We start from the raw sequence: 56,696 nt of genomic DNA on the forward strand, positions 1-56,696 counted from the left end.
GCTGGATCGTCTCGGTGAGCAGGCCCGCGAAGTCGTTGTCGGACAACTCGATTCCGGCTGCCGTCATATCCGCGCGCACCGCGTCGGCGTCGATGTCGCCCTCGGCGGCCTTGGCCAGATCGTCCGGCGACAGGTAGGCCGGGATGTTGCGGTTGACGATGACGCTGCCGATCGGCAGGCCGAGTTCGCGGAGTTCGTCGATCGCCTCCAGGGTCTCCTGCATGGGCAGCGCCTCGAGCAGGGTCACCAGGTGGATCGCCGTGATGTCGGAATGCAGCACCTTGACCACACTCTCGGCCTGCGAATGCACCGGACCGCCCTTGGCGAGATCCGAGACCGCCTTCGTCACATCCAGGAACCGCGCGATACGGCCGGTGGGCGGGGAGTCCACCACCACCGCGTCGTACACCGGCTGCTTACCCTTGTCGGCGCGGGTGACGACCTCGCGGATCTTGCCGGTGAGCAGCACGTCCCGCAGGCCCGGCGCGATCGTCGTCGCGAACTCCACCGCGCCGATCCGGCGCATCGCCCGCCCGGCCAGCCCGAGGTTGTAGAACATGTCGAGGTACTCCAGGAACGCCGCCTCGGTGTCCACGGCCAGTGCGTTGACCTGCCCGCCGGCTTCGGCGGTGGCGATCTTCACCTCTTTGTACGGCAGCGGTGGCACGTCGAAGAGCTGGGCGATGCCCTGGCGACCTTCGACTTCGACGAGCAACACCCTGCGGCCGCCTGCGGCGAGCGCGAGCGCGAGCGCCGCGGCGATCGTCGATTTGCCCGTACCGCCCTTGCCCGTGACGAAGTGCAGTTTCGCCTTGGTCAAGCGCGACGGCCAGCCGACGGCTCTACCGCCATTGGTAGTTGTTGCCACTCCTGCATGCTAGCCAAGCGTTCCGCGCGGCCCGATAAGCTCAGCCCCATGAGCGAACCGACCCAGTGGGAGTACGCCACCGTGCCGCTGCTGACCCACGCGACCAAGCAGATCCTCGATCAATGGGGTGCCGACGGCTGGGAGCTGGTGTCGGTGCTCCCGGGTCCGACCGGTGAGCAGCACGTCGCGTACCTGAAGCGACCGAAGTGAGCTGGTCGGAGCGACTCTCCGAACTGGGCATCGAGCTGCCGGAGGTCGTGACGCCGCTCGCCGCGTACGTGCCGGCCGTGCGGACCGGCAACCTCGTCTACACCTCCGGCCAGCTGCCGATCGTCTCCGGGGAGCTCACCGGGGCCGGCAAGGTCGGCGCCGACGTCACCGCCGAGGAGGCCAAGGCCCTGGCCCGGGTGTGCGGGCTCAACGCGCTGGCCGCCGTGCACGGGCTGGTCGGCATCGACGCGATCACCCGGGTGGTCAAGGTGGTCGGCTTCGTCGCGTCGGCGCCCGGCTTCGACGGTCAGCCCGGCGTCATCAACGGCGCCTCCGAACTGTTCGGTGAGATCTTCGGTGATGCCGGCGCCCACGCCCGCTCCGCGGTGGGGGTGTCCGAGCTGCCGCGCAACACGCCCGTCGAGGTCGAGCTGATCGTCGAGGTCGCGTAGGCCGTGGTCACCGGCGCGCTCGAGCACCCGGCGTATGGACTGCTGCGCCCGGTGACCGAGACCGCCTCGGTCCTGCTCTGCAACAACCCCGGGCTGATGACGCTGGACGGGACGAACACCTGGGTGCTGCGGGGCCCGGGCAGCGACGAGCTGGTGATCGTCGACCCCGGACCCGACGACGACGAGCACATCGCGAGGGTCGCCGAACTGGGCCGCATCGCGCTGGTGCTGATCAGCCACAAACACGAGGACCACACCGGCGGCATCGACAAGATCGTCGACCGCACCGGCGCCGTGGTCCGGTCGGTGGGCAGCGGATTCCTGCGCGGCCTCGGCGGCCCGCTCACCGACGGCGAGGTCATCGACGCGGCCGGCGTGCGGATCACGGTGATGGCCACCCCGGGCCACACCGTCGACTCGTTGTCGTTCGTCCTCGACGACGCCGTGCTGACCGCCGACACGGTGCTGGGCCGTGGCACCACCGTCATCGACGCCGAGGACGGCAGCCTGCGGGACTATCTCGAGTCGCTGCACCGGCTGCGCGGCCTCGGCGGGCGGCGGGTGCTGCCCGGTCACGGCCCCGACCTCGACGATCTGCGGGCGGTCACCGACATGTACCTCGCGCACCGCGAGGAGCGCCTCGACCAGGTGCGGGCGGCGTTGCGGGAACTCGGCGACGACGCGTCGGCACGCCAGGTCGTCGAACACGTCTACACCGACGTGGACGAGAAACTGTGGGATGCCGCCGAGAAGAGCGTGCAGGCGCAGCTCGACTACCTGCGGACCTGAGCGGTTCGTGCACGATCAGGAGCGCTGACCGCTCCTGATCGTGCACAAATCGCTAGCGGGCGCGGCGGGCCAGCCGCTCGGAGTCGCTGATCAGCACGCTCTTGCCCTCGAGGCGGATCCAGCCGCGGTGGGCGAAGTCGGCCAGGGCCTTGTTCACGGTCTCGCGGGATGCGCCGACCAGCTGGGCGATCTCTTCCTGCGTGAGGTCGTGGGTGACGCGCAGGGCGCCGCCCTCCTGAGTGCCGAAGCGCTGCGCGAGCTGCAGCAGCTGCTTGGCCACGCGGCCGGGCACGTCGGTGAAGATCAGATCGGCGAGGTTGTTGTTGGTGCGGCGCAGGCGGCGGGCCAGCACGCGCAGCAGCTGCTCGGCGATCTCGGGGCGGTCGGCGATCCAGGCGCGCAGCGCTTCACGGTCCATCGACACGGCGCGCACCTCGGTGATCGTGGTGGCGCTCGACGTGCGCGGGCCCGGGTCGAAGATCGACAGCTCGCCGAACATGTCGCTCGGCCCCATGATCGTCAGCAGGTTCTCGCGGCCGTCGGGTGAGCGGCGGCCGATCTTCACCTTGCCGTTGATGATGATGTAGAGCCGGTCGCCGGGCTCCCCTTCGGCGAACACGGTGTGTCCGCGCGGGAAGTCGACGGGCTGCAATTGCTTGGTGAGCGCGGATACGGCGCTGGGTTCGACTCCCTGGAAGATTCCGGCCCTGGCCAGGATCTCGTCCACGTTGCCCCTCTTAAGCTGTTGGGTAGGTTGACATACGAAGCCGACCTCTTACTGGATAGCGTGCTCAGTCTAGAGGTATTCCGTTTCGCAACGTGCCAACGCTACACACGATTGACGTGACGGGTCTGTTGAAACTGCGGATTCGGCCGGTGTGGGATGTACACCCGGGTCGGCAAGCCCTCGGTCGCCATCCGCGTCGGCAGCGTTCCGGCCGGTTCCCGGCGATGTTGCTGGCGGTCCGCCTCGGCTTGCTGGAGGAAGTCGTCGACGTCGTCTGTCGTCACGGTGTCGCGGGCGAGCCCGGATTCCAGGCGCTCGAGCCCGAACGTTGCCACCATGAGCAACCAGGGGATGAAAGCCACGAACAACCAGGACACAACGCAGAAGTAAACCGGGCCAAGGTCTCATCGCGATCACGAAACGTCACCGGTATCGACCACCTTGGCCGCGGTCGGTGTCGGGGGTCTCGCCTACGCTGGCGTGCGTGACCGCAGGTGCGTCTTCCGCCGAGAAATCGGCCGGATCCCCGGCCGATCCGACGCCGCCACGGCGTCCGGCCGCCAAGAAGTGGGACAACGAAACGCCGCTGGGCCTGGTGCGCCGGGCCCGGCGGATGAATCGCGCGCTCGCCGAGGCGTTTCCGCACGTGTACTGCGAACTGGACTTCACCAACCCGCTCGAGCTCGCGGTGGCCACCATCCTGTCCGCGCAGAGCACCGACAAGCGGGTCAACCTGACCACCCCCGCGCTGTTCAAGAAGTACCGCACCGCACTCGACTACGCGCAGGCCGACCGCGCCGAACTCGAAGAGCTGATCCGGCCCACCGGCTTCTACCGGAACAAGGCCAACTCGTTGATCCGGCTGGGCCAGGAACTCGTCGAGCGCTTCGACGGCCAGGTGCCCGCCGACATCGACGAGCTGGTGACGCTTCCGGGGGTGGGCCGCAAGACCGCGAACGTCATCCTCGGCAACGCGTTCGACGTCCCCGGCATCACCGTCGACACCCACTTCGGCCGGCTGGTGCGCCGCTGGCGGTGGACCGCCGAGGAAGACCCGGTGAAGGTCGAGCACGCCATCGGCAAGCTCATCGAGCGCAGTGAGTGGACCCTGCTGAGCCACCGGGTGATCTTTCACGGCCGCCGCGTCTGCCATGCGCGCAAGCCCGCATGCGGGGTGTGCGTGCTGGCCAAGGACTGCCCGTCGTACGGGATCGGCCCGACCGACCGTGAAGCCGCCGCGGCGCTGGTCAAGGGTCCCGAGACCGAGCACCTCCTGGCCCTCGCCGGCCTGTAAGCCGGTTCCCCACGTCATGAGCACTTCGGCCCGCTGGACTGTTGCGGTGCTCGCCGTCGCGCTGGCGCTGGTGGTCGCGCTGTCGATGCAGCTGGCCGACGACCCCACCCCCACGCGCCCGGGCGGGCCCGCGCCCGCGCGGGACCACCGCGACGCCGACACCCCCGAGGCGCTGGCCGGCCCGCGCGCCGAAGCGCAGCTGCCACCGTGCCCGCCGCGGGGTACCGGAGCCGGACCGGAGTCGCTGCGCGGCATCACGCTGGAATGCGCGGGCGACGGGCAGATGACCGACGTCGCCCGGGCGCTTGCCGGTAAGACCGTGGTGCTCAACCTGTGGGCCTACTGGTGCGGGCCGTGCGCGGACGAACTACCCGCGATGGCGGAGTACCAGCGCCGTGTCGGAGACGCGGTGACGGTGGTGACCGTCCACCAGGACGAGAACGAGACCGCGGGTCTGCTGCGGTTGGCCGAACTCGGCGTGCGGCTGCCGACCCTGCAGGACGGCCGCCGCCTGATCGCGGCTGCGGTGCAGGCGCCGAACGTGATGCCTGCGACGGTCGTGCTGCGTCCGGACGGTAGCGTTGCCGGAATTCTGCCGCGGTCTTTCGCCACCGCCGACGAGATCGAGGCAGCGGTGGATCAGACGATGGGAGTGCCGGGTTGAGCGCCACGCGCGACGGGCACCGTTTGACGCCCGACGCCGCGCCCGCCTGGCTCAGGCCGCTGGTCGACAACACCGATGGGGTGCCCCGCGCCTACCGCCGCCGGATGCCCAAGGACGTGTTGACGGCGGTGACCGCGGCGAACGCGACCGCGGCGGTCACGGGCACCAGACGCGACGCCGCCGTCCTCGTCCTGTTCTCCGGGCCCCCGGACGCCGGGCAGGGCCTGCCCGACGACGCCGACCTGTTGGTGACGGTGCGCGCGTCGACGCTGCGTCACCACGCCGGTCAGGCCGCCTTCCCCGGCGGCGCCACCGACCCGGGTGACGAGGGGCCGGTGCACACCGCGCTGCGCGAAGCCGCCGAGGAGACCGGCCTGGACGCCGAGCGCGTCCACCCGCTGGCCACGCTGCAACGCATGTTCATCCCGCCGTCGGGTTTCCACGTCGTCCCGGTGCTGGCCTACTCACCCGATCCGGGCCCGGTGGCGGTCGTCGAGGAATCCGAGACCGCGATCGTGGCGCGCGTGCCGGTGCGGGCCTTCGTCAACCCGGAGAATCGGTTGATGGTCTATCGGGACGCCAATTCCCGCAGGTGGGCGGGGCCGGCGTTCCTGCTCAACCAGATGCTGGTGTGGGGGTTCACCGGCCAGGTCATCTCCGCGATCCTCGACGTCGCCGGGTGGGCGGTGCCCTGGAACACCGACGACGTCCGCGGACTCGACGAGGCAATGGCGCTCGTCGGGCAGGATGCCGGTTACGGTGAGTCCCAACAATGACACCATCTCAGTGGCTTGACCTCCTCGTCCTCGCCGTCGCCTTCGTCGCCGCCATCTCGGGCTGGCGCTCGGGCGCGCTGGGGTCACTCATGTCGTTCATCGGCGTGGTGCTCGGCGCGGTCGCCGGCGTGCTGCTGGCCCCGCACGTGGTCACCCACATCAGCGGGCCCCGCACCAAGCTGTTCGCTGCGCTGTTCCTGATCCTCGCGCTGGTCGTGATCGGCGAGATCGCCGGCGTGGTGCTGGGCCGTGCGGTGCGCGGGGCGATCCGCAACCGCGGGCTGCGGCTGTTCGACTCCGTGATCGGGGTGGGCCTGCAGATCGTCGCGGTGCTGCTCGCCTCCTGGCTGCTCGCGACGCCGCTCACCTCATCGGACCAGCCGAATCTCGCGGCCGCCGTGAAGGGCTCACGAGTGCTGGGCGAAGTGGACGACGTCGCGCCGCCGTGGCTGAAGTCGGTGCCGACCCGGTTGTCCGGTCTGCTCGACACCTCGGGGCTGCCCGAGGTCCTCGAACCGTTCGGGCGTACGCCGATCGCGACCGTCGACGCACCGGACGCGGCACTCGCCACCGATGCGGTGGTCGGCGCCACCCGCGGCAGCGTGGTGAAGATCCGCGGCGTCGCACCCGGCTGCCAGAAGGTGCTCGAGGGCACCGGGTTCGTGGTGGCACCGAACCGGGTGATGTCCAACGCGCACGTCGTCGCCGGGTCGGAGAGCGTGACCGTGGAGGTCGACGGCCAGACATACGACGCGTTCGTGGTGTCCTACGACCCGAACGCCGACATCTCGATCCTCGACGTCCCGAACCTGCCCGCGGCGCCTCTGCAATTCGTCGACGAGCTGGCGCCGCCGGGAACCGACGCCATCGTGATGGGCTATCCGGGCGGCGGCGACTTCACCGCCACCCCGGGCCGCATCCGCGAGACCATCGAACTCAACGGACCGGACATCTACCGCAAGACCACGGTCACCCGCGAGGTCTACACGATCAGAGGCACTGTGCGCCAAGGCAATTCGGGTGGTCCGATGATCAACCGCGGCGGCAAGGTGCTGGGCGTGGTGTTCGGTGCCGCGGTGGACGACGCCGACACCGGCTTCGTGCTGACCTCCGACGAGGTGGGACACCAACTGGCGAAGGTGGGCAACACCGCACGCGTGCCCACCGGGGTCTGCGTCAGCTGACCTGACGCCCGTACACCTGGCCGAGGAAACGGGTCAGCTGCGCATTGACGTCGGCGGGCGCTTCCTCGTGGCCGTAGTGGCCCGCGCCGCGCAGCGATACGTACCGCCCGTGCGGGGTGAAGTGCTGGGTGCGGTTCACCGGGTCTGCGAGGACGTAGGAGTCGGAGTCGCCGCGCAGGTGCAGCATCGGCACCACCAGCGGCCGCTTCATCAATCGCATGAACCGCCTGCCCTCGCCGCGCAGTTGGCTGCGCACCGCCCAGCGCTGGTACTCCAGCGCCGAATGCGCGGCCGACGGGATCTGGATGGCCTTGCGGAGGTGTTCCATGGTTTCGGCGAAGTCCTCGGTGGCCTGCCACGCCGTGCTCGACCGGGCCCGCACGAGGTGCTCGAGGGCGGCGCCGTCATGGCGGGTCAGCGCGCGTTCGGGCCACATGGGCACCTGGTAGCGCAGCAGCGAGGGCAGCAGCGCCCGGCCCTGATCGCGTCGCCTCGTCGTCGACGTCCGCAACGCCGCGGGATGAGGGGAGCTGACGACCGCGATCGCGCGCACGACGCGGGGATGCAGCACCGACGTCGCCCAGCACACCAGCCCGCCGTCGGCGTGCCCGACGAGCGTCGCGCTCTGGTGGCCCAACGCGCGCACGAGACCGGCGGTGTCACCGGCCAGCGTCCAACCGTCGTAACCCCGGGGCGGCTTGTCGCTGCCCCCGTATCCGCGCAGATCGACGGCCACCACCCGGGCACCGCTCAACCCGCGCAACTGGTGTCGCCACGACCACCAGAACGATCCGAAACCGTGCAGCAGGATCACCAGCGGACGCTCGGTCATCGGCACGGTGGCGGCATCCGGCGACTCCGCCTCGACGACGTGGAAGCGGATGCCGTTGGCGTGGACTTCCAGATGACGCCAGGGACCGTCGATCCGGACGATCGACGGATCAGGTGGCGGCATTACCAGCCGGACGGGTCGCCGGTCTTCTGACCGTCGGTGACGGCCCTTGCCTTGTCGCCGTCGGAGAGGGCGACCGTTTTCTGCACCTTGTCGTGGCCGGGGGTGAGCGCTTCGCGCGTCTCCTTGACCGACTCGATGGTCTTCTGTGGCCCGCGGATGCGGCGCACCTTCAGATAGCCGAGCAGCGCCAGCACCGCCGTGACGACCACCATCACGCCGAAGACGATCAGGAACGACGCCCACCGCCACAGCCAGGTGTCGAGCAGTTCGGCGGCGAAGAAGAAGAAGAAGAACGTCGAGTAGAACAGGACGACCAGCGCGGCGATGAAGAAGACGCTGCCGGTCAGCCCTTTCTTGACGTCACGGGTGATCTCGGCCTTGGCCAATTCGACCTCGGCACGCACCAGCGTCGACACCTGCGAGGTGGCGTCCTTGACCAGATCGCCGATCGAGGGATCGGGCTTGGGCGCATGTGGATCCACCAGCGGGATCGATGTGACGGTGGTGGGCACGCCGTTCTTGCGATCGCCTCGGCTCACGGACACTTCCTCCCGCTGTGATGTCAGTCGGGACTCATGTTGCCATGTGGCGATCCGCTAAACGATTCCGGCCGACGATAGACTGAGCCGATCACCAGGCGGGTCGGGCACATCGATGGGGGAGTCACATTGCGTACCGCACACCGCCGACTGGCCTCGATCGTTGCCGCGACGGCGTTCTGCTTGGCCGGTGCTGGGGCCGGTGTGCTCGTCACCGCTCCCGCCGCCGGCGCTGCCGGGCCGGTCGTTCTCGGCGGCGGTTCGGGCATCGTGGTCAACGGCGAATCGTTCTGCACGCTGACCACCATCGGTAACGACAACCGCGGCAACCTGATCGGCTTCACCTCCGCGCACTGCGGCGGGCCGGGGGCGACGGTGTCGGCGGAGGGCGCGCAGGACGCGGGTGTCCTCGGCACGATGGTCGCGGGCAACGAAGCGCTCGATTACGCAGTGATCCAATTCGATCCGCAGAAGGTCACGCCGACCAACGACGTCAACGGGTTCCGGATCGACGGCCTCGGCCCGGATCCCGCGTTCGGTCAGGTCGCCTGCAAGCTGGGCCGCACCACCGGCTACTCGTGCGGCGTGACGTGGGGCCCGGGTGAGGATCCCGGCACGATCGTCAACCAGGTGTGCGGGCAGCCCGGCGACTCCGGTGCGCCGGTCACGGTCGACAACCGGCTGGTCGGCATGATCCACGGCGCCTACACCGAGGGTCTGCCGACGTGCGTGGTGAAGTACATCCCGCTGCACACCCCGGCCGTGACGATGTCGTTCAACACCCAACTGGCCGACATCGCCGCCAAGAACCGACCCGGCTCGGGCTTCGTCCCGGTCGGCGCTCGCTGAATTCTCGCCCGCGAAACAGCATTCCCGGTTGTCAAGCGCGTGGCTTGACGACCGGGAATGCTGTTTCGGCGGCTACTTGCTGGCGCGGATCGCCTCGAACACGCTGGGATCAACCAGCGTCGAGGTGTCGCCGAGTTCGCGGCCTTCGGCGACGTCGCGCAGCAGGCGGCGCATGATCTTTCCGCTTCGGGTCTTGGGCAGTTCGGGGACGACGTGGATCTCGCGCGGGCGGGCGATCGGTGAGATCTCCTTGGCGACCTGCGCGCGCAGTTCGTCGACCATGTTCTCGTTGTCCTTGGCGTGCGATTCCAGGATGACGAACGCGCAGATGCCCTGGCCGGTCTGCTCGTCGGTGGCGCCGACGACCGCGGCCTCGGCCACCCCGCTGTGGCCGACGAGGGCCGACTCCACCTCGGCGGTCGAGATGCGGTGGCCGGACACGTTCATCACGTCGTCGATGCGGCCGAGCACCCAGATGTTGCCGTCGGCGTCGTAACGCGCCCCGTCACCGGCGAAATACCAACCCTGCTCGGCGAACCGGGACCAGTAGGTGTCCTTGAAGCGCTGCGGATCGCCCCAGATGCCGCGCAGCATCGACGGCCATGGCTGGTCGAGGACGAGGTAGCCGTTGGCCTGCTCGCCGTGGTCGCTGCCGGGCGCGAGCTGGTTGCCGTCGTCGTCGACGATCTTGGCCGAGATACCGGGCAGCGGCGTCATCGCCGAACCCGGCTTGGCCGCCGTGACACCGGGCAGCGGGGAGATCATGATCGCCCCGGTCTCGGTCTGCCACCACGTGTCGACGACGGGAGTCTTCTTGTCGCCGAACGCATCCCGGTACCACCGCCACGCCTCGGGGTTGATGGGCTCGCCCACCGAACCGAGCAGCCGCAGGCTCGACAGATCATGGGAGTCGGGGATCTCGCGGCCCAGTTTCATGAACGTGCGGATCAGCGTCGGCGCCGTGTAATAGATGCTCACGCCGTACTTTTCGATGACCTCGAAGTGCCGGTGCTCGCTCGGCGAGGTCGGGGTGCCCTCGTAGACCACCTGCGTCACGCCGTTGGACAGCGGGCCGTAGACGATGTAGGTGTGGCCGGTCACCCAGCCGATGTCGGCGGTGCACCAGTACACGTCGGTCTCGGGTTTGACGTCGAAGACGTAGTAGTGGGTGTACGACGACTGCACGAGGTAGCCGCCGGTGGTGTGCATGATGCCCTTGGGCTTACCGGTGGTGCCGGAGGTGTAGAGCAGGAACAGCGGGTGCTCGGCGTCGAAGGCCTCGGGCGTGTGCTCGGTGGACGCGCCGTCGACCGTCTCGTGCCACCACAGGTCGCGCCCGTCGGTCCAGTTGATGTCGATTCCGGTGCGGCGCACCACCAGAACGTGTTCGATCGAGGGCTGACCCTCGACGGCCTCGTCGACCGCGTCCTTGAGAGAGGCGGCCTTGCCGCGGCGGTACTGGCCGTCGGTGGTGATGACGAGTTTGGCCTCGGCGTCCTCGATGCGGGCCTTGAGTGCCGAGGCCGAGAAGCCGGCGAACACCACCGAGTGCATGACACCGAGCCGGGCGCAGGCCAGCATGGCCACGATCGCCTCGGGCACCATCGGCATGTAGATGGCCACCCGGTCGCCGGCCACCAGGCCGAGATCGGTCAGCGCGTTGGCCGCCTTGCACACTTCGTCTTTGAGTTCGGCGTAGGTCAGCGAGCGCGAGTCGCCGACGGGCTCACCCTCCCAGTGGATCGCCACCCGGTCGCCGTTGCCGGCCTCGACGTGCCGGTCGACGCAGTTGTAGGCGACGTTGATCTTGCCGCCGACGAACCACTTCGCGAACGGGGCGTCCGACCAGTCGAGCACCTCGGTGAAGGGTGTGTCCCAGGACAACCGCTCGGCCTGCTTGCCCCAGAACGCGAGCCGGTCGGCCTCGGCCTCGCGGTACAACTCCTCGGTGGCATTCGCCTGCGCGGCGAACTCGGCCGACGGCGGATAGCTGGACTGGACTTCGGTGTGCGCCTCAGACATATATGTGAGGGTAGTCACCCGACGGGGCGCCCACATCGAGACCTCACATCACCGCCTGCGGACGGCCGGTGTCATGCGACGAGCGTCGGAAATCGCCGGTCCAGCGGTCGACTACCGTGGGCTGCCATGACGGATCCGTTGGCGCCGCTGGCCGAACTACCCGGAGTCGCGGCGGCCGGCGACGAGGCCCGCGAGGCGCTCGGGAAGGCGCACCGGCACCGGACGAATCTGCGCGGCTGGCCGGCCACGGCGGCCGAGGCGGCGCTGCGCGCGGCGCGGGCGTCGTCGGTGCTCGATGGCGGATCCCTGCAGCTGTCCGACAGCGGTGACCCCGATCCGGTGTTGGCCGGGGCGCTGCGCGTGTCGCAGGCGCTCGAGGGTGGGGCGACCGCGCTGGTCGACGTGTGGCAACGCGCGCCGCTGCAGGCGCTGGCCCGGTTGCACGCGCTGGCCGCCACCGACCTCACCGACGAGGAACACCTCGGCCGGCCCCGTGCCGATGCGGGGGTGGGCCGGCGGCTGGAGCTGCTCGTCGAACTCCTCACCGGCGGCTCGCGCGTGCCGGCCCCGGTGCTCGCGGCCGTCGCGCACGGGGAACTGCTGACACTCGCTCCGTTCGGGACGGCCGACGGCGTGGTGGCCCGCGGGGTGTCGCGGTTGGTGACGATCGCCAGCGGACTGGATCCCCACGGCCTCGGTGTTCCGGAGGTGTACTGGATGCGCCAGTCCGGCGACTACCAGGCCGCCGCCCGGGGCTTCGCCTCCGGGACGCCCGACGGGCTCACGGCGTGGATCCTGCTCAGCTGCCGGGCCCTGCACGCCGGCGCTCGCGAGGCCCTGCAGATCGCGTCGGCCTCGACCGGCTGAAACCCCCCAGCAAACGCGAAGCGGGCGGCGTTCCGATTCGAGTTCGGCTCGCCGCCCGCCAGCACGGACTCCGGTTACCAAGCGTGCTGTGTGGGTTGCGTGGGTTGGCCTCGGCGTCAGTGCGATGCGCTTCGACGGACTACTCCACCCAAAGAGTCGCCGTAATCGTTCGCTCTTCGCAATTACGCAGGCCCGCAACACTTTTGCCTATTCCGCGGCATGTGCTCCGCGTGGGTGCCGGGTTCCGTGCTGGGTCGCCGGGCTCGGGAGATGTCTCCTTCTCTTCCGGTGACACCTTGGCCTCGCCTGGCTTCCGTGCTTCCTTTGTACTACGTGACGACCGTCACATCAAGGGTCACGCGGCCCCTGATTCCGGATCGTTACGGCGTACCGCTCAGCAACTCGTCAGAGGGCAAACCGGCGGAGCAGCGAATACGTCAGCGCGCCGGCGGCAAGCGCGCTCATCCCCACCGCCGCCGTGGTGGCCACCGCAGCGCCCGAGGGTGCCGGGATGCGGTCACGCAGGGACACCGGCTTGGTGAACGTCAACACCGGCCAGCCGCGGGTGACGGCCTCCTTGCGCAGCGCGCGGTCCGGGTTCACCACGGTCGGATGGCCGACGGCCTCGAGCATCGGGATGTCGGTGATCGAATCGGAGTAGGCGTAACAGTGCTCGAGCGCGTACCCCTCGCGCGCCGCCAGCGCGCGGATGGCCTTGACCTTGCCCTCGCCGTAGCAGTAGAACGCGATCTCGCCGGTGTACCGGCCGTCTTCGACGACCATCCGCGTCGCCATCGCGTGGGTGGCGCCCAGCGCACGGGCGATCGGCGCGACGATCTCCTCACCGGATGCCGAGACCACGACCACGTCTCGGCCGCACAGTTTGTGGTCGGCGATCAGATCGGCGGCCTCGGCGAACACCAGTGGGTCGACGATCTCGTGCAGGGTCTCGCCGACGATGGACTTGATCTGTTCGACGTCCCATCCCGTGCACATGTTCGTCACGTAGGAACGCATGCGGTCCATCTGGTCGTGGTCGGCACCCGACATCAGGAACAGGAACTGCGCATACGTCGACTTGAGCACGGCCCGCCGATTGAGCAGCCCCTGATCGAAGAAAGGTTTGCTAAAAGCCAACGTGCTCGACTTGGCGATCACCGTCTTGTCCAAATCGAAAAACGCAGCAGTACGGACGGGGTGGTCGGGCGAGGATCCCGTTCCAGGCACGATCGAGGGTGCGGCATGCGGCTCCGATGCGCTCACGGGGCCAGCATAAACGTCATAGTCGTGACATCTGGGGTGTCGGCTGTACAAATTGGCAGATCAAGACACGTGTCCGCATACGCAGTTTTCTTACGAATCAGTAATTTCTAAGGTGCCCGGGACTTGCATTCCGTGGCCGTACCGTGTGTATAGTGGGCGTTACCCGGGTTATGCCGGGTGTGCATCAGCCCGACCCCCCGGGGCTGATACACGACGACCTCCGCCTCCTCCCCCCCTGGCGGGGGTCGTCCCTTTTTCGGGGGGTTGTTTTCGCAATCCGGATAACTCCGATGATGCCGAAACGTTGCCGAACCGAGATCGCCGAGTGCGGCGCCGAAGTTGTCCACAGTTGCTGGTTCATCCACATTCGGTAGCAACTCCGGGGCCGGCCGACGCTGCGGCGTCGATCCGCACGCCACAGTGGTGCCATGACCACCACCCCCGCTGTGCTCGTCCTGCTGAGCGAACCCGCGCTGCGCGACGACGTCGACCGGGTTGCGGCGGCGGCCGCGGTGTCGCTGGTCCACGCGGAGGAGCCGTCCAGCCGCAAGGCGTGGAGCGCCGCGGCCGCCATCCTGCTCGACGAACCGTCCGCCCGCCGGTGCGCCGCGCGGGCCCTGCCCAGACGTGACCGCGTCTTCCTCGTCGAGCGGTCCGGGCCCGAGGAATCGCACTGGCACGCCGCGATCGAGGTGGGCGCCCAGCGCGTGATGACGCTGCCGGCGCAGGAGGCCGAACTCGTCGTCCTGCTGTCGGAAGCCGCCGAATCGGTGCGCGACGCCGCCCGGCGCGGAGCGGTCGCCGCCGTGATCGCCGGCCGCGGCGGAGCCGGCGCGTCGGTACTGGCCGCCGCGCTCGCGCTCTGCGGCGACGACGCGCTGCTGGTCGACGTCGACCCGTGGAGCGGCGGACTGGATCTGCTGCTGGGCGCCGAAACGACGACGGGGCTGCGCTGGCCGGACCTCTCCCTGCGCGGCGGCCGGATCGGCTATCCCGCGCTGTGTGACGCCCTGCCCCGCCACGCCGAGGTGACGCTGCTGGCCAACGGCCGGGCCGGCGGCGAGATCGACCCGAACGCGCTGGCCGCCGTTGTGGACGCCGGAAGCCGCGGCGGCGCGATGGTGGTGTGCGACGTACCGCGCCGCTCGACCGCCGCCGCGGAGGCCGCACTCGACGCCGCCGATCTGGTGATCGTGGTCGTCACCGCCGAAGTCCGCGCCTGTGCGGCGGCGAGCGCGATGGTCCCGTGGTTGTCGGCGATCAACCCCAACGTCGGCCTGGTGGTGCGCGGCCCCGCACCGGGCGGGTTGCGCGCCTCCGAGGTGGCCGCGTCCGCCGGGCTCCCGCTACTGGCGGCGATGCGGCCACAACCCGGAATCGCCGAGGCCCTCGAACGAGGCGGCCTGCGGGTGGCGCGACGGTCACCGCTCGGGGCGGCCGCGCACCGCGTGCTGGCCGTCCTGCAACGCCATCCCGCGACGGAGGCGGCATGAACTCCTCGCTGATCGAGCGTGTGCGGGAGCGGCTCGCTGCGGAGGCATCCCCGTTGCACCCGGCGGTCGTCGCGGCGGCCATCCGCGCCGAATCGGGCGGCGTCCTCGGCGACACCGAGGTGCTCACCAATCTGCGGGCGCTGCAGACCGAACTCACCGGTGCCGGACCGCTCGAACCGCTGTTGTGCGCCGACGGCACCACCGACGTACTGGTCACCGCGCCCCACGCGGTGTGGGTCGACGACGGAAAGGGATTGCGCCGCACGCCGATCCGGTTCCCCGACGAGGGCGCGGTGCGGCGGCTGGCCCAGCGGTTGGCGCTGGCCGCCGGCCGTCGCCTCGACGAGGCGCAGCCGTGGGTCGACGGGCAGCTGCACGGCCTGGGCACGGGTGAGTTCACCGTGCGCCTGCACGCCGTCCTGCCGCCCGTCGCGACCGGCGGCACGTGCCTCTCGCTGCGCGTGCTGCGCCCGGCCAGCCAGGACCTGGCCGCACTGGTGGCCGCGGGCACCATCGGCGAGGAGGCCGCGCCGATTCTTCGCGACGTCATCGACGCCCGGCTGGCGTTCCTGGTCAGCGGCGGCACCGGTGCGGGCAAGACGACGCTGCTCGCCGCGGCCCTCGGTGCCGTCGCGGCCCGCGAGCGGATCGTCTGCGTCGAGGACGCCGCCGAGCTGGCGCCACAACATCCGCACGTGGTGAAGCTCGTCGCGCGCGGAGCGAATGTCGAGGGCGTCGGGGAGGTGACGGTCCGCGACCTGGTTCGTCAGGCGCTGCGGATGCGGCCCGACCGGATCGTGGTCGGCGAGGTCCGTGGCGCGGAGGTCGTCGACCTGCTCGCCGCGCTCAACACCGGCCATGACGGGGGAGCGGGCACCGTGCACGCCAACAACCCCGCCGAGGTGCCGGCGCGGATGGAGGCGCTCGGAGCCGTCGGCGGGCTCACCCGCCCGGTGTTGCACAGCCAATTGGCCGCGGCGGTGCAGGTGCTGCTGCACGTGGCGCGCGACAACGCGGGCGTGCGCCGGCTCACCGAGATCGCTGTGCTGCGACCGCATGACGACGGTCGCGTCCGGGTGGTGCCCGCATGGCGGATCGGCGGCGGCTTCGACGCAGGCACCGCCGAGCTGAACCGGCTCATCGCGGCGCGGAGGGCCAGTTGAGCACCGCCGCGCTCGCCTTGGCGCTTGCGGTGCTGCTCAACCCGGTCGACGTCAGCCGGCGATTGCGCGGACCCACCCGGCATCCGCTTCGCCGTCGACCACCCCGCGCCCTGATCGCGCTGGCCGCGGTGCCCGCGGCGCTGGTGTGGTCCGTGGCCCCCGCCGGCGTCGTGCTCGCCGCGGCGATCGCCTGCGCCACCGCCGCGGTGCGCATCCGCACCCGGCGCGCGGTCCGCCGCCGTGATCGCGAATCGGAGTCGCTGCAGTGCGCGCTGGAGGTTCTGGTGGGCGAACTGCGCGTGGGCGCTCATCCGGTGTCCGCATTCGAGGCAGCGGCCGAGGAGACCGACGGTCAGGTCGCCGAATCCCTGCGGGCTGTCGCCGCGCGGGCCCGGCTCGGTGCCGACGTCGCGGCCGGTCTGCACGACACCGCGCGCGGATCGGACCTCGCCGCACAGTGGGAGCGGATCGCGGTGTGCTGGCAGCTGGCCCAGACCCACGGTCTGTCCATTGCGGCGCTGATGCAGACCGCGCAGCGCGACATCGGCGAGCGGCAACGGTTTTCGTCCCGGGTGAGCGCCGGGATGGCGGGTGCGCGCGCGACGGCGGCGGTGCTCGCGGCGCTGCCGGTGCTGGGCATCGCGCTCGGCCAGCTGATCGGCGCCGAGCCGCTGGGTTTCCTGTTCGCCGGCGGGGTGGGCGGGTGGCTGCTGCTGGTCGGCGTGACGCTGTCCTGCATCGGGTTGCTGTGGTCGGATCGCATCACCGCCGGGGTGACGACGTGACGATGTCGGCGGCGCTGCTCGCGCTGGCGCTGCTGATGACCGGCCGCGACGGCGGTGCCCGGCTGGCAGCCATGCGCACGGCCGGAGAGCGGACCGAACGCCCGGCGCGGCGCGGTATCGCCGATCCGCTCGCGGCGGCATCGACGTTCGACGTGCTGGCGGCGTGCCTCTCGTCGGGAATGGCGGTGTCGGCCGCGGCGTCGGCTGCGGCGTTGTCCGCGCCGTCCGGCTTGGCCAAGGTCCTGACCCGGGCCGCCGACATGTTGGCGCTCGGCGCCGATGCGGCGACCGCCTGGTCGGATCCCGGTTCGCCGCTCGACGACCACACCCGTGCGCTGCTGCGGTTGGCCCGGCGATCGGCGGAGTCCGGAACGGCGCTCGCGCGGGGCGTCGCCGAGCTGGCGATCGAATCCCGCAGCGACGCAGCCGATGTCGCACGAGGCGCCGCAGAACGTGCGGGCGTATTGATCGCCGCCCCACTGGGGGTGTGTTACCTGCCTGCGTTCCTGTGCCTGGGCATCGTGCCCGTGGTGGCGGGGCTGGCCGGTGACGTTCTGCAGTCGGGTCTGTGGTGAGGACGGGCGGTCGCGGACGGTCCGCGAACGAGAATGAGGGAGGGCACGATGTCACGGGAACCGAGGTCACTGGGAGTGATGCTCGACGAACTCAGGTTGCGGATGACGTTGCTTGCGGTCGACGAAGCCGGGATGTCGACGGTCGAGTACGCCATCGGCACGATCGCCGCGGCGGCGTTCGGGGCGATCCTCTACACGGTCGTCACCGGCGACTCCATCGTCAGTGCGCTGACAAACATCATCAGCCGCGCACTCAACACCAATGTCTGAGTGACGATTCCGGTGGCGCCACGGTCGAGGCGGCGTTCGCGATCGCCGCGGTGGTGGTCGTGTTGGCGATGTGCGTCGCCGGTCTGTCCGCCGTCGGGGCCCAGATCCGGTGCATCGACGCCGCGCGGGAAGCGGCACGCCTGGCGGCGCGCGGTGACGAGTCTGCGACGACGGTGGCCAGGAAGATCGCCCCGCAGGGCGCGGTGGTCGAACTGCGGTGGGACGGTGACCTTGCCGTCGCCCGCGTCAGCAGCACATCGCCGATGCTGTTCGGCGTCACGGTCGCCGCGCGAGCGGTGGCCGCGGCCGAATCCGGTGTGCGATGAGCGCGGCGCGGCGACGCTCACCGCGGTCGCCGCCCTGGCGGTGCTGATCGCCGTCACCGGCGGACTGGCCCATGTCGGCTCGGCGGTGGTCGCGCGTCATCGGGCCCAGGCAGCGGCCGATCTCGCCGCACTGGCCGCGGCCGGCCGGCTTGCCGCGGGCACCGAATCAGCCTGTGCGCAGGCAACTCTGGTCGCCGAGGCGATGAACACGTCGCTGACCCACTGCGCGGTGGACGGCTTGGAGGTGGTCGTCCGGATCGACGCCGCGATCGGGCTCGGCGGCTGGCGCTTCGGGCCAGCGCATGCCGCGGCGCGCGGGGGACCGGTGCTACTCCGGTGACAGCGGCTGTCCGGCCGGCTGCGACAGCCGGGCGTCGCGGATCTCCTCGCCGGTCGGCAGCCGCACCGACGCCAGGCCGGCGAAGGTGTCGGCTTCGAGTTCGATGCGGTTGATGGTCACATGCACCGGCGCCCAGTCGCCGTCGGCGGTGCGCAGGCGCATGACCGCCGTGGCCGCGCCGCGGTCGAGCTCGGTGATCATTCGCGCCAACTCGAACCCGTCGTCGGGGTGCACCTCGTTCGCGCGCCAGTCGTAGAACGGGGCCGGCGGGTCGAGCCACTTGAGCAGCTTCCAGGTGTCCAGGTCGACCAGCGCCCGGTGCAGGCCGCTCTGCGCCAGCCCGTCGAGGATGCGCTGGGCCAGGTGGTCGTGCGGGAATGCCGGGCCGTCACGCTCGGCACGCCAGTTCATCGCCCGGCACACCAACCGAGGCGCCCCGTCCTCGTGCTCCTCGAGCAGGGCCCGCGCACTGAACCCCACCGAGATCAGCTCGCCCCGGTAGTCGGTGACATCCCAGGTGCTGCAGAAGGTCTGGCCTGGCTCCGGCCGAATTGCCATCGAGAGCACCTTCGTCTCGCTCGGGTTGAGGTCGCGCATCGGCAGGTCCTCGGCCAGGGCACGGCCGTGGGTGTCCTCGGTGTCGGGATCGCGGCCGCTGTTGGCCAGCGACTGTGTGGTGGCCGTGGCGACACCGGTGGCCAGATCCCACTTCAGTGGTCCCGGCAGCGGCCGCTCGGGCGGATCCATGTCCGGCGGCCCGACCCAGACGTGCACACCGTGAATGCGGCCGTCGGACATCTGCACCACCTCGGTGCGGATCACGCGGTCGTTCTTCGGGGTGATACTCGACAGACCCTGGCCGGCGCGGACCGTCTCGGCGATCGCGGTCTGCACCGCCATCAGGTGGGGGTTACGCCGCAGAAAAGCGCTGATGGGGACCATGTTCTCGGTGCGTGCGCCCCGCGCGACGACGACGGGCTCGCTGCCCAGGGTCTCCACGAGCAGCCAGTCGTGGCTCATGGCCGCGATTTTACGTGGCGCGTCCACCCCACCGGATCCGTTGCGCGGAGGTCGCCGCACCGCCCGCCATTGCCCCGAACTGGTGGCGGGTCGCCTGATATCAAGGTATTTTGCTTGCACGCCCGATGCCGGGTGGGCGGAACGGATCGCGTTGTCGAACCTGCCGCGCGTGAGGAGTCGGCCGTCGAGGGGTCGGTCGCTCCCCGGGTCAATGGCGGCCGTCGGCCAGTGCGCGCAACACCAGGCGCAGCACCCGCACCGCGCCGGCCTTGTCGAGGGGATCGTTGCCGTTTCCGCACTTCGGCGACTGCACACAGGACGGACACCCCGCAGGGCATTCGCACGCCTCGATCGCGTCGGCGGTGGCCGCCCACCAGGTGCGGATCTGGCGGAATCCGCGGGCGGCGAATCCTGCCCCGCCCGGGTGGCCGTCGTAGACGAAGATCGTCGGCAGACCGTCCTCGGGACCCACTGCGGTGGACACCCCGCCGATGTCGCCGCGGTCGCAACTGGCCACCAGGGGGAGCAGCCCGATCGCGGCGTGTTCGGCGGCGTGCAGCGACCCGGGAAAGCGCAGCGGGTCGATCCCGTTGTCCATCAACAATTCCGGGGTGATCGTGCACATCGCCGCCATGGTGTTCAGCGTGCGGGTCGGCATGTCGAGTTCGACGAAATCGATGACCTCGCCGGTGAGTTGGCGACGCAGATAGCCGACCACGGTGTTCGACACCGACACCGGAACCAGGCCGACGGTGACTGCGCCGAACTTCTCGCGCTCACCGGGACCGGTGACGGCGATGTCGGTGACCTCCCTGGCGAACGTGGTGTATCCGGGGTCCTCGGCGTGGACGAACGCCACCCCGTCCTCGAACGACAGCGAGTCCACGACGTAGCTCTCACCCTGGTGCAGATACACCGCGCCCGGGTGCACCGAGGCTGCCGCCTGTCCGGCGTTTGCGCTGCCCAGCATGCGTCCGGTGTCGACCTCGAGGATCGCGATCTGCCCACCGGACGATCCCCGGATGTCCACCGCGGGATGCGGATCGAGCCCGGGTACGGGGAAGTACCCGTGGGCGCGGCGGCGCAGCAACCCGTCGTCGACCAGTGACTCCGCAACCGCCTCAGCGTCCCACATCCGCACCTCGGCGTCGGTCAACGGCAACTCTGTGGCAGCGCACAGCAGTTGCGGGGCAAGCACATACGGGTTGGCCGGATCGATCACCACCCGCTCGATCGGGCGGTCCAACAGGGCGCCGGGGTGGTGCACCAGATAGGTGTCGAGCGGATCGTCGCGGGCTACCAGCACGATCAGCGCGCCCTGACCGCGCCGGCCCGAGCGGCCGGCCTGCTGCCAGAACGAGGTGACCGTTCCCGGAAACCCGGCCAGCACCACCGCATCCAATCCGGCGATGTCCACCCCGAGTTCCAGCGCGTTCGTGGTGGCCAGTCCCCGCAACCGGCCGTCGGCCAGCGCGCGTTCGAGTTCGCGGCGGTCCTCGGCGAGGTAGCCGGCGCGGTAGGAGGCGACCTGCTCGACCAGGTCGGGGGCGATCTCCTCGAGGCGGGTGCGCGCGGTGAGTGCGGTGAGTTCGGCGCCGCGGCGTGACCGCACGAACGTCAGGGTGCGGGCGCCTTCGGCGATCAGGTCGGCCATCACCCGCGCCGCCTCCGCGCCCGCGGACCGTCGTACGGGCGCCCCGTTCTCGCCGACGAGATCGGTGAGCAGCGCGGGCTCCCACAGCGCCACGGTTCTGGCGCCCTGGGGTGACCCGTCGGCGGTGACCTCGGTGACGGTCTGGCCGATCAACTCGGCGGCGGTCTCCGCCGGTGCCGCGGTGGTCGCGCTGGCGAAGATCACCGTCGGCCCGCCGGGCTCGGCCGAGTACCGCGCGCACAACCGCAGCAGCCGGCGCAGCACCAGTGCCACATTGGACCCGAATATGCCGCGGTAGTAATGGCATTCGTCGACGACGATGAACTTGAGATGGCGCAGGAACACCGCCCAGCGGGCGTGGTTGCGCAGCAGCGACAGGTGGATCATGTCCGGGTTGGAGAAGATCCAGCGTGAGCGCTCCCTGGCGAACCGCCGCACGTCGGTGGGGCTGTCCCCGTCATACGACGACGGCGCCACGTCGCCCAGCGCGGCGACCGCTTCGGTGAGCGCCTGGGCGGTGCGCAGCTGGTCGTGGCCCAGCGCCTTGGTCGGCGACAGATACAGTGCGCGCGTTCGGGGCTCGGACGCCATCGCCGACAGGATCGGCAGCTGGTAGGCCAGCGACTTGCCCGACGCGGTGCCGGTGGACAGCACCACGTGCCTGCCGTCGTGGGCGAGGTCTGCCGCCGCGCGCTGGTGCGACCACGGCGTCCGCACGCCCCGATCAACGAACGCCTGCACCACATCTGGGTGCGCCCATTCGGGCCAGGACTCGGGTTGCCCGGAACGCGGCGGGAGGTCGGCGACGTGACGCAGCGGATGCTCGCCGGCCGCGACCCCCGCCACCGCACAAGACAGCAGCTCCCGGCCGAAATCCGACACCGTCCACCCCTCCGAAACACGTCCGTAACAGTGCGTCGGCGGTCCACGCCGCCGCACAGGTGAATTGTTCCCCAAAGGAACTGCGTTGAGACTGTCGCACCAGCGCTGAACGTGATTGACTTAGCGCGGTCGCAGCTTCTGTGTTCGTGTACTCGCACTCGCAGGATCGACGTTGCGATCGCGGTTCCTGCGAGGGTTGTAGGTCGGGTCGAGTTCCGACGACTCCACGAAGGATGGCGGTCGGAACGGGCCCGGTGTACCGAAACGGTGGACCGCACCCGGAGAAGAAGAAAAGGAAACAACAGGAAATGCCACAGGGAACTGTGAAGTGGTTCAACGCGGAGAAGGGGTTCGGTTTCATCGCCCCCGAGGACGGCTCCGCAGACGTGTTTGTCCACTACACGGAGATTCAGGGCAGCGGCTTCCGCACCCTGGAGGAGAACCAGAAGGTCGAGTTCGAGGTCGGCCAGAGCCCCAAGGGGCCGCAAGCTACGGGTGTGCGCACCATCTAGTACAGCGAGCCTGACGAGACACCCCCACCGATCCGCGCAACGGAGCTGTGGGGGTGTTTTCGTTGACGGTGGCGTTGGTTACCCCTGCCGCGGGGCATCTCACGGCGGGCGCACGGCTGGCTTACTGTCGATCCGTGAGCCAGCTGTCCTTCTTCTCGGCTGACGCGGTACCGCCCGCGGTCGCCGACCTCACCGGGCTGCTCGCCGCGCCCGGTCAGGTGGTGCTGGTGGGCAGCGGCCGGGAGCAGGGTGCGCGGCTGTCGGTCGTCGTAGAGGATCTGTGGCGGGCCGAGGCGCTGGCCGAGATGATCACCGACGCGGGTCTGCGTGCGGAGATCTCCCGGACCGACGAGCGCACGCCGCTGGTGCGCACCGATGTCGAGCCGCGCCTGGTCGCGATCGCCGCGGAATGGACGCGTGGCGCGGTCAAGACCGTCCCCCCGCAGTGGTTGCCCGGCCCCCGGGAGCTGCGGGCGTGGACGCTGGCCGCAGGCACCCGCGAACCCAACGGCTATCTGCTCGGACTCGACCCGCACGCACCGGACACCCATTCGCCGCTCGCGTCGGCCATGATGCGGATCGGGATCGCACCGACATTGATAGGTACCCGGGGGTCGCGCCCGGCGTTGCGGATCAGTGGTCGACGACGGCTGACGCGCCTGGTAGAGACGGTGGGGGAACCTCCCGACGACGCCGCGGCGTTGTCCGATTGGCCGGGCTCTCAATGACCGGTGACGAAGGGGTCAGTTTGCGTCGGCCAGCGTAGGGTGCGAAATTGTCAGGTGCCGACAGGCGCCGACGGGGGAATCCGGCGTCGGATGGCAACCGAAGAAGTGGAGCAGGATCCAGTTGGCTGACGGTAGCCGCGGAAGCGGAAACGGTAGCGATGAGCCGCTTGCGCGAAGAGCAAACGGCGGCGTGCGGCGACTCGTCATTGTCGAGTCGCCGACGAAGGCACGCAAAATCGCCGGTTACCTCGGCTCCAATTACATCGTCGAATCGTCGCGTGGACACATCCGCGACCTGCCCCGAGCAGCGGCCGACGTGCCCGCGAAGTACAAATCGGAGCCGTGGGCGCGGCTCGGCGTCGACGTCGAACACGACTTCGAACCGCTCTACATCATCAGCCCCGACAAGAAGAGCACCGTCACGGAGCTCAAAGGCCTGCTCAAGGACGTCGACGAGCTCTACCTGGCGACGGACGGCGACCGCGAGGGCGAGGCCATCGCCTGGCACCTGCTCGAAACGCTCAAACCGCGCATCCCGGTCAAGCGGATGGTGTTCCACGAGATCACCGAGTCGGCGATCCGGGCCGCCGCCGAGGACCCCCGCGACCTGGACAACGACCTGGTCGACGCGCAGGAGACCCGCCGCATCCTCGACCGTCTCTACGGCTACGAGGTCAGCCCGGTGCTGTGGAAGAAGGTGGCGCCGAAGCTGTCGGCGGGCCGCGTGCAGTCCGTGGCGACGCGCATCATCGTGCAGCGCGAACGCGAGCGCATGGCGTTCCGCACGGCCGGCTACTGGGACGTCTCGGCCGAGCTGGACGCCAGCGTGTCCGATCCGCAGGCCACCCCGCCGACATTCACGGCGAGACTGAACAGCGTCGACGGCCGCCGGGTGGCGACCGGCCGCGATTTCGACTCGCTGGGTGCGGTCAAGAAGCCCGACGAGGTGCTGGTGCTCGACGAGGCGGGTGCCGGGGCGCTGGCGGCGGGCCTGCAGGGTGTGGCGCTGTCCGTCGCGTCCGTCGAGCAGAAGCCCTACACCCGCCGCCCATACGCGCCGTTCATGACCTCCACGCTGCAGCAGGAGGCCGGCCGCAAGCTGCGCTTCTCTTCCGAGCGCACGATGAGCATCGCTCAGCGGCTCTACGAGAACGGCTACATCACCTACATGCGTACCGACTCGACGACGCTGTCGCAGTCGGCCATCAACGCCGCGCGTAACCAGGCCCGCCAGCTCTACGGCGAGGAGTACGTGCACCCGACGCCGCGCCAGTACACCCGCAAGGTGAAGAACGCGCAGGAGGCGCACGAGGCGATCCGCCCCGCGGGCGACGTGTTCCAGACGCCCGGTCAGCTGCACGCCCAGCTCGACACCGACGAGTTCCGGCTCTACGAGCTGATCTGGCAGCGCACGGTGGCCTCGCAGATGGCCGACGCCCGCGGCACCACGCTGTCGCTGCGAATCGCCGGGGACTCCCGCGGAGGCACGATTGACGGCACCGCCGTCGGTGGGCAGTCGGTCGTGTTTTCCGCCAGCGGCCGCACCATCACCTTCGCCGGCTTCCTCAAGGCCTACGTCGAGAGCATCGACGAGCAGGCCGGCGGTGAGGCCGACGACGCCGAGAGCCGGCTGCCGAACCTCACGCAGGGCCAGCGCGTCGACGCCAAGGAGCTCACGCCCGCCGGCCACCAGACCAGCCCGCCCGCCCGCTACACCGAGGCCTCGCTGATCAAGGCGCTCGAAGATCTGGGCATCGGCCGCCCGTCGACGTACTCGTCGATCATCAAGACCATCCAGGACCGCGGCTACGTCCACAAGAAGGGCAGCGCGCTGGTGCCGTCGTGGGTAGCGTTCGCGGTGATCGGCCTGCTCGAACAGCACTTCGGCCGGCTGGTCGACTACGGGTTCACCGCCGCGATGGAGGACGAACTCGACGAGATCGCCTCGGGTAACGAGCGAAGGACCAACTGGCTCAAGAACTTCTACTTCGGTGGCGAGCACGGCGTCGGCGATTCGATCGCCCGCTCCGGCGGTCTCAAGAAGCTCGTCGGCGTCAACCTCGAAGAGATCGACGCCCGAGAAGTCAACTCCATCAAGCTGTTCGACGACGCCGAGGGGCGCCCGATCTATGTGCGCGTCGGCAAGAACGGGCCGTACCTCGAACGGATGGTGGCCGACGAGGACAACCCGGGCGAGCTCAAACCGCAGCGGGCCAACCTCAAGGACGAGCTGACACCGGACGAGCTGACCCTCGAGCTGGCCGAAAAGCTCTTCGCCACACCGCAAGAGGGCCGCTCGCTGGGCGTCGACCCGGAGACCGGCCACGAGATCGTCGCGAAGGACGGCCGCTACGGGCCGTACGTGACCGAGGTCCTGCCCGCCCCGCCGGAGGAGCCCGATGACGGGGCGCCGGCGAAGAAGGGCAAGAAGCCGACCGGTCCGAAACCGCGGACGGGTTCGCTGCTGCGCACGATGGACCTCGAAACGGTCACGCTCGAGGACGCGCTGAAACTGCTGTCGCTGCCGCGGGTGGTGGGCGTCGATCCCAACACCGGTGAGGAGATCACCGCGCAGAACGGCCGGTACGGCCCGTACCTCAAGCGCGGCACCGACTCTCGGTCACTGGCGACCGAGGAGCAGATGTTCACCATCACCCTCGACGAGGCGCTGAAGATCTACTCCGAACCCAAGCGCCGGGGCCGGCAGGGCGCGGCGACGCCGCCGCTGCGCGAGCTGGGCACCGATCCGGTCAGCGGTAAGCCGATGGTGATCAAGGACGGCCGCTTCGGGCCGTACGTCACCGACGGGGAGACCAACGCCAGCCTGCGCAAGGGCGACGACGTCATGTCGATCACCGACGCGCGGGCCTCCGAACTGCTCGCCGACCGCCGTGCCCGCGGGCCGGTCAAGAAGAAGGCCGCCGCCAAGAAGTCGCCCGCGAAGAAGACGGCCGCCAAGAAGGCCCCGGCCAAGAAGGCCGCGGCGAAGAAGGGCTGACCGTCAGCGCGACAGGTCGCTGACCTCGCTGGGCGACATCAGGTTGACCGGGCGGGCCAGCTGCGTCGGGGCGATGCGGCCGCGGAGTTCGACGGTCTCACCGACGTTCCAGCACAGCGCCTCTGCGTCGAGCGCACCGCTGACCGCGATGGCCGACGCCAGCACGTGCCCCTGCTCGAGCTTCGCGAGTTCGGTGAGGCGCGCGGCCTCGTTGACCGGATCGCCGATCACCGTGTATTCGAAGCGGGCCTGCGCGCCGATGTGACCGGCGATCGCGCGGCCCGCCGACACCCCGATGCCGAAGTCGGTCTGCCCGAGGACCTTGATGAGTTCGTCGTGCAGTTCCCGCGACGCGGCCAGCGCGGCGCCGCACGCGTCCGGGTGCTCGATCGGGGCGCCGAAGATGCACAGCGCCGCGTCGCCCTGGAACTTGTTGACGAAGCCGCCGTGCCGGTTGACGGTGTCGACGACGACGCGGAAGAAGTCGTTGAGCAGGTTGACCACTTCGGCGGCAGGGATCGTCGAGGCCAGCGTGGTGGAGCCGACCAGGTCGACGAACAGCACCGCCACGTCGCGCTCCTGGCCGCCGAGTTCGGTGCCCCGCTCCAGCGCCCGGCGGGCGACGTCTTCGCCGACGTAGCGGCCGAACAGATCGCGCAGCCGCTGCCGCTCGGACAGGTCGCGGACCATGTCGTTGAAGCCGGCCTGCAGCAATCCCAGCTCGCTGGCGTCGTAGATCTGCATGTGGGCGTTGTAATTGCCGCGCTGCACCTCGCCGAGCGCCCAGCGCAGCTGCCGCAGCGGGTCGGCGATCGACATGGCCACCAGGACGGTGCCGGCCAGGCCGATCACCAGCGCGGCGATGGCCAGCAGCAGGATCGGCATGGTCAGCCGCTCGGCGGGCGCCTCGAGGATGTCGAACTGGCTGGCCACCAGCGCCAGCACGATGGCCAGCACCGGGACACCCGTGGACAGCACCCAGGTGAGCACCTGCCGCAGGATCACGCCGGGGGCGCGGAAGTTCTCCGGGACGCCGCCACGCAGCGCCGCGACGGCGACAGGACGCAGGACCCGTTCAGACTGCAGGTAGCCGATGATCGCGGTCGCGGTGGCGCCCAGGGCGGTGGCGACCGCCACGACGGGCGCCGACTTACTGGCCACCGGCCAGCTCGCGACGATGAACACGATCGACCCCAGGCACCAGTTCGCGACGCTGATGACGGTCCGGTAGAAGGGCATCCGCAGGGCGCGGGCGCGGGCCAGCTCGGTGGTGGCGGGATCGCCCTCGGCCAGCAACGCGTCGCGGCGCTGCCACCGGATGACCGGAATGAGCAGCCGCAGGCTCAGATAGGCGCCGACGGTGAACGACACGAACAGGTAGCCCAGGAAGATCGCCAGGTTGAAGGCGGGCAGATCCTGGAGCTGCACGCGGTCCTCGGGTGGCAGACCGAACCGCAGGAACCCGAGCACGAACAGCGCGCCGATGATGTCGGCCTGCAACATCCCCAGGGTGAAGACCGGCCACGGCGTACGCGCCACCCACCGGACGAATGCGCTGATCCGCCCGATCGGTATCGCTTCAGACGCCACCCGTTAACCGTATCGGGCGAAGGCGACGTTGAGCGCCGCTGTCAGCGAGTTGTGTCGGCCTGACCACTACTGTTGGCGGCGATGGCCGGAGTTTTTTCCCGTTTGGTGGGTCAACACGCAGTTGAAGCGGAGTTGGTGGGCGCCGCGCAGGCCGCCCGCGGTGACGCCGCTCACAGTGCTGCGGTGACGGGGACCATGACACATGCGTGGCTGATCACCGGCCCACCGGGGTCCGGGCGGTCGATTGCGGCGCTGTGTTTCGCCGCCGCCCTGCAGTGCACCTCCGACGGGGTGCCGGGTTGCGGGGAGTGCCGGGCGTGCACGACGACGATGGCGGGCACGCACGCCGACGTGCGGCGGATCATCCCCGAGGGCCTGTCGATCGGTGTCGACGAGATGCGCTCGATCGTGCAGATCGCGTCGCGCCGTCCGGGCACCGGACGCTGGCAGATCGTGGTGGTGGAGGACGCTGACCGGCTCACCGAGGGCGCGGCTAACGCGCTGCTCAAGGTGGTGGAGGAACCGCCGCCGTCGACGGTGTTCCTGCTGTGCGCGCCGTCGGTCGACCCGGAGGACATCGCGATCACGCTGCGCTCGCGCTGCCGGCACGTCGCGCTGGTGACGCCGTCGGTGGAGGCGATCGCCCAGGTGCTCATCGAGGGCGACGGCATGTCCGAAGAGGACGCCCGCTGGGCGGCGTCGGTGAGCGGCGGGCACGTCGGCCGGGCGCGCCGGCTGGTGGTCGACGAGCAGGCGCGGGACCGGCGTAAGCGGGCGCTGAGCCTGGCGCGCGATGCGGCCACGCCGTCGCGGGCGTACGCCGCCGCCGAGGAGTTGGTGGCGTCGGCGGAGGCAGAGGCCAAGGCGCTGTCCGTGGACCGCAACGAGTCCGAGGCCGAGGAGCTGCGGACGGCGCTCGGTGCGGGCGGGACGGGTAAGGGCACGGCCGGGACCATGCGCGGGGCGACGGGGGCGATCCGGGATCTGGAGAAGCGGCAGAAGTCGCGGCAGACCCGGGCGTCGCGCGATGCGCTGGACCGGGCGCTGATCGACCTGGCCACGTACTTCCGGGACGCGCTGTTGGTGTCGTCGGGGGCCGGGCATGTGCAGGCCAACCATCCGGACATGGCGGACAAGGTGGCGGCGCTGGCCACGCATGCGCCGCCGGAGAAGCTGTTGCGCTGCATCGAGGCGGTGCTGGAGTGCCGCGAGGCGCTGGCGGTCAACGTCAAGCCGAAGTTCGCGGTCGACGCGATGGTGGCGACCGTCGGGCAGGCGTTGCGGGACTGACTTTGGTGGCCGGTGGGCGCTGCCGTAGACTCGTGCCGCCCGGTGCGAGCCGGGCACGCCGCCTTAGCTCAGTCGGTAGAGCGATTCACTCGTAATGAATAGGTCAGGAGTTCGATTCTCCTAGGCGGCTCTCATTTTTCTACGCCGAGCGCACGGTTGTTGACGTGCCCTCTCGGTGTTTGCGTACAACAACCGTGCAGTCAGTACACCTGCGTCAGGAAGTCGTCGACCAGCGGCACCACATCGTCGAGATGGGTCTCCAGCAGCCAGTGCCCGCCACCGAGCAGGTGCAGTGGGGCGCCGGGCAGGTCGCGGTGATACGCGCGGGCGGATTGCTCGGGCATGTAGCCGTCGTGCGGGCCCCAGACAATGAGTGTGGGCGGTCGGTGCTCGCGCAGGTAGGCCTGTTCGTCGGGGAACCACTTCAGCGTGTTGGGCTGGTCCTCGAGCAGGCGGATGAGGTTGGCGATGCGCTCGGGGGTGTTCATCAGCGTCCAGTGCAGGGTCCACAGGTCGGGGCTGATGCGGTCGGCGACGTCGGCGGGTAGCTCGCCCCTGAACTCGGTTTCGAAGCCGTGGAGGGTGACGTGCTGGGCGATCTTGCGACGGGCGGCGGGGCCCGGGTTGCTCCAGGACTTCTTGAGGAAGTCGTACTTGGGGCCGAAGGCGTCTTCGTAGATGTCGCCGTTCTGAATGACGAGCCCGGCGACTCTCTCGGGGTGGGCGAGGGCCAGTCGGAATCCGAACTGCGAGCCGTAGTCGTGCAGCCAGATGACGTACCGGTCGAGGTGCATCGCATCGACGAAGGACTGCAGGAAGTCGGCGTAGGCGGCGAACGTGTAGCCGAAGTCGTCAGCCGAAGGTGTTGCGCTGTAACCGAATCCGGGAAGGTCCGGGGCGATGAGGCGCCAGCGGTCGCCGAGGGCGGCCATCAGGTTGCGGTAGACGTACGACGACGCCGGGTAGCCGTGGGGGAGCAGCAGGACGGAGGCGTCGGCGGGGCCGGCGGCGCGGTAAAAGGTGTCGATGCCGGCGACGGTGATGCGGTGGTGGGTGACGTGGCTCACGTGCCTTCCAACACCTCGCGGGCCGCGTTCAATGCCGAGTTGGCGCTGGGGAATCCGGCGTAGCCGCTGGCGTGGTAGATCGCCTCGGCGATCTCGTCCTCGGTCAGGCCGTTGTTGAGGCCGATGGTGACGTGAGCCTTGAATTCGTCGGTGGCGCGTAGCGCGATGAGGATTCCCATGGTGACGAGGCTGCGGTCGCGGCGGCTGAGCCCTTCACGGGTCCAGAGCCGACCGAAGATGTTGTCGACGCCGATCTCGAGAAGGTCCTCGCCGAAGCGGCCGTCTTTGGCGAATTCTTCGCCTTCGGGCAGCGCACCGCTGAGGAGTTCACGGAGGACTTGGTAACCCTGTTCGCGCGCGTCTGTCATGAGACCCAGGGTGGCATGGCTACTGCGATGGAGCTTCCGGCCAACCTGGACTCGCAGGTGCTGTTGGGAAGAAGTCACGAGGGTGGGTGCCGTCGATGATCTCGGCACGGACGGCCGGCGGATCAGGTGCTTTGTCGACGCACTTCTGCCTGTCGGCCTCGTAGCTGGGCCAAGCTTCGGCGAAGCCCGGGTCGCCCACCCTCCAATAGGTGAGCATGCCGCGGACGCGCCAGGCGCCGAAGACGTCATCGACGGGGTCGGGGCGCGGGCCGGCTTGCGGCGGCATCGATGGCGAAGGACCTGTCAAGCCAACCCTCGTGACGGATATCCCGCGTTCGTCCTTCGGTCCAGCGCGTGCCACGCTTCGGTAGGACCGGTCCTCGGTCTCAGTTGCGACGCGATAGTTGTAACTGCAGACCACGGCAGCGACTTCGTCATTGGTGCGGTCCATGGAGAGAATATGGCGAGTGACATTCCCTACCGAAGGCGTCTTGCTCGGGACATCGAGGGCCGGCCTGGTTACCCAGAGTTCAGAGCCGTTGTCGGGCACCGCTTCCTCGAATCCGGGATACGCATAGGCCTCGCCCGCATTCTGACTAAGCGTGAAAGTCACCGGTGTGAAATCACTGACTGGAACTCATGAACGTCGCCCTGAAGTCGGTCACGGCGTCGGTCAATCGCGGGCTCTTTGAAAGGAAGACGCTGAGCTGATTCGTGTATTCATCCCAGGATGATTCACCGAGTTGGCCGCGCACTTCGTTAGGCGAGAACAATCTTGCTCCGTCGAAGAACTGTGGCGATATATCACTGTTGGGACCATTTATCAGGCCGCTTGCGAGGCGATACTGCAATTGCGCGGCAACATCGCCGACATCAAGCGCATACTGGCCAACCGATTGGAAACCACTGGATTTGGCGGCACCAAGTAACCGCGCGGCACGCATCAAGGAGACGTTGCGAGGCTGCACCGAGGCGGGGTCCGCCACCGCGGACTGAGCGAAAGTCGATTCGTAGTCATCGACCAACTCGGCCAACGCAGTGCTCAAATGCTGCGCTGCCGCCTCTCCGGTCCGCAGGGCGGCGAAGACAGCCACAGTCCTTGGCATCGCGCCGTTCACTGGATCGAGCGGTTCGAAGTCCGAAGTGCCGCGAGGATCGCCGACCATCGCCCCTAGGTAGGGAATGAGAGCCGCCGCGTAGCTCTCGGTGAGTTCTGGATTAACTTCGCCGATCGATCCGCTTGTCGTATCATTGCCCGCGCCCCCTCGAAGTTCATTCGAATTGTTGGCAACAAATTGGGCGAGGGCCCGTGCGGTTTGGCCAGCCATAGCACGCCGACCGGCTTCCGTCGAAGTTGCGTCGTCGGGTATCCAGCTGAAAAGAGCTGTGACTCGACCACTCTCGCCTTCCCACGAATGCGAAGTCACCTTCTCTAGGAATTCATCACCGCCTGGCGATGTGAGACGGTCGTGAACAGTCTGTGGGGACGAGTCGACGGGCAGATCGGGTGCTCCGTCGGAACACGCGCTCGAAAGTCCAGTGGCGGTGGCTACGCAGAGAAGGACTATGAGCATTCTCCGGAGATTGGCGAGGTGTCTCATCGGGGCATCTCGTTCGGTCCGATGCCCGTGATGTTGCCGAAACTGAATTGAAAGTCGGTAGAAGCGCCTATAAGAGATGGATACTTGGACATGTAGGTCTGAAGTTTGTTCGAGTAATCGTCCCAGCCCTCTTCGCCGTACAGACTCCTCACTTCAGCCGGCGTCATGAGAGGTCCGGCGCCGTTGTTGTGAAAGTAGGTGGCTGGGATGTCCGCGTTGGGCGCATCGACCATTCCTGCGGCGATCGTGTACTGAGCCTGCGTCACTGCAACGCCAAGGTCTCTCTGATCTCCGTTAGGCCCAACATCGGTTGAACCTGTGCCGAGAGGGAAGTCGCGTTCATTCGGTTCCGGACCGATAAAGCCGTCTTGAAGCGCCGCTGCAACGCGGTCTCCGCCCGGAATATTGGCCGCGACGGTGTCATATGCGGCGCTCTTCAACTCCCAAGCTGCTTTGGCCTGGTCGTAGGCGCTCAGTCTTTCATTGACATTGTCGGCCTTGGTCTGAATGTCGGCGCCAGCGTCGATAAGTCCGAGCATTCGGCCAGCTTTTCGCAGGTCGTCGGACCGCGGATCTGTGCCCTCGATGACGGGGTTTTCAGCGGCGGCTGACGCGAAGCTTGTCTCGTACTGGGCGGCCTTCAAGTAGGCCTGGCCATTGAAGTGCTTGGCAGCGTCGGGATCCGAATCTATGACTGCGAAGACATTGCGTGTGTTGGGCATATCACCTCCGAGGCGATCCAGTGGGTCGAAGCCATTCGCGAGACCCGCATCACCCACCATCGCCGCTTGATATGGCTCGAGTCCTTGGCCGAACGCCCGGACGAGTTCGGGGTTCACTTCACCGATGGTGTGGTGGCCAGGAAGGTCGAGCAATTCGCCACCATGCACACCGAGGTATCGGCCATAGGCTTCAGCGGTGTCGGCAGCGATCTGTGCTTCGGGGCCGTGGGTGTTCCGAGTCCACTCGAAGAGATTCCCTGCGGCTTCGCCGTTGTCGTCCCAGATCCGCTCGGTGACGCCCTTCATGAACTTGTCCGGGTCAATTCCTTCGATATGGCCGTCGCCGTTCGTGATGGCGTCGTGGATCGCATGGTGATCGGGCGAGACGGCATTGAACACATCGGAGACCACTGGGTCAATGTATCGAGGCCGCTGATCGTCCGGCAGGTTGTATTCCTCTGCTCCTTGTCGCCACGCGTCGGAGTCCATGATGTCCGCCGCTTTCCGCAGCATTCCACGATCAATTTCCGTATTGGTTTGGAATTTGTCGTCGCCGTCCTGCACGATGCCGGCGATCTTCTCAAGCTCATCCGATTGCCAAGAGTCAGGGGCGTTCAGCGCTTCTTGGACGCTGCGAGGCAGCTGGTCATATCCGCCCTTCACCGGCTGGCTCGGGTCATCCAGAGCGCCGACCTCTGTTTCGGTCTTAGGGAACTGGGTGTCGGGGTCGCTCATGAGCTGCCATGAGTCGCCAATGATGTCTTTGTGGTCGCCGAGCTTCTGCTCGACTTCGTGCAGACGATCGACGCTCATGCCCTGCTGTTGCGCCTGCATCTGGCTCAGGTATGACCCCTGTTCGGGAGTCAAGGGCTGGCCGGGTTCTATGGAGTCGAGTACTTCATCGACGCGACCGGCGGCCTGCTCGTCACCCGCCAAGGCCGCCTGAACGTCTTGCTCGGCTTGTCGGTCCGATGGGGTCGGCCCCATCTCCTCCTCGTTGGAGACCAGTTGAATCTCCGGGTCGTCCTTATCGTCCTTCTTTTCGTCCTTCTCGCCGTTGCCGAACTTCTGATCGCGCGCCAGCGCCTCGAATTCCGGGCCCAACTTCGCGATGTTCTGCGCCACCGTGTTCGACTCGGCGTTGGTCTTCTGCACGACCTCGGTCAGCTGACCGAGCCCCTTGTTCGCGATCTGCATGAGGAACATGTCGCGCTGCTTGCCCGGCGGGATGCTGTTGGCCGCGTCGGTCACCCACTGCTTCACCTGGTCGAGATTCTGCCGACCGGTCGCCACCACCTGCGCGGACTGGTCGACCTGCTGCGCGATCTTGCGGTCCAACTCGGCCAGCTGCGTGAACACCTTCTGGTGGTCGGTGTTGGCCTTGTCGTAATTCGCCGCCGCGGCCCCGGACCACTTCGATCCCGGCGCCGCCGCGGTGACCCCCGAGCCCAGCGTGGCCAGTTGCGGGCTCTTGTCGAAGTCCGTGCCGCTTTGCGGGGTGCCCTGACCGAAAGTCTGCCTGGCGTTGTCCCAGGTCGTGTAGAAACCGTCGAGGGCGCTCACCGCCGCGTCACCCCGCCGCGTCGCAACATCATTTGCCCAGTATCCCGTACCCCGGACCACCACGGTGGCACGAATTCGCCCGGACCGGGCAATATGCACATCGACGGCACAGCGGTGCTCGGGCCGGCGCCGATAGCGTGACCGGTGGTGATTCCGGTCGGTCGGTGTTGGCCCTAACGTTCAGCTTCGTGGATGTGGCGTGCTCACATCGAGAGGTTGCTGCCGCGATGCGTGACGGTGGTAGTCAGTCCGTGCAGGAGGAGGTCCAGACCGCGGTCGAGTTCGGCGGCGCCGTCGTAGGAACCGATCACGGGCGCCAGCTCGCGTAGGAGCGGGAATTCGGTGAGGGGCAGGCGATGCAGACCCAGGCGCAGGACATGGTCTGATTCCTCGGGACGTTCCACGATCTCTTGGAGTTCGTCCAGAATGTGGCCGTGCAGGTATCCGAAGAGCACTCGGTAGATGTGCAGGGCATCAGCTCCGGTGAACCCTGCGCCGGTCAGCAGCGTCAGGACCCCTTCCAGGGGCCGCAGCGTTCCCGGCGGACGCCGCCCGAGCGGGGTCGCCAGGGGGCGCGTGACCAGCAGCGGCACCACGTTGGGGTGCGCCAGAGCCAGCCGACGGAAGTCGTGAGCGACCACACGTAACTGATTGGCCCAGTCCGGGTCCGCACTGTCCACGGTGAGTTGGCTCAGGACGACTTCGACGACACCGTCGAGCACGGCGCCCTTGTTGGGAACGTGCCGGTAGAGCACCGTCGGATCCCGCTTCAGCGCCTCACTGAGACGTCGCATGGACAGACCGCTCTCTCCATCGCGATCCAAGATCGTCAACGCCGTCTGCAGTATCAGCGAGCGTGAGATCGGACCGCCGCCGAGTCTGGTGTCCAGCACTTCGCCGTCATTCACGTCGGCGATGCGATCCTTCCGTTCGGTCATCGTTGCGCCTTTCTGCCCACTCAGGTGGTTGACAACAGCATAGACGAACGACGTAGGTCAACGGTGTTGACACCACTGGCCAGTGGGGTGTCTACTAAGGACCTACAGATCAGAGGCGCCACATGATCGTCATCGTTGGATTGATCTTCTTGGGCGCCGCCGCGATCGTCGCCGTCGTGGGGTTACTGAGCAACGCCGGACCGGCACACCAGTTGGCCGACGGCTTCTCTCTCGTCGGCTACACGTCACGGGTTCCAGGCACGCTGTTTCTCTCCGGCATCGCGGTCGGAGCGGTCGCGCCGCTGGGTCTTGGCCTCGTGCTTGGCGGCGCCCGCCGTACCGCCAACCGCGGTCGCAAAGCTCGCCGCCAACTCGCGGTGTCGCAGCGCGAAACCGCGTTCATCAACCGCGAGCACGTCGACGCGGGCGCATCCACCGCGACCGCGTCGCGGACCGCCCCGACCGCCCGACCGCGCAGCGGCGTACTCGGCCGGTGGCGACGCAGGCAACCGGCCAAGACCGCGCGCGTCGACCGGTCCTGGTAGTGGTCACCCCGATTCCGTTTTAGTCGGCCAACGTGGTCGAACCATCACCAAGCGAAGGATTCACCATGACCATCGGTAAGACGATCGCCCACCACGCCGAAGCCACAAAGGGCGCTGCGAAGAAACTGATCGGCCGCGCGAGCGGGGTCACCCGCCTGCGTACCCAGGGGCGTGCCGGACAGGCCAAAGGGAACTCCAAACAGTCAGGGGAGAAGGTGAAAGACGCTTTCAGGCTTTGATTCCACGTCGCACCTGCGACTGTGCAACTCTATAGAAACAAGGTCAACATCATGGTCGTCCTCGGAATCCTCCTCATCGTTCTTGGGCTGCTCCTCCCGACCCTGGTCCCCACGTTTGCCTTCGCCCATGTCCTCTTGGTCATCGGGATCATTCTGCTCATCGTCGGTTTGATACTGATGGTGGTCGGACGGATGGGACATGCGGTCGGCGGCCGGCGTCACTACTACTGACCCCAGGCCGCCGAGTGCCGGAACGAAGTCAACTAATCCTGCTACACCGCAACGTCTTTCAAGCAACTCAACTGCGAACAATCGCATCACTAACACAACACAAGGAAATCATCATGACCACGAACACCATTGTTCTGATAGTCGTCGTAGCGCTGGCGGCGCTAGCGCTCGCAGCCGTTGTCGCCTGGGCGGCCCTCAGCAAACGAGACCAGCAACGTCACGACCAAGCAGAAACGATCCGCGGCGAGGCCAGAGACGAGAGCCGGCACGTCACGCAACGCGAAGCCCGCGCCGAGGAGACCGCAGCCAAAGCTCGCGCCGCTCAGGCCGAAGCTGACGTCAAGGCCGCTCAGGCCAAGGGGTTACAGCAACAGGCTGCCGGTCATCGCCACGAGGCGACCGCCTCCCGCCAGGAGCTCAACGAACAGTTCCACCGCGCCGACACACTCGATCCCGCTACCCCCGCGCCGAACGGCCGCAACGCCGCGCAGGACAAGCAACAGTCCACCGGCGGCACTCGATGAACCCGGCGCAATCCAGCACCTCAGCGTCGACTGCCCACACCGCGGTTCAGCCAACGGATCAGCACCTCAAGATCGTCAATCTTGCGCTGACAGAGCAGAACAGCCCGCGCTACGACGTGATGATGCGGCTCTGCCGTCCTCTGACGAGTTACGAGATTCATGAACTCATCGAGCACCGCTCGATTGGCCTCGACGTCTCGCCCGATGACCCGTCACAGCTCATAGCAACTCATACCACCCTTGAAGAGGTTCGCGACCGGTTGCCCGAGTTCCACGAACGTCTGGCGGCAGCGGCAGCGAATGGCCATGCTGCTCAGGACGCGGCTCACCGGGAGGAGAAGGCCCACAACGCGGAAGAAGACCGACGCCAGCTCCTGGTCAGCGATATCAACGCCGCCCTTGGCGCGTGCGCACACACCCACGATCCGGCGGTGGGTGTGGTGTGACCGGAGCCGCAACAGATCTCGCTCAGAACACCGTCTTCGAGCACGTCGCTCGAACCGGGTACGTCGTCAGCGGGTTGCTCCACGTCATCATCGGATACCTGGCCATCCAGATCGCTCTGGGTACCGGCGGTGGTAGTGCGGATCAATCAGGAGCCTTGACTGCTCTGTCGACTAAACCGGGCGGGATCGTTGCGCTCTGGATCGCCGTGATCGCCCTTGTGATCATGGCGTTGTGGCGGCTCGCGGAAACAGCGCTCGGCCGCTCAACCGATCCGAAGGACCAAGGGAACATGCCGGAACTCCTGGACCGGGTGAAGGCATTCGCGCTCGCGGTCGTTTACTTCGGCTTCGCCTACTCCACCTTCGGATTCGCACGCGGTGCGGGGCAATCCACCGGTGACACGAATGCCGGTCTGAGCGCTCAGCTCATGCGAACCACCGGCGGCACGGTGGTGCTCGTCATCGCCGGGATCATCATCGCCGCGGTTGGTGCATACCATGTCTACAAGGGCGCCAGCGGGAGCTTTGTTGATGATCTCCACGGGACGCCCAGCGACTTGGTGCACCGGCTCGGTCTCGTCGGTTATGTCGCCAAGGGCCTTGTCATCACGGGTGTCGGGGCGCTCGTGATCATCGCCGCGAGCTTCTCCGACCCCGCCAGAGCCACAGGACTCGACGGCGCACTGAAAGCGCTTGGCGGCCAACCATTCGGAGCGGTCCTTCTGGTTGCGGCCAGTCTGGGAATCATCACCTACGGTCTCTACAGCTTTGCCATGGCTCGATACGCCAAGATGTAACGCTGTACGCCAGCATGTTCGAGGCGGCCTGCTTGAATGGTTGCTGGCGTAGGCCCTCGCCCGGCTGCCCATCAGTATCCCGTACCCCGGACTACCTCGGTGCCACGAATCCGACCGGACCGGGGGATATGCACACCGACAACGCCGCGGTGGTCGCACTGACATTGATTGCGTCACCGGCTCCCGGCAACCGCACGAACACCCGATTCAGTCCCGGCCGCACCGGAACCTTCACCTGCGGGCCCTCCGAGAGTGCCATCATCAGCGAGCCGTCGCTGTTCGCCAGGTAGTTGATCTCGGCCGTCCAGTCCGCCGGCAGCAGCGGCCCGTCCAGCGGCATCCGCACCGGGAAATCGGGCTGCACCAGATACCCGCACTGCGGCGCGGGCCCCTCTCTGATCGCCCGCACCCATGTCACCAACGCGTCCACCACATGCCCGTTGCGGTCCAGCATCCGCAACTCCGTGGTGCTCGACGCGAACTCCGGACGATCGTCGAGCAACGCGAACATGTGGCTCACCATGTTCTCCGGCGCCGCCACCCGCTGCATGATCAGCGGGTCGACCTCCTGGTCGAGCATCGGCTCGTCGACCTCCGCCAGGCCCGCCCGCACATTCGCCACATACGCCGGCACCGGGCTGTCCCGCCAGATCCGGTCGAACGTCACCGTCGAATACAAGCTGCTCGCCACGAAGGCGACGGCCAAGCCGACCACCACCGCGGTACGGCGACGCGACGTGTCCAGCCATCGCGCGCCCGGCCGGTTCGGCGCGCAGAACCCGACGGCCATCAGCAGCGCCAGCACCACCACCAGATCCGGCAGGTACCGCAGCGTCTGCGCCAATTCGAGCGCGGTGAACCGCGACGACCGCATCAGGTAGATCGGCACCTGACACGCCACCGCGTAACCCGCCGCGACCGCCCACACCGGCCCGATCCGCTGTTTCCGCGCGAACGACACCGCGACGGCGGCCGCCAGCGCCACCCACCCCAGCACCATCACCGCCACCGGCGGCGTCGCCCACGGCGACGCCGGTGCCCATCGCTGCCAATCCCACGGCCCGCCAACCAGTCCCGGCACGATGCCGTGGGTGAACGACCGTGCCAACAGATCCCACGTCATCGCCAGATCGAAACTCCACCGCTTCTGGTCGACGACGAGCAGATACACCCCGATCCACGCCGCCGTCACCGCCAGCGCGCCGATCCACAGCCGCAGCCCGCGCCGCCACACCGTCGCCACCGCGGCCCGCTCACCCGTCACGTACGCCAGCAGCGCGACCACCGCGAACGCCACGAACGGGATCACCGCCGCCTTCTCGAAGAACAACAGCCCGCCGATGTACACGGCCAGAGCCGTCACCGCGTACCGCTGCCGCCCCGTCCGCACCAGCAGCACCGCGTCCGCGCACACCCACGCCAACGCCGCGAGCATCGGCAGCGAGTTCAGCGCCGCCGCCCACCACGCGAACCCGGGCACCGCCAGGGGTGTGAACAACGCAAAGCTCAACGGCAGCAACAGAACCGGCCGCCACCCCAGGATCACGTACAGCGCGCGCAGCAACGCCAGCGACGCCAGCAGCTGCAACACCACCAAGCTCAGCGCCGGCAGCACCCACGACCACGGCGCCACCCTGGTGATCGCCCCGGAGATCAGGAACGCCGCCGGCATCACGTGGCCGTCGTGGTCGTCGAACAGGAACGACGGCGACAACAACCCCTGCGTGCCGGCCCGCCCGATCAGGATCAGGTCGTCCCAGTAGAAGTACCCGCCGAACGCGAGCACCGCCCGTACAGCCAGCTGCACCACGATGAGCACAGCGGCGGCACGGGCCACCCGGTTCAGGACTGCCCTGCTCCCGGATACCCGGCGCCCGCCGCCTGACGTGCCGCCCACGCCGAGGACACCATTTCGTCGAGTGAGTGGCGCATCTTCCAGTCGAGGTCACGCGCGGCGAGGTCGCCGTTGGCGACGATCCGCGCCGGATCACCGGGACGCCGCGGCATGATCTGCGGTTCGAAGTCGACGCCGGTGGCCGCGCGAATAGCGGTCATGATCTCGCGCACCGAGGTGCCCGCGCCGCTGCCGAGGTTGTAGACCGGCTCCACCGGTTCGCCGTTGTCGAGCCGACGGGCCGCGGCGACGTGCGCGAGAGCGACATCGCTCACGTCGACGTAGTCGCGCACGCAGGTGCCGTCGGGGGTGGGGTAGTCGTCGCCGTTGATGCGGGGCGTCTCACCGCGGTAGAGCATGTCGAAGACCAGCGGGAAAAGGTTGTGCGGGCTCTTGTCGAACAGCTCGGTCGACCCCGACCCGACGACGTTGAAGTACCGCAGGCTGGTGTGACGCAGCCCGGACGCCCGCCCGGCGTCGCGCAGCAGCCACTCGCCGATCAGCTTGGTCTCGCCGTACGGGGACTCCGGCCGGGTGGGTGTGGACTCGTCGACCTGCTGGCCGTCCGGGGTGCCGTAGGTGGCGGCGCTCGAGGAGAACACGATCCTGTCGACGCCGACGGTGTCCATCGCCTTGAGCAGCGTGACCATCGCCGACACGTTCTGCTCGTAGGTGTGCAGGGGGCGCTGCACCGAGACCCCGGCGTATTTGTAGCCGGCGATGTGGATGACGCCGGTGACGGCGTGTTCACGCAGCGTCTGCTCGACCAGTGCGGCGTCGAGCAGGGTGCCGCGCACGAACGGCACGGACTCCGGCACGAACTGCTCCAGCCCGGTGGACAGGTCGTCGATCACCACGACAGGCAGGTCAGCCTCGCCCAGCGCGCGCACGACGTGCGAGCCGATGTATCCGGCTCCGCCGGTGACCAGCCACGTCATGTTGTCCTCCTTCGTCGAACACGCAGGATATGCGCACGGTCGTTCGTGCCTGCAAGCCCGGCGAGGTGCACGGCGATCCCGACCACCGGACCGCACAGCAGCGCCACCACGGTCCTGGTCTCCAGATCCAGCGGCAGCAGCAGCAACAGCACCGCAGCCACTGTCGCACCCACCCAGCCGATCGCGTACGTGCGGTGCATGGCCGCGGCGACCGTCGCGGCGCCGGTCAGCGTCAGCAGCGCGATCGCCACCGCGGCCGCGGTCAGCCAGGCCAGCAGCGCGCCGTCGGCCCGGTACTGCTCACCGAAACCCGCTCGCAGCAGCCACGGCCCCAGCAGGCCCGCGGCGACCACGCCGACCACACCGATGCCGAGCACCACCGCCGCCGGCGCGATGAGTGCGCGCAGGCGGGCGGTGCGCTGATCGACGAAGTGGGCGATCAGGTTCCCCTGCATCGCGGTCAGCGGCACCAGCAGCGGCGCGCGGGTCAGCGTCACGGCGAGGATCACCACCCCGCCGGTGGCGCCCAGATCGTCCGACGTGGCCTGCAGCAGGACGGGGAAGCCCATCACCAGGACCGCGCTGGCGCCCGCGGCGGCGATGGAATGTGCGGCACCGCGCAGGAACGTCGCCGTGCTGCCCGGCGTCCGCAGCCGCGCGGCGGCGCGGGTGGCGGGGGAGCAGGCGAGCAGCAGCAGCCAGGCGATCGCGCCGCCGACCGTCGCCCACAGGAATCCGCCGAGACCCCAGCCGACGACGAAGGTGGCCACGGCCACCAGCACGCGGATCACCGCGTCGGTCACCATCAGCGCCCCGTACTGGGTCCACAGGTTCGTCCCCGCCAGCATTCCCAGCAGTGTGGCGTGCAGACAGAAGCCGGCCAGCCCGGCGCTGAGCAGCAGCACCGAAAGCCATTGCGCGGCAACGAATACGTGGCCGACCCACAGCGGCGACGTCGCGATGATCAGCATGGCCGCGACGACGGCGACCACCGCCGCGACCCGCATGGGACGGGTGTGCGGGCCGTCGGGCGGATGGTCGGCCCGCGCGTCGCGGACTTCCCGTGTCGCCTCCTGCAGCAGGCCGAACGCCGCGCCGCTGGCCAGGCCGAACGCTCCCCAGAACACGCCGAAGACCGAGAAACCCGCGGGTTCGAGATCGCGTGCGGCCAGGTAGAGCACCGCGTACCCGCACATCGCGGTCACGGCGGTCGCCACACCCACCCGCGCCACGCTGCTCCGCGTGACCGGGCCGGTCGACGGCGCCGCGTCGGTCACAGCCTCGGCAGATCCTTCGCGTAGAGCCAGGCGTCCCACAGCGGGCGCAGCGACTCGTCGGTGTAGTTGGCCGCCAACCCGGTGAAGTCGTCGGTGAACGCGGTGCCGTGGCGGTGCCGCGCTGTCCAGTCCTGCAGCAGGGCGAAGAACTTCTCGTCACCGATGCGGGTGCGCAGGACGTGCAGGGTCAGCGCGCCCCGCTTGTACACCCGGTCGTCGAACATGTCCGCCGGGCCGGGGTCGGCGAGCAGTAGATCCTGGGGCAGGTCGGCCAGCCGTGCGTGATAGTGGTGTGCCCACTCGCCGGCGCTGCGGCCGCCGGAGTTCTCCGACCACAGCCATTCGGCGTAACACGCGAAACCCTCGTGCAGCCAGATGTCGCGCCAGCGCCGCACGGTGACGGAGTTGCCGAACCACTGGTGGGCCAGTTCGTGGGCGATCAGCCGCTCGGACCGCCGTGTGCCGTTGCAGTGGTTGGCGCCGAAGATCGAGATGCCCTGGGCCTCCAGCGGTATCTCGAGGTCGTCGTCGGTCACCACCACGGTGTAGCCGCTCGCCAGTGGATACGGCCCGAACAGTTTGACGAACAGCTTCATCATCTGCGGCTGGCGGCCGAAGTCGTGGTCGAAGTGGCGGCGCAGCCGCGCGGGTAGCGCAGCCTGTATGGGCACCGGCGTCTTCGCCAGCCGGTGCATGTCGTACATGCCGATCTGCAGGGTGATCAGGTAGGTCGACGTCGGTTCGGGCTGCTCGTAGGTCCACACGGTGTGACCGGCCCGCGCGCGCCGAGACGCCAACTCGCCGTTGGCGATCGCGCGGTACGGGCTGTCGGTGCTGATCTGGATGCGGTAGCTGGCCTTGGAGCTCGGGTGATCGTCGCACGGGAACCACGAGGCCGCCCCGTTGGGCTGTCCGGCGACCAGCGCGCCGTTCGTCAGCTCCTCGAATCCGACGTCACCCCAGAGGGATTCGATCGGTTCAGGGGTGCCGTTGTACCGGACCTCCACCACGAGCGCCGCCCCGGCGGGCAACGGCGACGGCAACTCGACCCGCAGCTTGTCGTGCGCGCAGGAAAACCGTGCCGGCCGCCTGCCGTTGACGGCCACCTTCGTCACCTTGAGGTTGTCGGCCAGATCGAGGGTGAAGGTCCGCAGCGCGGCCAGCGTGACGGCGGTGATGGTCGCCGAACCGGACAGCCGGTTGATCGAGACCTTGTACTCCAGGTCGAGTTCGTAGCGCGACACCCGGTACCCGAAATTGCCGGTCTCGGGCAGGTAGGGATCGATGATCGCCGCGGCGCTACTCGTCTTCTTCGAACGCGTCACGCGGCGGAGTCCTCGGGGCTGCGGCTTGTCCGCTTCTTCTTCGCCGCGCCCTCACCGCGCTTCTTGCGCAACACATCCCACGGAGCGATCGGGTTGCCCTGCCACCGGGTGGAGGCGGGCACCTCGTCGCCGCGCATGACGAGCGACCCCGGCCCCACCGTCGCACCCGCACCGAGGCGGGCCGCCGGCAGCGCCACACAGTGCGGGCCCAGCGTGGCGCCGTCGTCGAGGACGACGGTGTCCATCCGCATGATGCGGTCGTGGAAGAGGTGGGTCTGCACCACGCACCCGCGGTTGACGGTGGCGCCCGCACCGAGCGTGACGAGATCCGCCTCCGGCAGCCAGTACGTCTCGCACCAGACGCCGCGGCCGATTTTCGCGCCGAGGCCGCGCAGCCACAGGTTCATCACCGGTGTGCCGCTGGCGGCGCGGGCGAACCAGGGCGCGGCGACCGTCTCGACGAACGTGTCGGACACCTCGTTGCGCCACACGAACGACGACCACAGCGGGTGTTCGATCGCCTCGATTCGCCCGATGACCACGCGTTTGGCGAGGACGGCGATACCGCCGGCCACCGCACCGGCGACCAGCAGGACCACACCGCCGAGCAGCACCGTCCACAGGTACCCGAGATGAACGATCAACGCCTGCAACGAGAGCAGCACGCCGACGCCGATCGCGAACGTGACGATGACGGGGATGAGCCGGCAGGTCTCGACCGCCGCGCGCATCGCCTTGAGGCGGGGCGAGGGATGGAAGGTGCGCAGCGCGTCGGCCGCGGTGGGCTGCCGCCGCAGCCGCACCGGCGGGCTGCCCAACCACGACGAGCCGGCCTTGGCCTTGCGCGGCGTCGCCGACAGCACCGCCACCAGACCGTCGTCGGGCACTTTGCGGCCGGGCTGAGTGATGCCCGAGTTGCCGAGGAACGCGCGCCTGCCGATGGTCGCCTTGGCGACGTGGATCCAGCCGCCGCCCAGTTCGTAGGACGCCACCATGGTGTCGTCGGCGAGGAACGCGCCGTCCTCGACGACGGTGAATTTCGGGGTGAACAGCGCCGTCGAGATCTCCGTGCCGTCGCCCACCTGCGCACCGAGCGCCCGCAGCCAGCCCGGGGTCAGCAGGCTGGCGTACAGCGGGAACAGGTAGGTGCGGGCGGCGTCGAGGAGGCGTTCGGTGGCCCAGACCTGCCAGCCGATCCGGCTGCGCACCGGGTGGTAGCCCTCCCGTAGCCCGAGCGACAACAGGCGTACGCCCGCCACCGTCAACGCGGCGTAGGTGAGCAGCGCGGCCAGCGTGGCGACCGGGGTCCACAGCAGCGCAGGCAGGACCGCGTCGAGCACCGAGGTGGTGTGCCGGACACCCCAGCCGATGACGGTCAGGCCGACCGCGAGCGCCGTCAGCGGCAGCCCCGCGAGCAGGACCGACGTCACCCCGTAGACCGCCACCCATAGCGCGGCGCGCGGCGGGCGGTGGCTCGGCCACGGGTGGCGGGCCTTGCCCGACTTCACCGCGGGTGAACCTGTCCAGTACTGCCCGTTCTTGACCTTGCCGACTACGGCCGATCCGGCGGCCACATCGGCGTTCTTGCCGATTACCGCGCCGGGTAGCAGGGTGGTCCGCGCGCCGATGGTCGCGTCGTTGCCGATGGTGATGTGCCCGACGTGGAAATGGTCGCCGTCGACCCAGTGGCCGGAGAGGTCGACCTCCGGTTCGATCGAGGCGCGGTGGCCGATCTTGAGCATGCCGGTCACCGGGGGCGGCGAGTGCAGGTCCACTCCCTTGCCGACCGAATTGCCAAGGGCGCGGGCGTAGTACACCATCCACGGCGCACCGGCGAGGTTCTCGGCACCGCTGGCCTGCGCCAGCCGTTCGGTCAGCCACACCCGCAGGTGCACCGCTCCGCCGCGGCGGTAGGTGCCCGGCTGCAGGTTGCCCAGCAGCATGCGCGCGAACAACACCGCGATCCCCATCCGACCGATGGGGGAGACGAACAGCACGAAGCCCGCCAACACCACCCACCAGTTCAGCGGAACCACCCACGACACCAGCGAGAGCTCGGCGGCGACGTTGTTGAGCAACGCCAGCCACACCACCCACTGCAGACCGGTCAGCGTGGCCAGCGGCAACGACAGCGCCACCTGCGCGGCCTGCGTCAACCGCGGTGTCGGCGCGACGTCGCGGGTGACCACTTGCGCGGGCGGGTCCAGTTCGTCGAGGTAGCCGGCCAGCGAGCCGAGGCGCGGGTGGTCGTAGAGGTCAGCCACCGTCACCGTCGGGTAGCGCCGCCGCAGCGCCGCCACCAGCTGGGCCGCCGTCAGCGAGCCGCCGCCGCACGCGAAGAAGTCCGCCTCCGGACCGTCCACGGGTGCGGCCAGCACGTCGCGCCACAGCGCCGCCAGCCAGCCCATCGTCCCGCCTAGCTCCGGGGCTTCGTCCTCGGCGCCCTCGACCGGCCACGGCAGCGCGTCGCGGTCGACCTTGCCCGAGGTGCGGGTGGGCAGTGCGTCGACCCGCACGAGCCGCGGCACCAGCGCCGCGGGCAGCGCCTCGGCGAGCGCGGCGCGCGCGGCGTCCAGATCGAACGACGGGTCGGCACTGGCGATGTAGCCGACCAGCAGCGGCGTGCCGCCGGCGGTGCGGCGCACGGCCGCCGCGCCACCGCTGACACCGGGCAGGTGCACCAGCGCGGAGTCGACCTCCCCGAGTTCGATGCGCCGGCCGCCGACCTTGACCTGATCGTCGGCGCGGCCGAGGAAGTACAGGCCCTCGGGCGCCAACCGCACCAGGTCGCCGCTGCGGTACGCGCGCTCCCAGCCCAGCGTCGGCATCGGGGCGTACTTCTCGGCGTCCTTGTCCGGATCGAGGTAGCGGGCCAGCCCGACCCCGCCGATGACCAGTTCGCCGACCTCGCCGTCGGCGACCGGCATCCCGTCCTTGTCGACGACCGCCAGATCCCAGCCGGGCAGCGGCAACCCGATGCTCACCGGGCTGCGCCCGTCGAGGCGCGCCGCGCACGCCACCACGGTCGCCTCGGTGGGCCCGTAGGTGTTCCACACCTCGCGCCCGTCGACCGCGAGACGCTCCGCAAGCTCCGGAGGGCAGGCCTCGCCACCGAAGATCAGCAGCCGGACGGCTTCAAGGGCCTCGGCCGGCCACAGCGCTGCGAGGGTCGGCACCGTCGAGACGACCGTGATGTCGCGCGACACCAGCCACGGACCAAGGTCCATGCCGCTGCGCACCAGCGAGCGCGGTGCCGGCACCAGGCAGGCGCCGTGCCGCCACGCCAGCCACATCTCCTCGCACGACGCGTCGAACGCCACCGACAGCCCGGCCAGCACCCGGTCGCCGGGGCCCAGCGGATTGTCGGTGAGGAACATCTTCGCCTCGGCGTCGACGAAGGCGGCCGCGCTGCGGTGGGTGACGGCCACACCCTTGGGCACCCCGGTGGACCCGGAGGTGAAGATGATCCACGCGTCGTCGCGGCTCAGCGGGGCCACCGCCCGCCACCCGCGGGACGAGCCCGGCCCTCGGACGAGCCCCTGTTCGGTGATGACGGCGACGACGTTGGCCTCGCTGAAGACCAGGTGCGCGCGTTCGTCGGGATCGTCGGCGTCGACCGGCACGTAGGCGGCACCGGTGGCCAACGCGGACAGGATCGCGACGTAGAGGGCGTAGGTGCCCGAGGGCATCCGGATGCCGATGCGGTCGCCTCGGCCGATACCGCGGGCGGCCAGCCACTCGACGCTGTCCTCGATGTCGGCGACCAACTCGGAGTAGGTGAGCTGGACGGTGCCGTCGTCGATGGCCGGCGCATCGGGATACCGGGCGGCGGTGTCGTACAGGATGTCGACGAGGGTGCGCGGCGCGGCAGCGAAATTCGACTGAAGGTACTGATGGGGAATGTGGGCGCCCGGAACCGCTGCTGTCACCACTTCAAACTACTAAGCAGCCCGCCCGACGAACCGCACGGCGCGAGCGCCGGGTGGTGACAATTGGGTCAAGGCGGGTATCCCCCCGCCGGGACAGCAGTATCGGACCCCGATTGGCCTGTCCGGCGACGGCCGGGCACAATCGGCTCCGGAGGGGAGTATTCCTTCGCCGCGGTGTCGTCACTACGTCGTCCATCATTGGCCGGCCGGTGCTGCGGGCCGGCGCCGCGTCGGCGGAAGAGACCTCCGGCGTGTTCGACGACCGGAGGTATATCGAGTGAACGTTTCCGCCCTGGAATGGGGCATCACCATCGCCGTCACGGTGGCGGTGCTGCTGTTCGACGTGGTGGCCATTGCCCGGCGCCCGCACGAGCCTTCGATGAAGGAGTGCTCGATCGCGCTGTCGGTGTACGTGTCGCTGGCCGTCGCGTTCGGTGTCTGGGTGTGGCTGTTCCACGGCGGGGACTACGGACTGGAGTTCTTCGCCGGCTGGCTGACGGAATACAGCCTGTCAGTCGACAACCTGTTCATCTTCATCATCATCATGGCCAGCTTCAACGTGCCCAAGAAGTATCAGCAGGAAGCGCTGATGGTGGGCATCATCCTGGCCTTGATCTTCCGCGGTATCTTCATCGCGCTGGGCGCGGTCGCGATCAACCAGTTCTCCTGGGTGTTCTACATTTTCGGCCTGTTCCTGGTGTACACCGCGTGGAACCTCGCCCGTGACACCGGCCACGAGGACGACGGTGACAACGCGGTCGTCAAGTTCGCCCGCAACCACCTCACGCTGACCGACAAGTGGGACGGCCTGAAGCTGTGGATCAAGGAGGACGGCAAGCGTCTGATGACGCCGATGTTCCTGGTGATCGTCGCGCTGGGAACCACCGACCTGATCTTCGCGCTGGACTCGATCCCGGCGATCTTCGGCCTGACGCAGGAACCGTATCTGGTGTTCACGGCCAACGTCTTCGCGCTGATGGGGCTGCGGCAGCTGTTTTTCCTGCTCGGCGGGCTGCTCAAGCGGCTGGTGTACCTGTCGCAGGGGCTCGCGTTCATCCTGCTGTTCATCGGCGTGAAGCTGTTCCTGCACGCGCTGCACGAGAACGAGCTGCCGTTCATCAACGGCGGTGAGCACGTCCCGGTGCCGGAGATCCCGACGCTGCTCAGCCTGGGCGTCATCGTCGTCACGCTCGTCATCACGACCGTGCTGAGCCTCATGAAGACGCGGGGCAGGAACGCCGACCAGGTGGACGAGGCGCAGCGCAAGATCGAGGACGACGGCAAGAAGTCCTTCGACTCGCACTGATCGCAACTTTCGACAGGGCACGGGTGACCGCCTACCGTGACTGCGGTGCGGCTATTCGTGGCGGATCGTGGTGAATGGGACGAGTTGACCGACGGCGACCGTCATGTCGTGCGGGTGTCGGCTCCCGACCTGCAGGAGGCGCGTCGCGCCCGGGCCAGGATCCGGGCCGGTGCCGACGACGTCGCGGTGATCCTCGACGTGACGGTCGCGGTCGGCGCCGACTTCCGGTCGGCGCGCTCGGCCTTCGAGCCCGACGCCGGTGACGGCACAGTGCGCTACGCCGGCACGATCGACGGGCTGGCCGGGCTGATCGCCGACATCGAGATGGCCGACGTCGCCGACGGGGTCACCCTGCTCGCGGCCGGTCCGCGCCAGGATCTGCGGGCGCTGGGGCGCGACGTGCTGGCCCGCCTGGCGTTGCGGGGTCAGCCGAAGGCGAGCTGAGTCCGGAGCCGACCCCGTCGATTCAATCCCTGCATCACTGGGCCGAACTTTTGACTTGGACAGGCATGGATTGCGCGCCCTAGCGTGCAGGTATGACTTCCACCGTCTCGTCGACCGACCTGACCGGCCAGATGCTGATCGCGGGCACCGCGGTCCACGGCACCGGAGCCGAGATCCGCGGCTTCGATCCGACCCGGGGCGCGGAACTCGAACCGGCCTACCGGCACGGCGAGGCCTCTCACGTCGAGGCCGCGTGCGCGGCGGCAGCCGAGGCGTTCCACGCCTATCGGGCCACCTCCTCGGATCAGCGGGCGCGATTCCTCGAGGGCATCGCCGACAACATCGCCGCGATCACCGACGACCTGGTCCACCGCGCCCACGCCGAGACCGGCCTGCCCGAGGCCCGGCTGACCGGTGAGGTCGGCCGCACCACCGGGCAGCTGCGGCTGTTCGCCTCGGTGCTGCGTGAAGGCAGCTGGAACGGCGCGCGCATCGACACCGCACAACCCGACCGCACACCTCTGCCGCGCCCCGACCTGCGGCAGCGCATGGTTCCGCTGGGTCCGGTGGCCGTGTTCGGTGCCAGCAACTTTCCGCTCGCCTTCTCGGTCGCCGGCGGCGACACCGCCTCCGCGCTCGCGGCGGGTTGCCCCGTGGTGGTCAAAGCGCACGACGCCCACCCGGGCACCTCCGAACTCGTCGGCCGCGCGATTTGCGCCGCCGTCGCCGACGCCGGGCTGCCGCCCGGCACCTTCTCGCTTCTCTACATACCCGGCCCGGGACTGGGCACCGCCCTGGTCACCGATCCGCGCATCAAGGCGGTCGGGTTCACCGGTTCCCGCGCCGGCGGGCTGGCGCTGGTCGCCGCGGCGGCCGCCCGCCCCGAGCCGATCCCGGTCTACGCCGAGATGAGCTCGATCAACCCGGTGTTCCTACTCGGCGGTGCGCTCGCCGGCCGCGGCGCCGAGATCGGGCGCGCGTTCGTCGGATCGCTGACCATGGGATCCGGGCAGTTCTGCACGAATCCGGGCCTGGTCATCGCGATCGACAGCCCCGGTCTCGACGCCTTCACCGCCGCCGCCGCAGAGGCGTTGAGCGCGTCCGCCCCGACCGCGATGCTGACCCCGGACATCGCCGACAACTATCGCGCCGGCGTCGACGCGCTGTCGGGTGAGGCCACGCTGGTGGCTCGCGGTTCGGCCGACGGCGACGCCGCGGTCTCCTGCCGCGCCGCGCTGTTCAGCACCGACGCGGCCGGCCTGCTCGGCTCAAAGTCGTTGCAGGCGGAGGTGTTCGGCGCATCGAGCCTGATCGTGCGGTGCGCCGACCTCGACGAGATGAAGACCGTCGCGGCCAACCTGGAGGGTCAGCTGACCGCCACCCTGCACATCGACGACTCCGACGTCGCCCACGCCGGTGAGCTGCTGCCGATCCTCGAACTCAAAGCCGGACGCATCCTGTTCAACGGCTGGCCCACCGGCGTCGAGGTGTGCCACGCGATGGTGCACGGCGGCCCGTTCCCCGCCACGTCCGACTCCCGCACCACATCGGTCGGCTCGAGGGCCATCGACCGCTTCCTTCGTCCCGTCTGTTACCAGGACGCACCGAAATCGTTGGTGCCCAGCGCGATCGCCGACGACAACCCGGACCGACTGTGGCGCCGGGTCGACGGCGAACTCACCAAAGACTGACCGACGCACCATCAACCGAGGAGTATCCATGCCCGCCGCGCCGCTGACTGGCGTCCTGTTCTTCCCCGTCACCCCCTTCACCGCAGCCGGTGAGGTCGACACGGACCTCCTGGCGCAACACGTCGCCAAGGGTGTCGATGCCGGACCGGGAGGCGTCTTCATCGGTTGTGGCACGGGCGAATTCCACGCCATCGACCCCGCCGAGCTTCGCACCATCGTCCGGACGGCGGTCGAGGTGGTCGGCGGCCGGGTGCCGGTGTACGCGGGTGCCGGCGGCTCCCTCGCCCAGGCCAAGGCCTTCGCCCGCGCCGCCGCCGAGGCCGGCGCCGACGGCCTGCTGCTCCTGCCGCCGTATCTGGTCGAGATGCCCCAAGCCGGGCTGGTCGCCTACACCCGCGAGGTCAGCGCCGTCACCGACCTGCCGGTGATCGTCTACAACCGCAACAACGCCCGCTACACCGAGGCCTCCGCCGTCGAGGTGGCGAAGATGCCGAAGGTGGTCGGATTCAAGGACGGCACAGGCGATCTCGATCAGGTCGCGCGCATCGTCCGCGCGGTCACCGACGCGCTGGAGCCGACGGGCAAGCCGTTCCAGTTCTTCAACGGACTACCCACGGCGGAGGTGTCGCAGCAGGCGTACCGGGCCATCGGGGTGACGCTGTACTCCTCGGCGACGTTCGCGTTCGCGCCCGAACTCGCGCTGGCGTTCTACCAGTCGCTGGAATCCGGAGACGAGGCGCTGACCGCGGCACTGCTGCGGGAGTTCTTCCACCCCCTGGTGCGCTTGCGCGACACCGTCCCCGGTTACGCAGTCTCGCTGATCAAAGCGGGTGTGACGCTCGAGGGCATCGACGCCGGCCCGGTGCGCCCGCCGCTGGTCGACGCCGCCGCCCGCGACGTCGAGCGGCTCACCGAGATCCTCGCCGCCGGCCGCACCGTCCTCGCCGAAGCGCTCGCGGCCGAAGCGGTGCACTGATGGCCGACCGGGTGCGCATCACCGGCGCGCGGATCACCCCGGTCGCATTCGTCGACCCACCGTTGCTCAACACCGTCGGCGTGCATCAGCCGTACGCGCTGCGGGCGATCATCAGGCTCGACACCGACGCCGGCGTCACCGGACTCGGCGAGACCTACGCCGACACCGCACACCTGGCCCGACTCGAAGCCGCGGCCGAGGCGATCGTCGGTCAGGACGTGTTCGCGCTCAACACGATCCGCGCGTCGATCTCGGAGAAGCTGGGCGGCGACCGCACCGGGGACAGCACCGGCCTGGCGGGCATGATCACCTCGGCCAGCGTGGTCGACCGGGTGTTCTCCCCGTTCGAGGTGGCCTGCCTCGACGTACAGGGCCGGGTCGCCGGGCGGCCGGTCTCGGACCTGCTCGGCGGGGCGGTGCGCGACGCCGTGCCGTTCAGCGCCTACCTCTTCTACAAGTGGGCCGCCCACCCCGGTACCGAACCCGACGGCTGGGGGCAGGCGCTGCACCCGGACGAGATCGTCGCCCAGGCCCGCCGCATCATCGACGAATACGGCTTCACCGCAATCAAACTCAAGGGCGGGGTGCTGCCGCCCGAGGAGGAGGTGGCGGCGATCGAGGCGTTGCACGCCGCGTTCCCCACCCACCCGCTGCGACTGGATCCCAACGCCGCGTGGACCCCCGAGACGTCGGTGAAGGTGGCCACGGGGCTGGCCGGAATTCTCGAGTACCTCGAGGATCCGACACCGGGACTCGAGGGAATGGCCGAGGTCGCGCGGCAGGCGCCGATGCCGCTGGCCACCAACATGTGCGTGGTGGCGTTCGACCAGCTGGCGCCCGCGGTCGCGCAGGACTCGGTGCGGGTCGTGCTCTCCGATCACCACTACTGGGGCGGTCTGCAGCGCTCGCGGCTGCTCGCCGGCATCTGTGACACGTTCGGCCTCGGGCTGTCGATGCATTCCAACAGCCACCTCGGGATCAGCCTGGCCGCGATGGTGCATCTGGCCGCGGCCACCCCGAATCTCACCTACGCGTGTGACACGCACTGGCCGTGGAAGACCGAGGAGGTGGTCGAGGACGGTGTCCTGCGCTTCGTGGACGGGTCGGTGCCGGTGCCGACCGGCCCCGGGCTCGGCGTCGAGATCGACGAGGACCGCCTGGCCGCGCTGCACGAGCAGTACCTGCGGTGCCGCATCCGCGAGCGCGACGACACCGGGTACATGCGCAGCATCGACCCGGGATTTCAGGCGCTCAGCCCACGCTGGTGACGGCGTGGCAGCATTAGAGTGATGCTCTCGAGGCCGCACCGGCGCGGCAAGTGATGCAAGGAGCGCATCGATGTTCTCGCTGTCCCGGCTGTCCTGCTTCATCGCGGTGGCCGAAGAGCTCCATTTCGGCCGGGCGGCGGAACGGCTGCACATGACACAGCCGCCGCTGAGCCGGCAGATACAGCAGCTCGAGAGCGAACTCGGCGTCCACCTCATCGACCGCACCACCCGCTCGGTCACGCTGACCCCGGCGGGCGTGGCGTTCCTGCCCGACGCACGGCGCATCCTGCAGCTCGCCGAGGGCGCGGCGCTCAACGTCAAGCGCGTGCCCGCAGGCGACCTCGGGACCGTCGTCGTCGGCTTCACCGCGGCGTCGGCGCACGCGGTGCTCCCGCGACTGCTCGACAAGGCGCGTGAGCAACTACCGGATGTGAAACTCGAACTGCGCGAGATGGTTTCGGCGGCGCAGCTCGAAGCGCTGATGACCGGCGAACTCGACCTCGGAATGGGGCGGCCGCCGCTCAAGCGGCCCGGCATCGTGTCCCGGCCGCTGCTGCACGAACAGTTGATCGCCGCGCTGCCCGCCGCCCATCCGCTGGTCGAGGTGGAGCGGCAGCTCACGCTCAACGACCTCGACGGCCAGGACGTCGTCATGCATTCGCCGGTGGAGGCGCGGTACTTCCACGAACTGCTGATCAGCACCTTCACCATCGCCGGAGCCACACCGCGCTACGTCCAGTTCGTCACGCAGGTGCACACCATGCTGGTGCTGGTGCGCTCCGGCATCGGCATCGCGCTGGTCCCCGCATCGGCCGCCACCCTGCACCCGCAGGGCGTCGTCTTCCGCTCGATCGGCGCGTTCCGGGAGCGGCCGGTCGAACTCGACGCGGCCTGGCGCGGCGACAGCACCAACCCCGCACTGCACCGGTTGCTGCGCGACGTGCTGCCGCCGCGCGAGTGGACCACCGACGACCTGGTGATCGACACGCTGCGTTAGAGACGGGCCCCCATCGGCCGCGCCGGCGGTAACTTTCCCTCATGAGGGTGGGGATCGTCGGCGGTGGCTTCGCCGGACTGGCAGCCGCCATCGCCTTCCGGCGCAACGGCCACGACGTCACGGTGTTCGAGAGGACGGCGGGGCCGTCGGCCGCCGGCGGCGCCATCTCCCTTGCCCCGAACGCACTCACGTGCCTCACCGTGCTCGGGGTGCGCAAGCACATCGCGACGCGGTGGTCCGATGCGCCGGCGACCGTGCGCGCGGCGGACGGGCGCATCCTGGTTCGCCGCACCCTCGCGCAATTCACCGGTGGAGACGAGTACGCGACCGTGCCGCGAAGTCAGCTGATCGCCTGGCTGACCGCGGAGCTGCCCCCGCAGTGCGTGCGGTACTCGCAGGCCGTGACACGGGTCAGCGCCGACGGCGCAGTCCACGTCGAACCTGGCTGTCACCGATTCGATCTCGTCGTTGGCGCAGACGGGGCACGTGGGGTGACCCGGCGGTCGCTGTGGCCCGACGCACCTCCGCTTCGATTCACCGGTATCAGCGGATGGTCCTGGATCGTGGAGCGGGAGCTCGACGCCGGCTTCGGTCCGATCTGGGGCGCCACAGCGGATTTCGGCATCCTGCCCCTGGCCGACGGACGCACGTACGTCTACGGCGCCGCCCGTGGCCGGGACGCCGATCTGCACTCCTTCCGCGACTGGCCCTCACCGCTACCTGAGTTGATCGACGCCGCGGCGCCCGACAAGCTCAGTACACCGGAGATCCACGAAGCGCGGCCACCGCGCCGACTCGTACGCGGCAAGGTGGCGCTGATCGGCGATGCCGCGCACACCATGCGTCCCACCTTCGGGCAGGGGGCAGCGCTGGCGATGGAGGAGGCGATCACGCTCGCCTATCGCGGCACGTCCGCTCTGCAACAACGGCGGCCGAGAATGCTGGCACTGTACGGCGCGTCGAAGGCCGGGTCATACTTCGCGACGCCGGGTGTCCGGTCGCTCGAGAGCCTGCGCAACGAGGCGTTACGACTCGCTCCGGATCCGCTCTTCGGTTTCCTGGCGGGGTCGGTGAGCCGCTGGCGGCCCCGATTCGGCTGGGCCCAAGGCTAAATCGCCTGCAGCGCCTTCTCCAGCGACCGGTCGATCCGCTCCCGGTCTTCGCCGAGTCCGACGAGCGTGTCGAACACCAGCGGGGCGAGTATCTGCGTCAGGCCGTGGTCCTCGTGGCCGAAGAAGCCGGCGATTTCGAGGAGCACGGCGCCGTGGGTGATGCTCCACAGCCGCCCGGCGATCACCGACACCCCGTCGTCGCGGATCCGCCCGCTCTCGATCATCCGGCCCACGACGTCGAGGAGGGCCTCGAACGAGACGGCGAATTCCTCGCGGTCACTGCTGCTTCCGGTGGTCGTCAGGTCGGTGTGGTGCCGGTTGAGCGACGTCGCGAAGGTGCCGAACATCATCTGGTACCGCTCCGGATTCGCGAGCGCGAACTCCCGGTAGCGCAGGCCCATCACGATGAAGTCGGCGACGGGGTCGTCGGTCCGCGGGATCTCGGTCAGTGCCCGGGTGAAACGGGCGAACGCCTCGCGGGCGATCGCCTCGACGACTCCGGTCATCCCGCGAAAGTGGGTGTACACCGCCATCGTCGAGGTGCCTGCCTCGGCGGCCAGGCTGCGCGCACTGAGCGCCGTCAGGCCGTCGCGCTCCACGAGCCGCACCCCCGCCTCGACGAGCGCCTGCCGGACGTCACTCACTGTTGCCATCGCCTCATAACGGTGTTATACCTGACGGACAGCTCATAATACTGTTATCGGGAGCGCACCGTGGGCAATCGCTACCTGGAAGACGTCTTCGCGCCGCTGGCGCAGGAGCACACACTCATCGATCTCGAGGTCGAGGGTGAGATTCCCGAGTACCTCGACGGCCGGTATCTCCGCAACGGCCCCAATCCGATCGGTGAGGTCGACCCGCTGCTGTACCACTGGTTCATCGGCGACGGGATGGTGCACGGCATCCGGATCCGCGACGGGAAGGCCGAGTGGTACCGGAACCGCTGGGTGCGTGGACCGCAGGCCGCCCGCGTCCTGGGCGAACGGCCGCCCCGCGGGCATTACGGAGGGTCGCCGATCGGTGCCAACACCAACGTCATCGGACACGCCGGGAAGACCCTGGCTCTGGTGGAGGCGGGGCTGGCGAACTACGAACTGACCGACGAACTGGACACCGTCGGCGTCTGCGATTTCTACGGAACGCTGACCGGCGGCTACACCGCCCACCCGAAACGCGACCCCGACACCGGTGAGTTGCATGCCGTCTCCTACAGCATGAGCCGCGGCAACACCGTGCAGTACTCGGTGATCGGCGCCGACGGCAGGGCGCGGCGCACCGTCGACATCGAGGTCACCGGTAGTCCGATGATGCACGATTTCTCGCTGACGGAGCGCCATGTCGTCTTCTACGACCTGCCGGTCACCTTCGACGTCCGGCAGGCCACCGCGATGACTGTGCCGCGCGGCCTACGCC

56 protein-coding genes and 1 tRNA gene (2 of these 57 cut by a window edge) are annotated in these 56,696 nt (G+C 68.9%); 35 read left to right on the forward strand and 22 right to left on the reverse strand.

Annotated features, from left to right (window positions below; all coding sequences use genetic code 11):
• Nucleotides 1-868, reverse strand: partial view of an ATPase BagA gene (locus G6N30_RS23680; RefSeq protein WP_134056912.1) — the 5' portion only. Its footprint begins 152 nt before the window's first position; 868 of the gene's 1,020 nt are visible here — the first part of the coding sequence; it begins with the start codon at nt 866-868; its stop codon lies beyond the left edge, outside the window.
• A gap of 48 nt (nt 869-916) precedes the next feature.
• On the opposite strand from G6N30_RS23680, the gene G6N30_RS23685 reads away from it, so the two are divergent.
• Genes G6N30_RS23685 through G6N30_RS23695 form a run of 3 tightly spaced genes read left to right on the forward strand, consistent with a single transcriptional unit; the run spans nt 917 to nt 2,319 of the window.
• Nucleotides 917-1,078: a Sp36 family protein gene (locus G6N30_RS23685; RefSeq protein WP_134056910.1), complete on the forward strand. Its 162-nt coding sequence runs from the start codon at nt 917-919 to the stop codon at nt 1,076-1,078.
• Nucleotides 1,075-1,530, forward strand: coding sequence for a RidA family protein (locus tag G6N30_RS23690; RefSeq protein ID WP_134056908.1), 456 nt, complete (start codon nt 1,075-1,077; stop codon nt 1,528-1,530). The genes G6N30_RS23685 and G6N30_RS23690 overlap by 4 nt, the downstream gene beginning before the upstream one ends.
• A 3-nt stretch (nt 1,531-1,533) precedes the next feature.
• A complete protein-coding gene (locus G6N30_RS23695) occupies nt 1,534-2,319 on the forward strand; it encodes an MBL fold metallo-hydrolase (protein ID WP_134056906.1) in 786 nt (261 codons plus the stop codon).
• 52 nt (nt 2,320-2,371) lie between these two features.
• Here G6N30_RS23695 and crp read toward each other — a convergent pair whose 3' ends face one another.
• Nucleotides 2,372-3,046 carry a cAMP-activated global transcriptional regulator CRP gene (crp, locus tag G6N30_RS23700; protein WP_011562195.1) on the reverse strand — a complete coding sequence of 225 codons (675 nt, stop codon included), beginning with the start codon at nt 3,044-3,046 and terminating at the stop codon, nt 2,372-2,374.
• A 101-nt stretch (nt 3,047-3,147) separates the two neighbouring features.
• Nucleotides 3,148-3,384 (reverse strand): hypothetical protein, encoded by a 237-nt coding sequence (locus G6N30_RS23705; RefSeq protein WP_276026811.1) that lies wholly within the window; start codon nt 3,382-3,384, stop codon nt 3,148-3,150.
• Between the two features lie 248 nt (nt 3,385-3,632).
• Here G6N30_RS23705 and nth point away from each other — a divergent pair, with 248 nt between their 5' ends.
• From nth to marP, 4 genes are read left to right on the forward strand one after another with little or no spacing between them, the layout of a single operon-like run.
• Complete coding sequence (gene nth, locus G6N30_RS23710; RefSeq protein ID WP_276027397.1) at nt 3,633-4,340, forward strand: endonuclease III; 708 nt, start codon at nt 3,633-3,635, stop codon at nt 4,338-4,340.
• A gap of 16 nt (nt 4,341-4,356) precedes the next feature.
• Entirely contained in the window at nt 4,357-5,004 is a 648-nt protein-coding gene (locus G6N30_RS23715; protein WP_134056900.1) for a TlpA family protein disulfide reductase, read from the forward strand.
• Complete coding sequence (locus tag G6N30_RS23720) at nt 5,001-5,780, forward strand: NUDIX hydrolase (RefSeq protein WP_134056898.1); 780 nt, start codon at nt 5,001-5,003, stop codon at nt 5,778-5,780. Before G6N30_RS23715 ends, G6N30_RS23720 begins: the two co-directional genes overlap by 4 nt.
• Nucleotides 5,777-6,964: an acid resistance serine protease MarP gene (gene marP / locus G6N30_RS23725; RefSeq protein WP_134056896.1), complete on the forward strand. Its 1,188-nt coding sequence runs from the start codon at nt 5,777-5,779 to the stop codon at nt 6,962-6,964. The genes G6N30_RS23720 and marP overlap by 4 nt, the downstream gene beginning before the upstream one ends.
• Here the strand turns inward: marP and G6N30_RS23730 are convergent.
• A complete protein-coding gene (locus tag G6N30_RS23730) occupies nt 6,957-7,919 on the reverse strand; it encodes an alpha/beta fold hydrolase (RefSeq protein WP_134056894.1) in 963 nt (320 codons plus the stop codon). The genes marP and G6N30_RS23730 overlap by 8 nt on opposite strands.
• On the reverse strand, nt 7,919-8,458 hold the full coding sequence (locus G6N30_RS23735) for a phage holin family protein (protein WP_134056892.1): 540 nt from the start codon (nt 8,456-8,458) through the stop codon (nt 7,919-7,921). The genes G6N30_RS23730 and G6N30_RS23735 overlap by 1 nt, the downstream gene beginning before the upstream one ends.
• A 183-nt stretch (nt 8,459-8,641) precedes the next feature.
• Between G6N30_RS23735 and G6N30_RS23740 the strand changes: the two genes are divergently transcribed.
• The gene (locus tag G6N30_RS23740; protein WP_276027399.1) at nt 8,642-9,307 is read left to right on the forward strand and encodes a chymotrypsin family serine protease; all 666 of its coding nucleotides are present in this window, start codon (nt 8,642-8,644) and stop codon (nt 9,305-9,307) included.
• A gap of 72 nt (nt 9,308-9,379) precedes the next feature.
• On the opposite strand, the gene acs is transcribed toward G6N30_RS23740, so the two are convergent.
• Nucleotides 9,380-11,329 carry an acetate--CoA ligase gene (acs, locus tag G6N30_RS23745; protein ID WP_134056888.1) on the reverse strand — a complete coding sequence of 650 codons (1,950 nt, stop codon included), beginning with the start codon at nt 11,327-11,329 and terminating at the stop codon, nt 9,380-9,382.
• Nucleotides 11,330-11,455: 126 nt separating this feature from the next.
• Here acs and G6N30_RS23750 point away from each other — a divergent pair, with 126 nt between their 5' ends.
• Nucleotides 11,456-12,196 carry a Fic family protein gene (locus G6N30_RS23750; RefSeq protein ID WP_134056886.1) on the forward strand — a complete coding sequence of 247 codons (741 nt, stop codon included), beginning with the start codon at nt 11,456-11,458 and terminating at the stop codon, nt 12,194-12,196.
• 405 nt (nt 12,197-12,601) lie between these two features.
• Here the strand turns inward: G6N30_RS23750 and G6N30_RS23755 are convergent, their stop codons facing one another.
• Complete coding sequence (locus tag G6N30_RS23755; RefSeq protein ID WP_134056884.1) at nt 12,602-13,459, reverse strand: HAD-IB family hydrolase; 858 nt, start codon at nt 13,457-13,459, stop codon at nt 12,602-12,604.
• 428 nt (nt 13,460-13,887) lie between these two features.
• Between G6N30_RS23755 and ssd the strand changes: the two genes are divergently transcribed.
• The 7 genes from ssd (at nt 13,888) to G6N30_RS23790 (ending at nt 18,411) form a co-directional block, all read left to right on the forward strand.
• Entirely contained in the window at nt 13,888-14,952 is a 1,065-nt protein-coding gene (gene ssd, locus G6N30_RS23760) for a septum site-determining protein Ssd (RefSeq protein ID WP_134056880.1), read from the forward strand.
• Nucleotides 14,949-16,115: a TadA family conjugal transfer-associated ATPase gene (locus tag G6N30_RS23765; protein ID WP_134056878.1), complete on the forward strand. Its 1,167-nt coding sequence runs from the start codon at nt 14,949-14,951 to the stop codon at nt 16,113-16,115. The genes ssd and G6N30_RS23765 overlap by 4 nt, the downstream gene beginning before the upstream one ends.
• Entirely contained in the window at nt 16,112-16,900 is a 789-nt protein-coding gene (locus G6N30_RS23770) for a type II secretion system F family protein (RefSeq protein ID WP_134056876.1), read from the forward strand. Before G6N30_RS23765 ends, G6N30_RS23770 begins: the two co-directional genes overlap by 4 nt.
• Complete coding sequence (locus G6N30_RS23775; protein ID WP_134056874.1) at nt 16,897-17,475, forward strand: type II secretion system F family protein; 579 nt, start codon at nt 16,897-16,899, stop codon at nt 17,473-17,475. The genes G6N30_RS23770 and G6N30_RS23775 overlap by 4 nt, the downstream gene beginning before the upstream one ends.
• Nucleotides 17,476-17,523: 48 nt before the next feature.
• Nucleotides 17,524-17,745 carry a DUF4244 domain-containing protein gene (locus tag G6N30_RS23780; protein ID WP_234880228.1) on the forward strand — a complete coding sequence of 74 codons (222 nt, stop codon included), beginning with the start codon at nt 17,524-17,526 and terminating at the stop codon, nt 17,743-17,745.
• A 68-nt stretch (nt 17,746-17,813) separates the two neighbouring features.
• The gene (locus G6N30_RS23785; RefSeq protein WP_276027401.1) at nt 17,814-18,071 is read left to right on the forward strand and encodes a TadE family type IV pilus minor pilin; all 258 of its coding nucleotides are present in this window, start codon (nt 17,814-17,816) and stop codon (nt 18,069-18,071) included.
• Nucleotides 18,061-18,411: an Rv3654c family TadE-like protein gene (locus tag G6N30_RS23790; RefSeq protein ID WP_134056871.1), complete on the forward strand. Its 351-nt coding sequence runs from the start codon at nt 18,061-18,063 to the stop codon at nt 18,409-18,411. Before G6N30_RS23785 ends, G6N30_RS23790 begins: the two co-directional genes overlap by 11 nt.
• Here G6N30_RS23790 and G6N30_RS23795 read toward each other — a convergent pair.
• Together G6N30_RS23795 and G6N30_RS23800 are read right to left on the reverse strand one after the other, a co-directional pair.
• Nucleotides 18,400-19,431: a PAS domain-containing protein gene (locus G6N30_RS23795; protein ID WP_134056869.1), complete on the reverse strand. Its 1,032-nt coding sequence runs from the start codon at nt 19,429-19,431 to the stop codon at nt 18,400-18,402. The two genes, G6N30_RS23790 and G6N30_RS23795, sit on opposite strands and share 12 nt — an antisense overlap.
• Nucleotides 19,432-19,639: 208 nt before the next feature.
• Complete coding sequence (locus G6N30_RS23800; protein ID WP_134056867.1) at nt 19,640-21,967, reverse strand: DNA 3'-5' helicase SftH; 2,328 nt, start codon at nt 21,965-21,967, stop codon at nt 19,640-19,642.
• Nucleotides 21,968-22,275: 308 nt separating this feature from the next.
• Between G6N30_RS23800 and G6N30_RS23805 the strand changes: the two genes are divergently transcribed.
• The 3 genes from G6N30_RS23805 (at nt 22,276) to topA (ending at nt 26,205) form a co-directional block, all read left to right on the forward strand.
• Nucleotides 22,276-22,479, forward strand: a complete 204-nt coding sequence (locus tag G6N30_RS23805) for a cold-shock protein (protein WP_011562175.1) — start codon at nt 22,276-22,278, stop codon at nt 22,477-22,479.
• A 134-nt stretch (nt 22,480-22,613) separates the two neighbouring features.
• A complete protein-coding gene (locus tag G6N30_RS23810) occupies nt 22,614-23,207 on the forward strand; it encodes a hypothetical protein (protein ID WP_134056865.1) in 594 nt (197 codons plus the stop codon).
• 121 nt (nt 23,208-23,328) lie between these two features.
• Nucleotides 23,329-26,205 (forward strand): type I DNA topoisomerase, encoded by a 2,877-nt coding sequence (gene topA / locus G6N30_RS23815; RefSeq protein ID WP_134056863.1) that lies wholly within the window; start codon nt 23,329-23,331, stop codon nt 26,203-26,205.
• Nucleotides 26,206-26,208: 3 nt separating this feature from the next.
• Here topA and G6N30_RS23820 read toward each other — a convergent pair whose 3' ends face one another.
• Nucleotides 26,209-27,795: an adenylate/guanylate cyclase domain-containing protein gene (locus tag G6N30_RS23820; protein ID WP_134056861.1), complete on the reverse strand. Its 1,587-nt coding sequence runs from the start codon at nt 27,793-27,795 to the stop codon at nt 26,209-26,211.
• Between the two features lie 81 nt (nt 27,796-27,876).
• Between G6N30_RS23820 and G6N30_RS23825 the strand changes: the two genes are divergently transcribed.
• Both G6N30_RS23825 and G6N30_RS23830 read left to right on the forward strand, forming a co-directional pair.
• The gene (locus G6N30_RS23825) at nt 27,877-29,085 is read left to right on the forward strand and encodes a DNA polymerase III subunit delta' (protein WP_134056859.1); all 1,209 of its coding nucleotides are present in this window, start codon (nt 27,877-27,879) and stop codon (nt 29,083-29,085) included.
• A 57-nt stretch (nt 29,086-29,142) separates the two neighbouring features.
• Nucleotides 29,143-29,215, forward strand: a tRNA-Thr gene (locus G6N30_RS23830).
• Between the two features lie 70 nt (nt 29,216-29,285).
• Here G6N30_RS23830 and G6N30_RS23835 read toward each other — a convergent pair.
• From G6N30_RS23835 to G6N30_RS23860, 6 genes are all read right to left on the reverse strand, one after another.
• Nucleotides 29,286-30,152 carry an alpha/beta fold hydrolase gene (locus G6N30_RS23835; protein ID WP_134056857.1) on the reverse strand — a complete coding sequence of 289 codons (867 nt, stop codon included), beginning with the start codon at nt 30,150-30,152 and terminating at the stop codon, nt 29,286-29,288.
• Complete coding sequence (locus G6N30_RS23840) at nt 30,149-30,520, reverse strand: carboxymuconolactone decarboxylase family protein (RefSeq protein WP_134056855.1); 372 nt, start codon at nt 30,518-30,520, stop codon at nt 30,149-30,151. The genes G6N30_RS23835 and G6N30_RS23840 overlap by 4 nt, the downstream gene beginning before the upstream one ends.
• A gap of 19 nt (nt 30,521-30,539) precedes the next feature.
• Nucleotides 30,540-31,133, reverse strand: a complete 594-nt coding sequence (locus tag G6N30_RS23845; RefSeq protein ID WP_134056854.1) for a hypothetical protein — start codon at nt 31,131-31,133, stop codon at nt 30,540-30,542.
• A gap of 10 nt (nt 31,134-31,143) precedes the next feature.
• Nucleotides 31,144-31,848, reverse strand: coding sequence for a hypothetical protein (locus G6N30_RS23850; RefSeq protein WP_134056852.1), 705 nt, complete (start codon nt 31,846-31,848; stop codon nt 31,144-31,146).
• Between the two features lie 269 nt (nt 31,849-32,117).
• Nucleotides 32,118-34,406 (reverse strand): TPR repeat domain-containing protein, encoded by a 2,289-nt coding sequence (locus tag G6N30_RS23855; RefSeq protein WP_134056850.1) that lies wholly within the window; start codon nt 34,404-34,406, stop codon nt 32,118-32,120.
• A gap of 203 nt (nt 34,407-34,609) precedes the next feature.
• Nucleotides 34,610-35,344: a TetR/AcrR family transcriptional regulator C-terminal domain-containing protein gene (locus G6N30_RS23860; protein WP_134056848.1), complete on the reverse strand. Its 735-nt coding sequence runs from the start codon at nt 35,342-35,344 to the stop codon at nt 34,610-34,612.
• 122 nt (nt 35,345-35,466) lie between these two features.
• On the opposite strand from G6N30_RS23860, the gene G6N30_RS23865 reads away from it, so the two are divergent.
• The 6 genes from G6N30_RS23865 (at nt 35,467) to G6N30_RS23890 (ending at nt 38,126) form a co-directional block, all read left to right on the forward strand.
• Complete coding sequence (locus tag G6N30_RS23865; protein WP_134056846.1) at nt 35,467-35,889, forward strand: hypothetical protein; 423 nt, start codon at nt 35,467-35,469, stop codon at nt 35,887-35,889.
• 65 nt (nt 35,890-35,954) lie between these two features.
• Nucleotides 35,955-36,128 carry a CsbD family protein gene (locus G6N30_RS23870; protein ID WP_134056844.1) on the forward strand — a complete coding sequence of 58 codons (174 nt, stop codon included), beginning with the start codon at nt 35,955-35,957 and terminating at the stop codon, nt 36,126-36,128.
• Between the two features lie 51 nt (nt 36,129-36,179).
• Nucleotides 36,180-36,359 carry a DUF6131 family protein gene (locus G6N30_RS23875; RefSeq protein ID WP_134056842.1) on the forward strand — a complete coding sequence of 60 codons (180 nt, stop codon included), beginning with the start codon at nt 36,180-36,182 and terminating at the stop codon, nt 36,357-36,359.
• Between the two features lie 113 nt (nt 36,360-36,472).
• A complete protein-coding gene (locus G6N30_RS23880; RefSeq protein ID WP_134056840.1) occupies nt 36,473-36,883 on the forward strand; it encodes a hypothetical protein in 411 nt (136 codons plus the stop codon).
• Nucleotides 36,880-37,329 (forward strand): hypothetical protein, encoded by a 450-nt coding sequence (locus tag G6N30_RS23885; RefSeq protein ID WP_134056838.1) that lies wholly within the window; start codon nt 36,880-36,882, stop codon nt 37,327-37,329. Before G6N30_RS23880 ends, G6N30_RS23885 begins: the two co-directional genes overlap by 4 nt.
• Complete coding sequence (locus G6N30_RS23890) at nt 37,326-38,126, forward strand: DUF1206 domain-containing protein (protein WP_134056836.1); 801 nt, start codon at nt 37,326-37,328, stop codon at nt 38,124-38,126. Before G6N30_RS23885 ends, G6N30_RS23890 begins: the two co-directional genes overlap by 4 nt.
• A gap of 91 nt (nt 38,127-38,217) precedes the next feature.
• On the opposite strand, the gene G6N30_RS23895 is transcribed toward G6N30_RS23890, so the two are convergent.
• From G6N30_RS23895 to G6N30_RS23915, 5 genes are read right to left on the reverse strand one after another with little or no spacing between them, the layout of a single operon-like run.
• The gene (locus G6N30_RS23895) at nt 38,218-39,972 is read right to left on the reverse strand and encodes a hypothetical protein (protein WP_134057546.1); all 1,755 of its coding nucleotides are present in this window, start codon (nt 39,970-39,972) and stop codon (nt 38,218-38,220) included.
• A complete protein-coding gene (galE, locus tag G6N30_RS23900; RefSeq protein WP_134056835.1) occupies nt 39,969-40,958 on the reverse strand; it encodes a UDP-glucose 4-epimerase GalE in 990 nt (329 codons plus the stop codon). The genes G6N30_RS23895 and galE overlap by 4 nt, the downstream gene beginning before the upstream one ends.
• Nucleotides 40,955-42,235: a hypothetical protein gene (locus tag G6N30_RS23905; protein WP_134056833.1), complete on the reverse strand. Its 1,281-nt coding sequence runs from the start codon at nt 42,233-42,235 to the stop codon at nt 40,955-40,957. Before G6N30_RS23905 ends, galE begins: the two co-directional genes overlap by 4 nt.
• Complete coding sequence (locus tag G6N30_RS23910) at nt 42,232-43,560, reverse strand: M1 family metallopeptidase (protein ID WP_134056831.1); 1,329 nt, start codon at nt 43,558-43,560, stop codon at nt 42,232-42,234. The genes G6N30_RS23905 and G6N30_RS23910 overlap by 4 nt, the downstream gene beginning before the upstream one ends.
• A complete protein-coding gene (locus tag G6N30_RS23915; protein WP_163687774.1) occupies nt 43,557-47,492 on the reverse strand; it encodes a Pls/PosA family non-ribosomal peptide synthetase in 3,936 nt (1,311 codons plus the stop codon). Before G6N30_RS23915 ends, G6N30_RS23910 begins: the two co-directional genes overlap by 4 nt.
• Nucleotides 47,493-47,766: 274 nt before the next feature.
• On the opposite strand from G6N30_RS23915, the gene G6N30_RS23920 reads away from it, so the two are divergent.
• From G6N30_RS23920 to G6N30_RS23950, 7 genes are all read left to right on the forward strand, one after another.
• Entirely contained in the window at nt 47,767-48,795 is a 1,029-nt protein-coding gene (locus G6N30_RS23920; protein ID WP_134056827.1) for a TerC family protein, read from the forward strand.
• Nucleotides 48,796-48,831: 36 nt separating this feature from the next.
• Nucleotides 48,832-49,239, forward strand: coding sequence for a hypothetical protein (locus tag G6N30_RS23925; protein ID WP_134056825.1), 408 nt, complete (start codon nt 48,832-48,834; stop codon nt 49,237-49,239).
• 92 nt (nt 49,240-49,331) lie between these two features.
• A complete protein-coding gene (locus G6N30_RS23930) occupies nt 49,332-50,930 on the forward strand; it encodes an aldehyde dehydrogenase (NADP(+)) (RefSeq protein WP_134056823.1) in 1,599 nt (532 codons plus the stop codon).
• Between the two features lie 28 nt (nt 50,931-50,958).
• A complete protein-coding gene (locus tag G6N30_RS23935; protein ID WP_134056821.1) occupies nt 50,959-51,906 on the forward strand; it encodes a 5-dehydro-4-deoxyglucarate dehydratase in 948 nt (315 codons plus the stop codon).
• Nucleotides 51,903-53,174: a glucarate dehydratase family protein gene (locus G6N30_RS23940; protein WP_134057544.1), complete on the forward strand. Its 1,272-nt coding sequence runs from the start codon at nt 51,903-51,905 to the stop codon at nt 53,172-53,174. Before G6N30_RS23935 ends, G6N30_RS23940 begins: the two co-directional genes overlap by 4 nt.
• A 70-nt stretch (nt 53,175-53,244) precedes the next feature.
• Nucleotides 53,245-54,171 carry a LysR family transcriptional regulator gene (locus G6N30_RS23945; RefSeq protein WP_134056819.1) on the forward strand — a complete coding sequence of 309 codons (927 nt, stop codon included), beginning with the start codon at nt 53,245-53,247 and terminating at the stop codon, nt 54,169-54,171.
• 41 nt (nt 54,172-54,212) lie between these two features.
• A complete protein-coding gene (locus tag G6N30_RS23950) occupies nt 54,213-55,283 on the forward strand; it encodes an FAD-dependent monooxygenase (RefSeq protein WP_134056817.1) in 1,071 nt (356 codons plus the stop codon).
• Here G6N30_RS23950 and G6N30_RS23955 read toward each other — a convergent pair.
• Entirely contained in the window at nt 55,280-55,936 is a 657-nt protein-coding gene (locus tag G6N30_RS23955; RefSeq protein ID WP_134056815.1) for a TetR/AcrR family transcriptional regulator, read from the reverse strand. The two genes, G6N30_RS23950 and G6N30_RS23955, sit on opposite strands and share 4 nt — an antisense overlap.
• A gap of 60 nt (nt 55,937-55,996) precedes the next feature.
• Here G6N30_RS23955 and G6N30_RS23960 point away from each other — a divergent pair, with 60 nt between their 5' ends.
• Nucleotides 55,997-56,696, forward strand: partial view of a carotenoid oxygenase family protein gene (locus G6N30_RS23960; RefSeq protein ID WP_134056813.1) — the beginning only. The gene runs 743 nt beyond the window's last position; only the first 700 of its 1,443 coding nucleotides appear in the window; it begins with the start codon at nt 55,997-55,999; the stop codon falls past the right edge of the window.

Source organism: Mycolicibacterium litorale (assembly GCF_010731695.1).
GTDB classification, from domain to species: Bacteria; Actinomycetota; Actinomycetes; order Mycobacteriales; family Mycobacteriaceae; genus Mycobacterium; species Mycobacterium litorale.

Excerpts from the sequence above, each read along its gene's own strand:
- G6N30_RS23685 (WP_134056910.1), top strand. The coding sequence starts at position 917 with ATGAGCGAACCGACCCAGTGGGAGTACGCCACCGTGCCGCTGCTGACC.
- G6N30_RS23705 (WP_276026811.1), bottom strand. The coding sequence starts at position 3,384 with ATGGTGGCAACGTTCGGGCTCGAGCGCCTGGAATCCGGGCTCGCCCGC.
- G6N30_RS23715 (WP_134056900.1), top strand. The coding sequence starts at position 4,357 with ATGAGCACTTCGGCCCGCTGGACTGTTGCGGTGCTCGCCGTCGCGCTG.
- marP (WP_134056896.1), top strand. The coding sequence starts at position 5,777 with ATGACACCATCTCAGTGGCTTGACCTCCTCGTCCTCGCCGTCGCCTTC.
- G6N30_RS23730 (WP_134056894.1), bottom strand. The coding sequence starts at position 7,919 with ATGCCGCCACCTGATCCGTCGATCGTCCGGATCGACGGTCCCTGGCGT.
- acs (WP_134056888.1), bottom strand. The coding sequence starts at position 11,329 with ATGTCTGAGGCGCACACCGAAGTCCAGTCCAGCTATCCGCCGTCGGCC.
- G6N30_RS23750 (WP_134056886.1), top strand. The coding sequence starts at position 11,456 with ATGACGGATCCGTTGGCGCCGCTGGCCGAACTACCCGGAGTCGCGGCG.
- ssd (WP_134056880.1), top strand. The coding sequence starts at position 13,888 with ATGACCACCACCCCCGCTGTGCTCGTCCTGCTGAGCGAACCCGCGCTG.
- G6N30_RS23765 (WP_134056878.1), top strand. The coding sequence starts at position 14,949 with ATGAACTCCTCGCTGATCGAGCGTGTGCGGGAGCGGCTCGCTGCGGAG.
- G6N30_RS23780 (WP_234880228.1), top strand. The coding sequence starts at position 17,524 with ATGTCACGGGAACCGAGGTCACTGGGAGTGATGCTCGACGAACTCAGG.
- G6N30_RS23785 (WP_276027401.1), top strand. The coding sequence starts at position 17,814 with ATGTGCGTCGCCGGTCTGTCCGCCGTCGGGGCCCAGATCCGGTGCATC.
- G6N30_RS23795 (WP_134056869.1), bottom strand. The coding sequence starts at position 19,431 with ATGAGCCACGACTGGCTGCTCGTGGAGACCCTGGGCAGCGAGCCCGTC.
- G6N30_RS23805 (WP_011562175.1), top strand. The coding sequence starts at position 22,276 with ATGCCACAGGGAACTGTGAAGTGGTTCAACGCGGAGAAGGGGTTCGGT.
- G6N30_RS23825 (WP_134056859.1), top strand. The coding sequence starts at position 27,877 with ATGGCCGGAGTTTTTTCCCGTTTGGTGGGTCAACACGCAGTTGAAGCG.
- G6N30_RS23840 (WP_134056855.1), bottom strand. The coding sequence starts at position 30,520 with ATGACAGACGCGCGCGAACAGGGTTACCAAGTCCTCCGTGAACTCCTC.
- G6N30_RS23850 (WP_134056852.1), bottom strand. The coding sequence starts at position 31,848 with ATGGCTGGCCAAACCGCACGGGCCCTCGCCCAATTTGTTGCCAACAAT.
- G6N30_RS23860 (WP_134056848.1), bottom strand. The coding sequence starts at position 35,344 with ATGACCGAACGGAAGGATCGCATCGCCGACGTGAATGACGGCGAAGTG.
- G6N30_RS23865 (WP_134056846.1), top strand. The coding sequence starts at position 35,467 with ATGATCGTCATCGTTGGATTGATCTTCTTGGGCGCCGCCGCGATCGTC.
- G6N30_RS23870 (WP_134056844.1), top strand. The coding sequence starts at position 35,955 with ATGACCATCGGTAAGACGATCGCCCACCACGCCGAAGCCACAAAGGGC.
- G6N30_RS23875 (WP_134056842.1), top strand. The coding sequence starts at position 36,180 with ATGGTCGTCCTCGGAATCCTCCTCATCGTTCTTGGGCTGCTCCTCCCG.
- G6N30_RS23880 (WP_134056840.1), top strand. The coding sequence starts at position 36,473 with ATGACCACGAACACCATTGTTCTGATAGTCGTCGTAGCGCTGGCGGCG.
- G6N30_RS23885 (WP_134056838.1), top strand. The coding sequence starts at position 36,880 with ATGAACCCGGCGCAATCCAGCACCTCAGCGTCGACTGCCCACACCGCG.
- galE (WP_134056835.1), bottom strand. The coding sequence starts at position 40,958 with ATGACGTGGCTGGTCACCGGCGGAGCCGGATACATCGGCTCGCACGTC.
- G6N30_RS23930 (WP_134056823.1), top strand. The coding sequence starts at position 49,332 with ATGACTTCCACCGTCTCGTCGACCGACCTGACCGGCCAGATGCTGATC.
- G6N30_RS23935 (WP_134056821.1), top strand. The coding sequence starts at position 50,959 with ATGCCCGCCGCGCCGCTGACTGGCGTCCTGTTCTTCCCCGTCACCCCC.
- G6N30_RS23945 (WP_134056819.1), top strand. The coding sequence starts at position 53,245 with ATGTTCTCGCTGTCCCGGCTGTCCTGCTTCATCGCGGTGGCCGAAGAG.
- G6N30_RS23950 (WP_134056817.1), top strand. The coding sequence starts at position 54,213 with ATGAGGGTGGGGATCGTCGGCGGTGGCTTCGCCGGACTGGCAGCCGCC.
- G6N30_RS23955 (WP_134056815.1), bottom strand. The coding sequence starts at position 55,936 with ATGGCAACAGTGAGTGACGTCCGGCAGGCGCTCGTCGAGGCGGGGGTG.